The sequence below is a fragment of the Actinokineospora terrae genome (genome assembly GCF_900111175.1).
GTDB lineage: Bacteria > Actinomycetota > Actinomycetes > Mycobacteriales > Pseudonocardiaceae > Actinokineospora > Actinokineospora terrae.
Genome location: NZ_FOGI01000003.1, coordinates 287,141 through 344,811, shown reverse-complemented (window position 1 = coordinate 344,811; position 57,671 = coordinate 287,141). Strand labels below are relative to the sequence as shown.

15 protein-coding genes (1 of these 15 cut by a window edge) are annotated in these 57,671 nt (G+C 71.7%); all 15 read left to right on the top strand.

All coding sequences use genetic code 11. The features are described from left to right. Nucleotides 1–11,158 carry the 3' portion of a type I polyketide synthase gene (locus tag BMY07_RS34825; RefSeq protein ID WP_218150619.1) on the top strand. It extends 3,446 nt beyond the left edge of the window, so only the last 11,158 of its 14,604 coding nucleotides appear in the window; the start codon falls outside the window, past its left edge; it ends in the stop codon at nt 11,156–11,158. 35 nt (nt 11,159–11,193) lie between these two features. Then, nucleotides 11,194–20,295, top strand: a complete 9,102-nt coding sequence (locus tag BMY07_RS07415) for a type I polyketide synthase (RefSeq protein WP_425426243.1) — start codon at nt 11,194–11,196, stop codon at nt 20,293–20,295. Beyond that, nucleotides 20,292–30,320 (top strand): type I polyketide synthase, encoded by a 10,029-nt coding sequence (locus tag BMY07_RS07410; protein WP_092775712.1) that lies wholly within the window; start codon nt 20,292–20,294, stop codon nt 30,318–30,320. Before BMY07_RS07415 ends, BMY07_RS07410 begins: the two co-directional genes overlap by 4 nt. Then, nucleotides 30,320–45,781 carry a type I polyketide synthase gene (locus BMY07_RS35235; protein ID WP_245782257.1) on the top strand — a complete coding sequence of 5,154 codons (15,462 nt, stop codon included), beginning with the start codon at nt 30,320–30,322 and terminating at the stop codon, nt 45,779–45,781. Before BMY07_RS07410 ends, BMY07_RS35235 begins: the two co-directional genes overlap by 1 nt. Further along, nucleotides 45,778–46,671 carry an ABC transporter ATP-binding protein gene (locus tag BMY07_RS07350; RefSeq protein ID WP_092775711.1) on the top strand — a complete coding sequence of 298 codons (894 nt, stop codon included), beginning with the start codon at nt 45,778–45,780 and terminating at the stop codon, nt 46,669–46,671. The genes BMY07_RS35235 and BMY07_RS07350 overlap by 4 nt, the downstream gene beginning before the upstream one ends. A 10-nt stretch (nt 46,672–46,681) precedes the next feature. Beyond that, nucleotides 46,682–47,419 carry a hypothetical protein gene (locus BMY07_RS07345; protein ID WP_092775710.1) on the top strand — a complete coding sequence of 246 codons (738 nt, stop codon included), beginning with the start codon at nt 46,682–46,684 and terminating at the stop codon, nt 47,417–47,419. Between the two features lie 15 nt (nt 47,420–47,434). Further along, nucleotides 47,435–48,040 carry a dTDP-4-dehydrorhamnose 3,5-epimerase family protein gene (locus tag BMY07_RS07340; RefSeq protein ID WP_092775709.1) on the top strand — a complete coding sequence of 202 codons (606 nt, stop codon included), beginning with the start codon at nt 47,435–47,437 and terminating at the stop codon, nt 48,038–48,040. After that, the gene (locus tag BMY07_RS07335; RefSeq protein ID WP_092775708.1) at nt 48,037–48,972 is read left to right on the top strand and encodes an NAD-dependent epimerase/dehydratase family protein; all 936 of its coding nucleotides are present in this window, start codon (nt 48,037–48,039) and stop codon (nt 48,970–48,972) included. The genes BMY07_RS07340 and BMY07_RS07335 overlap by 4 nt, the downstream gene beginning before the upstream one ends. Nucleotide 48,973: 1 nt before the next feature. Beyond that, nucleotides 48,974–50,164 carry a macrolide family glycosyltransferase gene (locus tag BMY07_RS07330; protein ID WP_092775707.1) on the top strand — a complete coding sequence of 397 codons (1,191 nt, stop codon included), beginning with the start codon at nt 48,974–48,976 and terminating at the stop codon, nt 50,162–50,164. A 63-nt stretch (nt 50,165–50,227) separates the two neighbouring features. Next, entirely contained in the window at nt 50,228–51,457 is a 1,230-nt protein-coding gene (locus BMY07_RS07325) for an activator-dependent family glycosyltransferase (protein WP_092775706.1), read from the top strand. Beyond that, complete coding sequence (locus BMY07_RS07320) at nt 51,444–52,157, top strand: class I SAM-dependent DNA methyltransferase (RefSeq protein ID WP_092775705.1); 714 nt, start codon at nt 51,444–51,446, stop codon at nt 52,155–52,157. The genes BMY07_RS07325 and BMY07_RS07320 overlap by 14 nt, the downstream gene beginning before the upstream one ends. Before the next feature lie 90 nt (nt 52,158–52,247). Next, nucleotides 52,248–53,675, top strand: coding sequence for an NDP-hexose 2,3-dehydratase family protein (locus BMY07_RS07315; RefSeq protein WP_245782256.1), 1,428 nt, complete (start codon nt 52,248–52,250; stop codon nt 53,673–53,675). Further along, on the top strand, nt 53,672–54,781 hold the full coding sequence (locus BMY07_RS07310) for a DegT/DnrJ/EryC1/StrS family aminotransferase (protein WP_092775704.1): 1,110 nt from the start codon (nt 53,672–53,674) through the stop codon (nt 54,779–54,781). The genes BMY07_RS07315 and BMY07_RS07310 overlap by 4 nt, the downstream gene beginning before the upstream one ends. A gap of 158 nt (nt 54,782–54,939) precedes the next feature. Beyond that, the gene (locus BMY07_RS07305) at nt 54,940–56,235 is read left to right on the top strand and encodes a cytochrome P450 (RefSeq protein WP_092775703.1); all 1,296 of its coding nucleotides are present in this window, start codon (nt 54,940–54,942) and stop codon (nt 56,233–56,235) included. A gap of 668 nt (nt 56,236–56,903) precedes the next feature. Then, the gene (locus BMY07_RS07300; protein WP_092775702.1) at nt 56,904–57,485 is read left to right on the top strand and encodes a copper resistance CopC family protein; all 582 of its coding nucleotides are present in this window, start codon (nt 56,904–56,906) and stop codon (nt 57,483–57,485) included. Nucleotides 57,486–57,671 lie beyond the last annotated feature (186 nt).

Below are 57,671 nucleotides of genomic sequence, written 5' to 3'. Positions count from 1 at the left end.
TGACCGGGCGTCGCTAGAAGCAGTCCTGGCAGCACACCCCGTGGTGGGTGTCGTGCACGCCGCCGGGGTGGACCACTCGGTGCCGCTGGACGAAACGGACGTTGCCGAGTTCGCGGACGGGCTGCGCGCGAAGGTCCTCGGCGCCGCCAACCTCGACGCACTCCTGAGCGACGCCGAACTCTTCGTCCTCTTCTCCTCGATTGCCGGAGTCTGGGGTAGCGGCAACCAAGCCTCTTACGCCGCCGCGAACGCCTACCTCGACGCTCTCGCTGAGTCTCGGCAGGCACGCGGCCTGAAGGCGACCTCTATCGCCTGGGGAGCCTGGGCGGACGCCGGTATGGCAACCCGAGGCGGTGCGGGCGAGTACCTCAGGCGCCGGGGCATCAACCCGATGTCGCCGCAGCGCTGCCTCGCCGGTCTGGCCGCCGCGGTCGACGCGGGCGAGACGGCCGTGACCATCGCCGACATCGACTGGACCAGGTTCGTCCCGACCTTCACCACCTCGCGGCCCAGCCCGCTGCTCGCCGCGTTCGCGCCGGACGTCGTCGTCGCCTCGGACGTGCCCGCGGGGGCGCCGCTGGTCCGGGCGCTGGCCGACCGCACCCCGGCCGAGCGGCGGCGGCTCGTCGTGGACGCCGTGCGGCACGAGACCGCCGTGGTCCTCGGCTATTCCGACCCGGTCGACTCCGACCGGCCGTTCAAAGACCTGGGCGTCGACTCGGTCACCGCCGTCGAGGTCCGCAACCGGCTCACCGCCGTCGCCGGGATCGCGTTGCCCGCCACCGCGGTTTTCGACTACCCGAACCCGGTCGCACTGGCTGACTTCCTGCTCGCCGAACTCCACCCGGAGGACACCACCACCGCGAGCGCGGTGACCCGGGTCGGCCACGCGGAATCGGACGGGGTGGCCATCGTCGGGATGAGCTGCCGTTTCCCGGGCGGCGTGGACAGCCCCGAGGCCTTGTGGCGGCTGATCCGCGACGAGGTCGACGGCGTGTCCGTCTTCCCGACCGACCGCGGCTGGACCGTGGACGGGCCGTACGCGCCGGAGGGCGGGTTCGTCTACGACGCGACCACCTTCGACGCGGACCTGTTCGGGATCTCCCCGCGTGAGGCCGCCTCGATGGACCCGCAGCAGCGGGTGCTGCTGGAGGCCGCGTGGGAGGTGCTGGAGCGCGCCAACATCGACCCGTACTCGTTGCGCGGCACCGATACCGGCGTGTTCGTCGGCGCCTCGGCTTCCGGCTACGGGGTCGGGATGAACACGGCAGGCGGGTCCGAGGGGCACTACCTGACGGGCACGTCCAGCAGTGTCATGTCGGGCCGGGTCGCCTACACCTTCGGGCTTGAGGGTCCGGCGGTCACTGTGGACACTGCCTGCTCGTCCAGCCTCGTCGCGCTGCACCTGGCGATGCGGGCGTTGGCGGCGGGCGAGTGCGGGATGGCACTCGTCGCCGGGGTCGCGGTGATGACCAGCTCGGACATCTTCTCCGAGTTCAGCCGCCAGAACGGGCTCGCCGGTGACGGGCGGTGCAAGTCGTTCGCGGGTGCCGCGGACGGGACCGGCTGGGGCGAGGGGGTCGGCGCGCTGCTGGTCATGCCGCTGGCCGAGGCGCGGCGGCAGGGGCGCGACGTGCTGGCCGTCGTGCGCGGGTCCGCGGTGAACTCCGATGGCGCGTCGAATGGCCTGACAGCGCCGAATGGGCCTTCGCAGCAACGGGTGATCCGGGCGGCCCTGGCGTCGGCCGGGCTATCCGCGTCCGATGTGGACGTTGTCGAAGGGCATGGGACGGGGACCAGGCTCGGCGATCCCATCGAGGCGCAGGCGGTGCTGGCGACCTACGGCCAGGACCGGGCCGAGCCGCTGTGGCTGGGGTCGCTGAAGTCGAACATCGGCCACACGCAGGCCGCGTCCGGCATGGCCGGGATCATGAAGATGGTCATGGCCATGCGGCACGGGGTCCTGCCGCGCACCCTGCACGTGGACGAGCCCACCCCGCACGTCGACTGGACCGCCGGTGCGGTGGAACTGCTCCGCGAGGCCCAGCCGTGGCCTGCCGGGCGGGTGCGCCGGGCGGGCGTGTCCGCGTTCGGGGTCAGCGGGACCAACGCGCACGTGATCATCGAGCAGGCGCCGGAAGGCACTGAGGAGTCCAGCCGACCCGCCGTCGTGGCGCCCTGGGTGGTGTCCGGCAAGACCGAGGCAGCACTCGACGCCCAGCTAGGCGCGCTGAATGCCTTGTCGCAGAACGCTTCCGACGTAGCCCATACCTTGGCGGTCGGCCGGGCGGCGTTGGGGCACCGGGCAGTCGTGCTCGACGGCGACACCGTCGCGCGCGGGATCGCCGAGCCGCGCAGGCTGGGGTACCTGTTCACGGGGCAGGGTTCGCAGCGGCCGGGGATGGGCGAGGAGCTGCGGTCCGCCTACCCGGTGTTCGCCGAGGCCTACGACGCCGTCGTCACCCGGGTGCCGTTCGGGGACGACCTCGACCAGACCGGCAACGCCCAGCCCGCGCTGTTCGCGTTGCAGGTGGCGCTGTTCCGGCTACTGGAGTCGTGGGGGCTGGCGCCGGACCTGGTCATCGGGCACTCGATCGGCGAACTCGCGGCTGCCCACGTCGCCGGGGTCCTCTCGCTGGACGACGCATGTGCCATGGTCGCCGCGCGGGCTCGGCTCATGCAGGCCCTCCCGCTGGACGGGGCGATGCTGGCGGTCGAGATCTCCGAGGCCGACCTGGCGATCGCGTTCCCCGATGGCCTGCCCGCGGGCGTCGACCTGGCGGCGGTCAACTCGGATCGTTCGATTGTCCTATCGGGGGATCGTGGGATTGTTGAACAGTTGAATCGTAGTTTTGGTGAACAATCCCGGCGCACGAAGTCCCTGCGGGTCTCGCACGCCTTCCACTCGCACCACATGGACGCGATGCTCGCCGAGTTCGCCCAGGTCGCCGCCACCGTGACCTACCACGAGCCGGTGATCAGGATGGTCCCCACGGCGACAGGGGCCAGGGTTGACGCGGCCGAGTACTGGGTCCGGCAGGTCCGCGAGACGGTGCGGTTCGGCGACGCGGTCGCCGGGCAGGTCGCCGACTTCGTGGAGCTGGGCCCCGATGGGGTGCTGAGCGCCCTCGTCGAGGGGCACGCGGCGCCGGTGCTGCGGGCAGGCCACGGCGAGGTCGAGAGCGCGGTCCGGGCCCTTGCCGGGGTGTGGGTGCGTGGCACAGAGGTCCGCTGGGCGGACGTCATCGGCGGCGGCGTGCCCGCGGACCTGCCCACCTACCCGTTCCAGCGGCAGCGGTTCTGGCTGGACACCTTCCCCGCGGTCATCGAGGGCGCTGACGACGAGCGCGCGTTCTGGGCGGCGGTCGAACACGGGGACGTCAGCGCGCTGGCGGCCAGCCTCGACCTGGAGCAGGACACCCTCGACGCCGTCCTGCCCGCGCTGACCGCGTGGCGGCGGAGCAGGGGCGACCGATCCACTGTGGACTCATGGCGGTACCGGACCACCTGGACCCCGGTGCAGGAGCCGGAACGGGCCGACCTCGGCACCTGGCTGGCCGTCGCGTGCCCGCAGGACGTCCGCGACGCCCTGCGCGGGCACGGCGCCGAGGTCGTCGAACTCGACCTCACCGGCGACGAGACCGACCGCTGGAGCCTCGCGCAGCAGGTCTTGGGCGAGTTCGACGGCGTCATCGCGGGCACCCTCAGCGGGGCGCACCCCGAGTACCCGGACCTCCCCGCGGCCTTGGCGCTGCCGGTGCTGCTCATCCAGGCGCTCGGCGACGCGGGCAACACCGCCCCACTGTGGTTCGTGACCAGGGGAGCCCAGTCCGTTGGACGGGCTGACCAGCCCGTGGACGCCGACCAGGCCGCGCTCTGGGGCCTGGGCCGGGTCGCCGCCCTGGAGTTCCCCGGCCGCTGGGGCGGGCTGGTCGACCTCCCCGACACGCTCGACTCCCGCGCAGCCACCCGCCTGGTCGCCACCGTCACCCACGTAGAGGACCAGGTCGCCATCCGCGGCTCCGGCGTCTACGCCCGCAGACTCACCAGAGCGACAGCGGGCGCGGCGAACCCCTGGCACGCAGAGGGAACCGTTCTCATCACCGGCGGTACCGGCGCCCTCGCCGCCCGCGCCGCCGACCTGGCTCTCGACCGGGGTGCCGAACACCTCCTCCTGCTCAGCCGCAGCGGCCTCGATGCCCCGCGCGCGCAGGAACTCCTGGCCAGGCACGGCGACCGCGTCACCATCAAGTCCTGCGACATCGCCGACCGCGAAGCCCTGGCCGACGCCATCGCGGGCCACGGCGTCACAGCCGTCCTCCACACCGCGGGCATGGTCGAAGCCGTACCGCTGGGCGAGACCGGCCTCGGTGAGTTCGCCGACGTCCTGCGCGCCAAGGCGACCGGCGCCAAGAACCTGCACGAACTCCTGCCCGCCGCCCACCTCGTCCTCTTCTCCTCCATCGCCGCCACCTGGGGAAGCGGCAACCAGGCCGCCTACTCCGCCGCGAACGCCTACCTCGACGGCCTCGCCGAGCACCGCCGCGCCCGCGACCTCCCCGTCACCTCCGTCGCGTGGGGACCGTGGGCCGGTGACGGCATGCTGGTCACCGAGGACGCCGAGGAGTACCTGCGCCGTCGCGGACTGTCCGCCATGGACCCCGAACTGGCCGTCGCGGCACTGGCGAAAGCCCTCGACCACGGCGACACCACGGTCACCGTCGCCGACGTCGACTGGTCCCGGTTCACCCCGGCGTTCACCACGTCCCGCCCCAGCCCGCTGCTCGCCGAGTTCACCGAGCAGGCCGCCGCGCCCGAGGTGAAGCCAGTCGACCCGGGCGACTTGCTCACGCTCGTCCGCACCAGCGCGGCCACCGTCCTCGGTCACCGCGACGCCGAGGCGATCGAGCCGACCCGCCCGTTCAACGACCTCGGGTTCGACTCGCTCACCGCCGTCGAACTGCGCGACCGCCTGGTCAACGCCACCGGCCTGCCGCTGCCCGCCACCCTCGTCTTCGACTACCCCACCGCGAAAGCGCTCGCCGACCACCTCGCCGGTGACCTGCGCGCGCCAGAGCAGGAACCCACCACATCGGACCCCAACGAGCCGATCGCGATCATCGGCATGGCCTGCCGCTACCCCGGTGGCGTCAGCTCCCCGGACGACCTGTGGGAACTGGTGCGCACCGGCGCGGACGGCATGGGGCCCTTCCCGACCGACCGGGGTTGGTGGCTCGACGGCCTCTACGACCCCGACCCGGACAACCCCGCGTCGTCCCACGCCCACGAGGGCGGCTTCCTCTACGACGTGGCCGACTTCGACGCCGCGCTCTTCGGTGTGTCCCCGCGTGAAGCCGTGGCGATGGACCCGCAGCAGCGCCTGCTGCTCGAGGCGTCCTGGGAGGCCTTCGAGCGCGCGGGCATCAACCCGTTGTCGCTCAAGGGCTCCAGCACGGGGGTCTTCGCGGGCACCAACAGCCATGACTACATCTCGCTGCTCGCCGAGGCCCCGGAAGGCAGCGAGGGCTACCTGGCGACGGGCAGCTCGGCGAGTGTCGTCTCCGGTCGCGTCGCCTACACCTTCGGGCTTGAGGGCCCGGCGGTCACTGTGGACACGGCGTGCTCGTCCAGCCTGGTCGCGCTGCACATGGCGGTCCGGGCACTGCGTGGCGGTGAGTGCGACATGGCCGTCGCGGGTGGCGTCGTCGTGATGTCGACCCCAGGGGTGTTCACCGAGTTCTCCCGCCAGAACGGCGTCGCACCGAACGGGCGCTGCAAGTCCTATGCGGACGCCGCCGATGGGACCGGGTGGGGCGAGGGCGTCGGTGTCCTGGTCGTCGAGCGGCTCTCCGCTGCCCGGCGCAACGGGCACCGAGTGCTGGCCGTGGTCCGCGGCACCGCCGTCAACTCCGATGGCGCGTCGAACGGCTTGACCGCGCCGAACGGGCCGTCGCAGCAGCGCGTGATCCGGGCGGCGCTCGCCGACGCCGGACTCACCACATCCGATGTGGACGTCGTCGAGGGCCACGGCACCGGAACCCGGCTCGGCGACCCGATCGAGGCCCAGGCACTGCTGGCGACCTACGGCCAAGAGCGGGAGACGCCGCTGTGGCTGGGGTCGGTGAAGTCGAACATCGGCCACACGCAGGCCGCGTCCGGCGTCGCGGGCGTGATCAAGATGGTGCAGGCGATGCGCCACGGCCTGCTGCCGCGGACCCTGCACGTCGACACCCCCAGCAGCCAGGTCGACTGGACCGCCGGTGCCGTCCGGCTCCTCACCGAGCCCGTCAGCTGGACGGACCAGGGGCGACCGCGTCGAGCGGGCGTGTCGTCGTTCGGTGTCAGCGGCACCAACGCCCACATCGTGCTGGAGTCGTTCTCCGACACTGAGAAACCTGCTCCGGTCGAACGCCCGAGCGTGCCGTGGGTGCTCTCGGCGGACTCGGCCGAAGCGCTGAGGGAACAGGCCACCCGTCTGTCCACCGCGGAGGCGAACTCGGTCGACATCGCTTGGACGCTCGCCACCACCCGGGCCGCGCTGCCCTACCGAGCCGTGGCCTTCGGCGAGGATGGCCTGCGGGCACTCGCGGACGGCAGGCAGCCTGTCGGCACGGCCAAGTCCACCGGGCCGGTGTTCGTGTTCCCCGGCCAGGGCTCCCAGTGGATCGGCATGGCGGTCGACCTGCTCGGCGAACCGGCGTTCCGGGACCGGATCGAGCAGTGCGAACGCGCGCTCGCCCCGCACGTCGACTGGTCGCTGCTCGACGTCCTGCGCGGCGGTGACCTCGACCGGGTCGACGTGGTCCAGCCCGTGCTGTGGGCGGTGATGGTGTCGCTGGCCGAGCTGTGGATCTCCGTGGGCGTCCGGCCCGCCGCCGTGCTCGGCCACTCCCAGGGCGAGATCGCGGCGGCTGTCGTCGCCGGTGGGCTGACGCTGGAAGACGGCGCCCGCGTCGTCGCGCTGCGTGCCAAGGCCATCGCCGAGCTGCTGTGTCCGCAGAACTCCCCGCTCAGCGACATGCACCGCCAGTGGGAGGACTGCTGCGGGCTCGGCGGCGTCGAGGGCGGCATGGTGTCGCTCGCCGTCCCGCACGCCGACGCACGACGGCTGATCGAGTCCTGGCCGACCCTGTCCGTCGCCGCGGTCAACGGCCCGCTGTCCACAGTGGTGTCCGGCGATGTCGAGGCGCTGGAAGAGCTGCTGGCCATCTGCGCCCACTGCGACATCAGGGCCAAGCGCATCCCGGTCGACTACGCCTCGCACTCCGCCCACGTGGAACGCGTCCGCGACCGCCTGCTCACCGACCTCGCCCCGATCATCCCGGTCACCGGCACCATCCCGTTCCACTCCGCGGTGACCGCCGCCGCGCTTGACACCGCGAGCCTCGACGCAGGCTACTGGTACGACAACCTGCGCGACACTGTCCTGTTCGAACAGTCGGCCGGAGGTCTGATCGACGCGGGCCGAACGGTGTTCCTTGAGGTCAGCGCCCACCCGGTGCTCACGGTCGGCCTCCAGGAGACGCTCGACGCGAAGGACGCCACCGGAACGGTTCTGTCCACTTTGCGCCGCGGCGAACCCGGCCGCTGGCTGACCGCGCTCGCCGAGGCCTACGTGGCGGGTATCGACGTCGACTGGACCGAGGTCCTGCGCGACTGGGGCGGCCGGGTCGTGGACCTGCCGACCTACGCCTTCCAGCGCCGCCGCTACTGGCCGAAGCCCGGCACCAGCACGGACGTCACCGCCGCGGGCCTCGTCGATGCCGCACACCCGCTGCTCGGCGCCGCCGTCCCGCTCGCCGGTGACGAAGGCACTGTGTGGACCGGTCGGTTGTCCCTCGCGACGCACCCGTGGTTGGCCGATCACGCGGTCAACGGCGCGGTACTGCTGCCGGGAACCGCGTTCGTCGACCTCGCCCTGCACGTCGGCGCGCACGTCAGCGAACTGACCCTGCGCGCCCCGCTCGTCCTGCCCGAGCGCGCCGCCATCCACCTCCAGGTCCGCAGCGACGGCACCGACCTGACCGTCCACTCACGACCTGAGGCGGGCGGTGAGTGGACCACCCACGCCACCGCGACTCTCAGCGACAAGGCCATCACCCCGGAGCCGCTGGCATGGCCGCCGACCGGTGAGCCCCTGAACACGGAGGGCTTCTACGCCGCCCTGGCCGAGGCGGGATACGGCTACGGCCCGACCTTCCAGGGCCTCACCGCCGCCTGGAAGTCCGGCGACGACGTCTACGCCGAGGTCGAACTGGCCGAACCGGGCGCCTTCGGCGTGCACCCCGCCCTGCTCGACTCCGCGCTCCACGCCGCCTCCCTCGGCGGTCTTCTCGGCGGTGGCACCCTGCTCCCGTTCGCCTGGACCGGCGTCACGTTGCACGCCACCGGCGCGACCGCCCTGCGGGTGCGGATCAGCCCGCTCGGCGCCGACACCATCGCCGTCACCGCGACCGACCCGCACGGCACGCCCGTGATCACCATCGAGTCCCTCGCGCTGCGCCCCTTCGCCGCCGCCCGCGACACCGAGTCCCTGTTCCGCGTCGACTGGGTCCCCGTCACCACTGGCGACGCAGTCGAGTTCACCACCTTCGACGACCTGACCGATGGCCCGGCCCCGGCGCACGTCCTCTGGTCCCCGGCGGCGTCAGACCCGGCAGCCGCGGCGCAGGAAGCCCTGGTCAAGGCCCAGGACTGGGCGATCGACGAGCGTTTCGCCGACTCCCGGCTGGTCCTGCTCACCCACCACGCGGTGGGCACGGCCCCGGGCGAGGACGTCCGCGATCTCGCTGGAGCGGCGGCTCATGGCCTGTTCCGCTCAGCCGTGAGTGAGAACCCCGGCCGCTTCGGGATTGTCGACCTCGACGACCACCCGGACTCCAGGCCCGCGCTCGCTGCCGCACTAGCCGTAGACGAACCCCAGGTCGCCATCCGCCGCGGCCAGGTGCTCGCCGCTCGGCTCGCCCGCGCCACCGCGCCCGACCTGGATCCCAGGCCCGGGACCAGGCTCGACGTGCTCGGCGACCGCACCATCGACAACCTCGCGTTCGTGCCGGACCCGTCGAGGGGCCTCGGCCCGAACGAGGTCCGGGTCGCGATGCGGGCCATGGGCGTCAACTTCCGCGACGTCGCGATCACCCTGGGCCTGGTGCCCGACCAGCAGGGCATGGGCACCGAGGGCGCGGGCGTCGTGCTCGAGGTCGGTACCGGGGTGTCCGATGTGGAGCCGGGTGACCGCGTGTTCGGCGTGTTCACCACGTGCTTCGGTCCCGAGGCCATCACCGACCGCCGCGCGCTCGCCCGGATGCGTCCGCAGTGGAGCTTCGCCGAGGCCGCTTCCGTTCCCACGCCGTTCCTCACCGCGTACTACGGCCTGGTCGACCTGGGCGGCATGGCCGAGGGCGACGTGGTGCTGGTGCACGCGGCCTCCGGCGGTGTCGGGATGGCGGCGGTCCAGCTGGCCAGGCACCTCGGTGCGGAGCCGTTCGGCACCGCGAGCCCGGCCAAGTGGTCGGCGACCGGACTGGACGACGCGCACCTGGCGTCCTCGCGGTCGCTGGACTTCGAAGGCCGACTGCGGCACGCCACCTCCGGCCGCGGGTTCGACGTCGTGCTCAACTCCCTGGCGGGCGAGTACGTCGACGCCTCGCTGCGGCTGCTCGCCGATGGCGGCCGGTTCATCGAGATGGGCAAGACCGACATCCGCGCCGGACTCCCCGGCTACCGGGCGTTCGACCTGGTCGAGGCCGGTCCGGACCGGTTGGGCGAGATCCTGGCCGAGGTGCTGGCCCTGTTCGACCGGGGCGCGCTCGACCTGCTGCCGATCACCGGGTGGGACCTGCGGCAGGCGCCCGCCGCCTTCCGGCACATCGCGGGTGCGCGGCACGTCGGCAAGAACGTCCTCACCCTGCCCGCCCCGATCGACCAGAGCGGCACGGTCCTGATCACCGGCGGCAGCGGCGTCCTGGCCGGGTTCCTCGCCCGGCACCTCGTCGACGTCCACGGGGTGCGGGACGTGCTGCTGGTCAGCCGCTCCGGCAACGCCCCGGCCGACATGCCCGAGCAGGCCCGCGCGATCGCCTGTGACGTCACGGATCGCGAGGCCCTCGCCAAGGTGCTGGCGGACGTGCGGCTCACCGGTGTCGTCCACGCCGCCGGGGTTCTCGACGACGGTGTGCTCGGCTCCCTCACCCCGGACCGCCTCGCCGCCGTGCTGCGCCCGAAGGTCACCGCCGCGCTCCTGCTCGACGACCTGACCGCGGCCCACGACCTGGCGTTCTTCGTGCTCTACTCGTCCGCTTCGTCCACTTTGGGCACCGCGGGCCAGGCCAACTACGCGGCCGCCAACGCCGTGCTCGACGCCCTCGCCCACCGCCGCCGCGCCCGGGGCCTGCCCGGGCAGTCGCTCGCGTGGGGACTGTGGGAGCAGGCCAGCACCATGACCGGGCACCTCGGTCAGGCGGCCAAGGCCCGCGCGGGCGCGACGATCACCGCCGAGCAGGGGATGGCGCTGTTCGACGCGGCGATCTCCCTGCCGGACGCGCACCTGGTGCCGATCAACCTCGACCTCAAGGCCGTCCAGGACGTGCCGCCGTTGCTGCGCGGTCTGGTCCGGCCGAGTGCCCCGACCCGGGCGCGGGCCGGGGCCGCGAAGCCGGTCGACCTGGCCGAGCGGCTGACCAGGCTGCCCGAGCCGGAGCAGCGCCGGACCTTGCAGGACATCGTCCGCGACCACGCCGCCGCCGTCCTCGGTCACGGGGACGCGGGCGCGGTCGGTCCCGAGCGCGCGTTCAAGGAACTCGGGTTCGACTCCCTCACCGGGGTCGAGCTGCGCAACCGGCTCGCGGGCGCGACCGGGCTGCGGTTGCCCGCCACGCTCGTGTTCGACCACCCGACACCGGTCGACCTCGCGGACCGGCTGTGGGGGGACCTGGTCGGCTCGGGTGACCCGGACGCCGCCGCCATCGCCGACCTCGACCGTCTCAGTGCGACAGTGGCCGCGCTCCCGGTGGGGGCCTTGGCCGACAGCGCGATCGCGGACCGCTTGCGGGCGTTGCTGGAGACCGTGACCGGCGGCTCAGGGGTGGCCGGTCGGCTGGAGTCGGCCTCCGCCGACGCCGTCTTCGACTTCATCGACAAGGAACTCGGCGTGTCGTGACACCGGCCTGATCAGCAGCCCCGACCCGGACGGATGTGGTGGAGGACCCCGACATGGCTGACGACGAGAAGCTCCTGCGGTACCTCAAGCGGGTCACCGCCGACCTCGCCGACACGCGCGAGCGGCTGGCGGCGTTGCGGGAACCGATCGCCGTCGTCGGCATGGGCTGCCGCTACCCCGGTGGCGTGCGCACCCCGGACGACCTGTGGGACCTGGTCCGCGCCGGGCGCGACGCGGTCACCGGGTTCCCCGAGGGGCGGGGGATCGAGGTCGACCCGGTCGCGGTGCGCGGCGGGTTCCTCGACGACGCCGACCGGTTCGACGCCGCGCTGTTCGGCATCAGCCCGCGCGAGGCGCTGACCATGGACCCGCAGCAGCGGGTGCTGCTGGAGGTCGCGTGGGAGGCGTTGGAGCGGACCGGCGTCGACCCGTTGTCGTTGCGCGGCAGCCGGACCGGGGTGTTCGCGGGTGCGGGGGCGTCGAACTACGGCATCGGGCTGGAGATCCCGGAGGGCGCCGAGGGGCACCTGCTGACCGGCAGCGCCGCGAGTGTGGTGTCCGGACGGGTGGCGTACTCGCTCGGGCTCGAAGGTCCGGCGGTCACTGTGGACACAGCCTGCTCGTCGTCGCTGGTCGCGTTGCACCTGGCGGTCAAGGCGTTGCAGGGCGACGAGTGTTCCCTGGCGCTGGTGGCCGGGGTGACGGTCATGGCGGGGCTTGGCCTCTACAGCGAGTTCGGTGCCCAAGGCGGGCTTGCGGGAGACGGGCGCTGCAAGGCGTTCTCGGCTGACGCGGACGGCACGGGGTGGGGCGAGGGCGCGGGAGTGCTGGTGCTGACCCGGCTCTCCGAGGCTCGTCGGCGCGGTTATGACGTACTGGCTGTCGTGAGCGGCACGGCGGTGAACGCGGACGGGGCGTCGAACGGGTTGACGGCGCCGAATGGTCCTTCGCAGCAGCGGGTGATCCGGGCGGCACTTGCCGCCGCAGGCCTGTCACCGTCCGATGTGGACGCGGTCGAGGCGCACGGCACCGGGACCGTGCTGGGCGATCCGATCGAGGCGCAAGCGCTTGCGGCCGCGTACGGGAGCGACCGAGTCGAGCCGCTGTGGCTGGGGTCGGTGAAGTCGAACATCGGCCACACCCAGGCAGCGGCCGGGGTCGCCGGGGTGATCAAGTCGGTCATGGCGCTGCGGCACGGCGTGCTGCCGCAGACGCTGCACGCGGGCGAGCCGTCCCCGCACATCGACTGGACCGGGCTCGGCCTGCTCAGCTCGGCCCGCCCGTGGCCGGAGGTGGACCGCCCGCGCCGGATCGGGGTGTCGTCGTTCGGCATGAGCGGCACGAACGCCCACGTCATCCTGTCCGCGCCCGAGCCGTCCGCCGAGCCCGACGAGCCGGGCCAGGCTCCCCGTGTTTCCCGGCAGGTGCCGTACTTGGTCTCCGGGCACAGTTTCGAGGTGTTACGGGAGCAGGCGCAGCGGCTGCTGGGCGGGCTCGGGGGAAGCGTGCTCGACGTCGCGCACACCCTGGCGACGGGTCGGGCGAGTCTGGACCACCGCGCGGTCGTGCTCGCGGCGGATCGCGACGAACTTGTCGACGGGTTGCGGGCCGTTGCCGCCGGTCGGGCCGCGGGCAATGTCGTGACCGGCTCGGCGGACGACGGCCGCACGGCGTTCCTGTTCACCGGCCAGGGCGCGCAGCGGGCGGGGATGGGCGAGCAGCTGGCCGCCGCGTTCCCGGTGTTCGCGGCGGCGTTCGCCGAGGTGCGGACGGCACTCGGGGTCAGCGAGTTCGGGGACCTGGGGCGGACCGAGCACGCGCAGCCCGCGATCTTCGCCTTCGAGGTCGCGCTGTACCGGCTGGTGGAGTCGTGGGGCGTGCGGCCGGACTACCTGGTCGGGCACTCCATCGGCGAGATCGCGGCGGCCCACGTCGCGGGGATCCTGTCGCTGGCCGACGCGTGCACGCTGGTCAACGCCCGTGCCCGGCTGATGGGTGCCCTCCCCGAGGGCGGCGCCATGCTGGCCGTGGAGATCAGCGAGTCGACCCTCGCGCGCCGGTTCCCCGGTGGGCTGCCGGACGGCGTGGACCTGGCGGCGGTCAACTCGGATCGTTCCGTTGTCCTGTCCGGGGATCGCGCGGTCGTCCAGCAGCTGAGGGAGCGGATCGTCGAGCACTCGGGCCGGGTGAAAGACCTGGCCACCTCGCACGCCTTCCACTCGCGGCTCATGGACCCCATGCTGGCGGACCTGCGCGCGGCCATCGCCGGGATCGCGCACGGCCGCGCGGTTCTGCCCGTTATGTCCACTGTGTCCGGTGAGCTGCTGATCGACGTGGACGCCGACTACTGGGTGCGGCAGGTGCGCGAACCGGTCCGGTTCGCGGCCGCCGTCGACCGGCTGCGCGCGGCGGGTGTCACCCGGTTCGTCGAGATCGGCCCGGACGCCGCGCTCACCGCCGTGGTCGACGGCGCTCTCGCCCTGTCCCGGCGCGACCGCCACGAGGTCGACGCCCTGCTCACCGGCCTGTCCCGCGCCCACGCCACCGGTGTCGGCGTCGACTGGCGCGCCGTGTTCGAGCCCTGGGGCGGCAAGCTCGTCCCCCTCCCCACCTACGCCTTCCGCCGCGACCGGTACTGGCTCGACCCGGCGTCCGCGGGCGGCACCGAGGACGGGGCGTTCTGGACCGCCGTCGACCGCGCCGACCCGGCCGCGCTGGCCGCGACCCTGCGCACCGACGAAGACGCTGTCCGCGCGCTCCTGCCCGCGCTGGTCGACTGGCGCCGCGGCCAGCGGGACCGCACCGAGGTCGACACCTGGTGCTACCGCGCCACTTGGACCCCGGTGACCGGCTTGACCGCGCCGAGCGCCCCGGGCACCTGGCTGGTCGTCGTCCCCAGCGCCAAGGCCGACGACCAGGCCGTGATCGGCACCGTCCGGGCGCTGCGCGGCCACGGGGTCGACGTGGTGGAACTGCCGCTGGCCCGCACCGAGGTGGACCGCTGGTCGGTCGCCGCCCGGCTGCGCGATGTCGCGGGCATGGGCTTCACCGCCGTGCTGTCCCTGCTGGCCGACGACGACTCGGCGCACGCCGAGTACCCGCCGATGACCTCCGGCCAGGTCGCCACCGTGATCCTGCAGCAGGCGCTCGGCGACGCGAACCTGAACGCTCCACTGTGGATCGTCACCAGGGGTGCCGTGTCGATCGGCCGCGCCGACCGGCTCACCGCGCCGAGCCAGGCCCAGCTGTGGGGTGCAGGCCGGGTCGCCGCGCTGGAACTGGGCGTGCGGTGGGGCGGTGTGGTCGACATGCCGGTACCGGACGACCGTGCCGCGGCCGCGCTGGTGGCCGTCGTCGCGAGCGGTGAGGACCAGGTCGCCATCCGCTCGACCGGCGTGTTCGGCCGCAGGCTCGCCCGAGCCGTCCCCACCGCCGGGATGCCCTGGGCGCCGCGCGGAACTGTGCTGGTCACCGGTGGTACGGGCGCGTTGGGCACGCACGTGGCCGCCTGGTTGGCCGAACAGGGTGCCGAGCGGGTGATCCTGGCCAGTCGCACAGGGATCGGGACTGGCGAGGTCGTCGCACTCGACGTCACCGACCGCGAGCAGGTCGCCGCGTTCCTCGCCGAGCACGAGGTCGGCACCGTCGTGCACGCCGCCGGGGTCTCGGACCTCGTGCCGCTCAACGAGACCGGCCTCGCCGAGTACGCCGAGGTCCTGCGCGCCAAGGTCGTCGGCGCCGCGCTGCTCGACGAGCTGCTGCCCGACGCCGAGTTCGTCTACTTCTCCTCCGTCGCCGCGACCTGGGGCGGTGGCGGCCAGGGTGCCTACGCCGCCGCGAACGCGTACCTCGACGCGCTGGCCGAATCCAGGCGCGGCAAGGGTCTTCCCGCCGTGTCCGTCGCATGGGGACCGTGGGAAGGCGCCGGGATGGCCGCCGACAGCCACGAGCAACTGCTGCGCCGCGGCCTGCGCCCGATGCCGCCTGCCAAGGCGCTCAAGGCTCTCAGCCGCGCTCTCGACAGCCGCGCCGACCTCACCGTGGCCGACGTCGACTGGACCGTGTTCGCCCCCGCCTTCACCAGCGCTCGCCGCAGTCCGCTGCTCGCCGACCTGGTCGACGAGAACCCCGAGCCCGTCGCCGCCGGTGACGTGCGCGCCCAGTGGGTGTCCAGGCTGGCCGACCTGCCCGAGGGCGACCGCACCGGCGTCCTGCTCGACCTGGTGCGTGCTGAAGTCGCTGCCGTGCTCGGCTACCGAGGGCCGGACGACATCGGCGCGCAGCTGCCGTTCAAGGACCTCGGCATCGACTCGCTCACCGCGGTCGAGGTCCGCGACCGGCTCGCCGCCGCGACCGGGCTCACCCTCACCGCGGGCCTGGTGTTCGACTACCCGAAGCCCGCCACGCTCGCCGAGTACCTCGTCGCGGAGCTGACCGGGACCACCCGGGTCGTGGATGTCGCGGCGCGTGTGACGGTCGACGAGCCGATCGCGATCATCGGCATGGCGTGCCGCTTCCCCGGCGGCGTCACCACACCGGAAGACCTGTGGCGGCTGCTGCTGGCGGGCGACGAGGCCATCTCCGCGTTCCCCGCCGACCGCGGCTGGGACCTCGACGAACTGTTCGCCGAGGACGTCGACGGCGGCACGTCGTATGTCCAGGCGGGCGGGTTCCTGCACGAGGCCGCCGACTTCGACCCGGCGTTCTTCGGGATCTCCCCGCGCGAGGCCATCGCGATGGACCCGCAGCAGCGGCTCCTGCTGGAAACCGCCTGGGAGGCGGTCGAACGCGCGGGCATCGACCCGCACGACCTGCGCGGCAGCCGGACCGGCGTGTTCGCGGGCAGCAACGGGCAGGACTACAGCTACCTGCTGCTCAGTTCCGAGGATGACGTCGAGGGGCACCTGCTCGCGGGCGCCACCGCCAGCATCCTGTCCGGCCGGGTCGCCTACAGCTTCGGCTTCGAGGGACCCGCGCTCACCGTGGACACCGCGTGCTCGTCGTCGCTGGTCGCGCTGCACCTGGCCGCTCGGTCGCTGAGGTCGGGCGAGTGCGACCTGGCACTGGCCGGTGGCGTGTCGGTGATGTCGACCCCGGGGCCGTTCGTGGAGTTCAGCCGCCTGAGCGGGCTCGCCCAGGACGGCCGGTGCAAGGCGTTCGCCGACGCGGCTGATGGAACGGGCTGGGGTGAGGGTGCCGCGCTGCTGCTCGTCGAACGGCTCTCGGACGCGCAACGCAACGGGCACAAGGTCTTGGCGGTGCTGAAGGGCAGCGCGGTCAACTCCGATGGGGCGTCGAACGGCCTCACCGCGCCGAACGGGCCGTCCCAGCAGCGGGTCATCCGCGCCGCTGTCGCCGACGCAGGTCTGGACTTGTCCGATGTGGACGCGGTGGAGGCGCACGGCACCGGCACCACGCTCGGCGACCCGATCGAGGCGCAGGCACTGCTGGCCACCTACGGGCGCGACCGGGAGCGGCCGCTGCTGCTCGGCGCGGTCAAGTCGAACCTCGGGCACACCCAGGCCGCCTCCGGTGCCGCTGGCGTGATCAAGATGGTGCTGGCGCTGCGCCACGGGGTCCTGCCCAGGACGCTGCACGTCGACGCCCCGACGTCCCAGGTGGACTGGACGAGCGGGTCGGTCGACCTGCTCACCGACACCACCCCCTGGCCCGCGACCGGTCGGCCGCGCCGGGCCGGGGTGTCGTCGTTCGGGGCCAGCGGCACCAACGCCCACCTCATCCTGGAGGAGGCAGCCCACGGCCAGGACGATCCCGCCGAGTCGGCCGCCCGGCAGGCCGGACGGCCCCTGCCCTTCGTCGTGTCGGCTCGCTCCGAGCAGGCCCTGCGGGGCCAAGCCGAGGCGCTGCGCGCGAACCTGACCGCTGCCCTGCCCGACATCGCCCACACCCTCGGCGGCCGCAGCACTTTCGAGCACCGGGCCGTGATCGTCGCCGACACCGAAGACGGCCTGCGCGAGGGCCTCACCGCTCTCGCCGAGGGCACGCCGCATTCTGCCGTCACAGTGGGGAAGGCGGGCGCGGCCAAGATCGCGTTCGTGTTCCCCGGCCAGGGGTCGCAGTGGCGGGGGATGGCGCTGGAACTCCTGGACGAGCCGGTGTTCGCCGACCGGTTCGCCCAGTGCGCGCACGCCTTGGCGCCGCACATCGACTTCGTGCCGACCGAGGCCCTGGCCGACGAGGACGCTCTGGCGAGGGTTGACGTCGTCCAGCCGGTGCTGTGGGCGGTCATGGTGTCGCTCGCGGCGCTGTGGCAGGCACACGGGGTCACGCCTGCCGCCGTCGTCGGACACAGCCAGGGCGAGATCGCGGCCGCCGCGGTCTCCGGCGCGCTGAGCCTCGCCGATGCCGCCGCCGTGGTCGCGTTGCGCAGTCAGGCGATCACGGAACTCGCCGGGCTCGGCGGCATGGTGTCCATCCCGCTCGGCGAGGACATCGTCCGCCACCGCATCGTGCCGTGGGGCGAGCGGATCTCCGTGGCGGCCGTCAACGGTCCGGAAGCGACAGTCGTCTCCGGTGAGCCGGGCGCGCTCGACGAACTCCTGGTGGAGCTGACCGGCGACAACATCCGGGCGCGACGGGTCCCCGTCGACTACGCCTCGCACTCCGCCCAGGTCGACCGCCTGCGTGAGCGCATCACCGCCGCACTCGCCCACATCGCGCCCCGACGCGCCGCCATCCCGTTCTACTCCGCGGTGACCGGCGACCTGCTCGACACCAGTGGGCTCGGCGCCGACTACTGGTTCACCAACCTGCGCGAGACCGTGCGCTTCGAGTCGGCCACCGCCGCCCTGATCCGCGACGGCCACACGCTGCTGATCGAGTCCAGCCCGCACCCCGTGCTCACCGCGGCCATCCAGGACGCCACCGCGATCGGGACACTGCGCCGCGACGACGGTGGTCGGACGCGATGGCTGACCGCGCTCGCCGAGGCTCACACCCGTGGCGCTGCGGTGGACTGGCGGCTCGACGGTCGGTTCGTCGACCTGCCCACTTACGCCTTCCAGCGGCAGCGGTACTGGTCCAAGCCGCACATCGAGGCGCCAGTGCCAGCCAGCAACCCTGGCGAGGCAAGGTTCTGGGCCGCCGTCGACCGCGCGGACGGTGCTGCGGTGGCGGAGACGCTGGGCGTGCCGGAGTCCGCTGTCGAGTCGCTGCTGCCCGCCTTGGCCGGATGGCACCGGCAGGTTGGCGCTGAGTCCGCTGTGGATGGATGGCGGTACCGGATCCGGTGGTCCGCTGTTGACGAGGTCCGCACGCCCGTGCTCACCGGCCGCTGGTTGGTGGTGGTCAGCGAGGCGCTGGCGGACTCCCCGATCGCGCGGGCTCTCGGGGACGCCGAAGTGCTGGTGATCGACCCCACCGAGGAGTCGCTGGCTACCAAGCTGGGTGGCTACGAGGTCGACGGGATCCTGTCGCTGCTCGCCTTGGACGAGACTCCGCACCCGGTGCACACGGCGCTCCCGGTCGGCTTGACCGCGACGCTGTCGCTGCTGCACGCCGCTGTCGAGACCGACATCGCTCCACTGTGGTGTGTCACGCAGGGTGCGGTCGGGACAGCGGGAGAGGTTCCCGTGAACCCCGGTCAGGCGCAGGTGTGGGGCCTGGGCCGGGTCGCCGCGCTGGAACACCCCAGGCAGTGGGGCGGACTGGTCGACCTGCCGGTGAACTTCGACGAGCGGGCCGAGAGCAGGCTGATCGCCGCGCTCACCCGAACCGATGACGAAGACCAGTTGGCGGTCCGTGCTTCCGGCACGTTCGCCCGACGCCTGGTGCGGGCCGCGACGGGCTCGACCGCGCCGATCCGGTCGTGGCGGCCGGGTGGGTCCGTGCTGGTGACCGGCGGGACCGGTGCCATCGGCGGTCACGTGGCGCGGTGGCTGGCCGAGAACGGCACCGAACACCTCGTGCTCACCAGCCGCCGGGGCCAGGACGCGCCTGGCGCGGCCGATCTGGTGGCCGAGCTGTCGGCGTTGGGCGCCAAGGTCGACGTGGTGTCGTGCGACCTGAGCGACCGCGCGGACGTGGCCAGGATGCTGTCGGAACTGGACGGTCCGGTCACGACGGTCATGCACACGGCGGGCATGGGGACGCTGGCGCCGCTGGAGTACACGAGTGTCGGCGACCTGGCGTACCTGATCACCGCGAAGGTCGCGGGTGCCAGGCACCTCGACGAGCTCATCGACCCCGCCCAGCTCGACGCGGTGGTCTACTTCTCCTCCATCGCGGGCGTGTGGGGGGTGGGCAGGCACGGGGGGTACGCCGCGGGCAACGCCTACCTCGACGCCCTGGCCGAACACCGGCGCAGCGAGGGCGTGCCGGTGCTGTCGGTGGCGTGGGGGCCGTGGGACGGCGGCGGGATGGTCGCCATGACCGCCGTCGAACCCATGCTGCGCCGGGGTGTCCCGCTGATCACCCCGGGCCCGGCGATGGTGGCGCTGCGGCAGGCACTCGACCACGGCGACACCTTCGTCGCCGCGGCGGAGGTCGACTGGGCCAAGTTCGTGCCCGCTTTCACCTCGTTGCGCCCCAGCCAATTGCTCGCCGAACTCCCGGAGGCGGCGTCCCGGCAGGTGGCCGCCGTGGTCCCGGCGGAGGCGGCGGCCGACTTCCGCACCCGGTTGGCCGGGTTGTCCGAAGTGGAGCGCTCGCGGACCCTGCTGGACCTCGTGCGCGCCCACGCCGCCGTGGTGCTCGGCCACCCCGGCCCCGAGGCGATCGACCCGGACCTGGCGTTCCGCGAGGTCGGGTTCGACTCGCTGACCGCTGTCGAGCTGCGCAACCGGGTCGCCGCCGAGACCGGGCTCGCGCTGCCCGCGACACTGGTGTTCGACCAGCCCAACCCGACCGTGCTCGCCGCCCACCTGCGTGCCCTCGCGCTGCCGGACGAACCCGAGGACGACCTGCCCTCGATCGCCGAGCTGGACCGCATCGAACTCGCACTGTCCACTCGGGCCGACGACGACATCGCCAGGGTCCGGGTGGTCATGCGGCTGGAATCCCTGCTCGCCGCCCAGCGCGGCACCGGCTCCAGCGGCGGCGACCTGCTCGACCGGCTCGGATCGGCCACCAACGACGAACTGTTCGACCTGGTCGAGAAGGACTTGGGGCTGACATGAGCGACAACGGCACCGCCGCCGAGCGCAAGCTCCGCGACTACCTCGGCCGGGTCATCGCCGAGCTGCACGACACCCGCGGGCGGTTGCGGGCGGCGGAGTCGGCCGAGCAGGAACCGATCGCGATCGTCGCGATGAGCTGCCACCTGCCCGGTGGGGTGTCCTCGCCGGAAGACCTGTGGCGGATGCTGGTGGACGGCGGCGACGGGATCACCTCGTTCCCCACCGACCGCGGCTGGGTCGGCGACACCCTGACCCACCCGGACGGGCACACCTCCGTCACCTCGGCGCAGGGCGGGTTCCTGCACGACGCGGGCCTGTTCGACCCCGGGTTCTTCGGGATCAACCCGCGCGAGGCGCTGGCGATGGACCCGCAGCAGCGGCTCGTGCTGGAGGGCGCCTGGGAGGTCGTCGAACGTGCGGGCATCCACCCGAGGTCGTTGCGCGGCAGCCAGACCGGTGTGTTCGTCGGCACCAACGGCCAAGGCTATGGCGCGGGCATGCAAGCGGGAATGGCGGGCTCCGAGGGTTACCTGCTCACCGGCGGCGCCACGTCTGTCGTTTCTGGGCGGATCGCCTACACGCTGGGGCTTGAGGGTCCGGCGGTCACTGTGGACACCGCGTGCTCGTCGTCGCTGACGGCACTGCACCTGGCGAGTCAGGCACTGCGCTCTGGGGACTGCACACTGGCGCTGGTCGGCGGGGTCACGGTGATGCCGCACCCGACCGGGTTCCACGAGTTCAACCGGCAGCGGGGATTGTCCTCCGACGGACGGTGCAAGGCGTTCTCGGCAGGCGCTGACGGCATGGGCATGGCCGAGGGCGCTGCCATGATCCTGGTCGAGAAGCTGTCCGACGCCGTTCGCAATGGACACCCCGTGCTGGCGGTGGTGCGCGGGTCGGCGGTGAACCAGGACGGCGCGTCGAACGGGCTGACGGCGCCGAACGGGCCGTCGCAGCAGCGGGTGATCCGGGCGGCGTTGGCCAACGCCCGACTGTCCCCGGAGGACGTTGACGCCATCGAGGCGCACGGGACCGGTACCGCGCTCGGCGATCCCATCGAGGCGCAGGCGTTGCTGGCGACCTACGGGCAGGATCGGGACCGGCCGCTGTGGCTGGGGTCGCTGAAGTCCAACATCGGGCACACGCAGGCCGCGGCCGGGGTGGCCAGCATCATCAAGATGGTGTTGGCGCTGCGCAACGAACTCCTGCCGCTGACGCTGCACGCCGAGGAACCGACCCCGCACGTGGACTGGTCGTCGGGCTCGGTGGAGCTGCTGACCGCCGCGCGGCCGTGGCCCGCGGGGGAGCGGGTGCGGCGGATCGGGGTGTCGTCGTTCGGGATCAGCGGCACGAACGCGCACGTCATCGTCGAGGAAGCACCGGTAGAGGAAGCGCCGGTCGCGGAGGTCGGCGACTCGGCAGCGCCACCGGTGGTGCCGCTGCTGGTGTCCGGACGCACCGCCGCGGCGTTGACCGCGCAGGCCGATCGACTGTCCGATGTGGACGCCGAAGTGGTCGACCTCGGGTTCTCGCTGGCCACGTCCCGGCAGTCGTTCGAGCACCGGGCTGTTGTGTTGGTGGCCGATCGGGAGTCCGCTGCCGCTGGTCTGGCGGCTGTCGCGGCGGGGGAGAGCAGCCCGGACGTGTTGCGCGGTGTCGTCGAACCCGGTCTGCTGGCCGTGCTGTTCACCGGACAGGGGGCGCAGGTCGCGGGGATGGGGCGCGAACTTCACGAGACGTACCCTGTTTTCGCGCAAGCGTTCGACGCCGTGGCCGCGCGGATCGGGCTGTCGCTACACGAGATCGTCTTCGGCGACCCCGGCACGATCGACCGCACCGACAACGCCCAGGCCGGGCTGTTCGCGGTCGAGGTCGCGACGTTCCGGCTGCTGGAGTCGTGGGGGGTGCGGCCGGACCTGCTGGTCGGCCACTCCATCGGCGAGGTCGCGGCGGCGCACGTCGGCGGGGTGCTCTCGCTGGACGACGCCTGCGCCCTCGTCGCCGCGCGCGGCAGGTTGATGGCCGGGCTGCCCGAGGGCGGGTCGATGCTGGCCGTCGAGGCGTCCGAGGCCGAACTGGCCGCCGAGTTCCCCGATGGCCTGCCCGCGGGCGTGGACTTGGCGGCGATCAACTCGGACCGTTCCCTTGTGGTGTCCGGGGATCGCGAGGCTGTGCTCGAAGTGAAGCGCACGATCGGCGCGCAAGGTCGGCGGGTCAAGGAACTGGCGGTCTCGCACGCGTTCCACTCGCACCTGGTGGAGCCGATACTGGCGGAGTTCGCCGAGGTCGTTGCCGGGCTTGAGTTTCACGCCCCGGTGATCCCGCTGGTGTCCACTGTCGAGCTGGACGCCGATGTGGCGAACCCGGAGTACTGGGTCCGGCAGGTCAGGGCCACCGTTCGATTCCACGCGGCGGCGACCCGACTGCGCGAGCGAGGGGTCACCCGGTTCGTCGAGGTCGGCCCGGACGGGGTGCTGAGCGCGCTGGTCGGCGACGGCGCGGTGGCGCTGCAGCGGTCGGGGCGACCGGGCGTGGAGACGCTGCTGCGGGGCGCGTCCCGGCTGCACGTCGCAGGCGTCGACCTGGACTGGGCCGCGGTGTTCGCCCCCTGGCACGGTAGGCTCGTCCCGCTACCGACGTACGCCTTCCAGCGCCGGCGGTACTGGCCCGCGCTCAACGCTGCCGGGGACGTGACCGCTGCCGGGCTCGGTGGTGCGGACCACCCGCTGCTCGGCGCGATGGTGTCCCTCGCGGGCAGCGACGGTCTATTGCTCACCGGACGACTGTCATCGTCCACTCAGGACTGGCTGGCGCAGCATCGGGTGCACGGCGCGGCTCTGCTGCCGGGAACCGCGTTCGTCGACTTGGCGCTGCGGGCGGGCGAGCAGGTCGGCTGCCCCGTGGTGGACGAGCTGACGCTGAGCATGCCGCTGGTCGTGCCGGACCGGGGCGCGTTGCAGCTCCAGGTCGAGGTCGGATCGCCGACCCCGGACGGCACTCGGCCGATCACCGTCCACTCGCGACCCGATGACGGCGAGTGGACCACGCACGCCGCCGGTGTCCTGTCGCCGCCGCGCGCCGGTGGTGTGCCGCTCGACGAGTGGCCGCCCGCCGGTGCGGAACCGGTTGACACCACTGGGTTCTACGACGTGGTCCAGGCCGCCGGGCTCGACTACGGGCCGATGTTCCAGGGCCTCCGCGCGGCGTGGCGGCTCGGCGGCGAGGTCTTCGCCGAGGTCGAGCTGGACGCCGATGGTGAGCGGTTCGGCGTGCACCCGGCGCTGCTCGACGCGGCGCTGCACGCCATCGCCGTGGGCGGACTGCTGGAGGGTACCGAGGTCCGGCTGCCCTTCAGCTGGTCCGGCGTCACCCTGCACGCGGTCGGCGCGACGGCCCTGCGCGTGCGGATCAGCCCCGCGGGCCCGGACACGGTGTCCCTGGTGGCCGCGGACGCGACCGGCGCGCCGGTGATCACGGTCGACTCCCTCGTGCTCCGCCCCGCCGCGACCGCCGACCCCACCACGGCTCCCCGCGACACCCTCTTCCGCCTCGACTGGCTCCCCCTCGACGGCGGCGAACTCCTCCCCTGGACGCTGGTCACCGACCTGTCCGACGCCGCGGGAGATCTGGTCGCCGTGCGGGTCGACGGCGAGGACGTCGGCGCGGCGGTCCGGCGGGCGTTGGCGCTGGTCCAGCAGTGGCTGGCCGACGAGCAGTTCGCCGAGTCGCGGCTGGTGGTGCTGACCGGCACGGGTCCCGCGGCCGCCGCGGTGTGGGGGCTGGTGCGGGCGGCGCAGACCGAGCACCCGGGGCGGTTCGTGCTGGCCGAGGCCGACGCGCCGTTCGCCGGGTTGGACACCGACGAGGCGCAGTTCGCCGTCCGGGACGGCGTCGTGCTCGTGCCCCGCCTCGCCCGGGTGCCGCGCGCGCCGGAGCCGGAGCGGATCGACGGCACGGTGGTGATCACCGGCGGCACCGGCACCCTCGGCTCCCTGGTCGCCCGGCACCTCGTCACCCGGCACGGCGTCACCGACCTGCTGCTGCTCAGCCGCCGCGGCCCGCTCGCGAGCACCGACCTGGCCGACCTGGACGCCACCGTCGAGGTAGTCGTCTGCGATGTGGCCGACCTCGACCAGCTCCGCACCGCCCTCGGCGGACGGGACATCGGCCTGGTCGTGCACGCCGCGGGCAGCACCGACGACGCCCTGGTCGAGAGCCTCACCGACGACCGGATCGACCCCGTCCTGGCCAAGGCGCACGCCGCGCTGCACCTCGACGCGCTGGTCGACGACGGCGTCCCCGTCGTGCTGTTCTCCTCGGCCGCCGCCACGTTCGGCGCCGCCGGGCAGGCCAACTACGCCGCCGCCAACGCCGTCCTCGACGCGGTCGCGCGCCGCCGCCCGAACGCCGTGTCGGTCGCGTGGGGCCTGTGGGCGCAGACCAGCGGCATCACCGGACGGCTCGACGACGTCGAACGCGCCCGCGTCACCCGCGCCGGGGCCGCTCTCACCACGGCGGAGGGCCTGGCCCTGTTCGACGCGGCGCTCGCGGGCACCGAGCCCAACCTCCTCGCGATGCGCCTGGACCTCCCCGCCCAGCTCGACGGCGTCGTCCCGCCCCTGCTGCGCGGCCTGGTCCGCGGGCGGGCCAGGCGGGCCGAGGCCGCCCCGACCGCTGGGCTGGGTGCCCGCCTGGCCGCGTTGGGTGAGGCCGAGCGCGGGCGGGCGCTGCTGGGTGTGGTGCGGGCCGAGGTCGCGGCGGTGCTCGGGCACGGGTCGGTCGAGCTGGTCGAGGCGACCAGCTCGTTCAAGGACCTCGGGTTCGACTCGCTTACCGCTGTCGAGTTGCGTAACCAGCTCGGTGCCGTGACCGGTCTTCGGCTGCCTGCGACCCTCGTGTTCGACCACCCGTCGCCGCGCGCTCTGGTCGAGTTCCTGCTGCCCAAGCTGCTCGGTACGGTAGGCCCGGTTACCGCTGCCACGGTCGTTAAGGCCACCGACGAGCCGATCGCGATCGTGGCGATGAGTTGCCGCTACCCCGGTGGTGTCGACAGTCCTGAGGCACTGTGGCGGCTGGTCGCGTCAGGCGGTGACGCGATCACCCCGTTCCCCACCAACCGCGGTTGGGATACCGACGGCCTCTATGACCCGGATCCCGAGTCGGCCGGTAAGTCGTACGTGCTCGAAGGCGGGTTCGTGCACGACGCGGACACCTTCGACCCGTCGCTGTTCGGCATCTCCCCGCGCGAAGCGCTGGCGATGGACCCGCAGCAGCGGCTGATGCTAGAGGCGTCGTGGGAGGTCTTCGAGCGCGCGGGCATCGACCCGACATCGGTGCGCGGTTCCCGGACCGGGGTGTTCGCGGGCCTGATGTACCACGACTACGCCGCCACCATGCCCATCCTGCCCGAGGGCGTAGAGGGCTACCTGGGCACTGGGACCTCAGGCAGCGTCTTGGCCGGGCGGGTCTCTTACACGTTCGGGCTGGAAGGCCCGGCGATGACCGTTGACACTGCCTGCTCCAGCAGCCTTGTAGCGCTGCACCTGGCCGCGCAGGCATTGCGGTCCGGTGAGTGCGACATGGCGTTGGCCGGTGGGGTGACCGTGCTGTCGACGCCCGCGGTGTTCATCGACTTCAGCCGCCAGCGCGGGTTGGCCTTCGACGGCAGGTGCAAGTCCTTCGCGGCGGCCGCGGACGGCACCGGGTGGTCCGAGGGCATCGGGCTGCTGCTGGTCGAACGGCTCTCGGACGCGATCGAGCGCGGGCACCCGGTGCTGGCGGTGGTGCGCGGGTCGGCGGTGAACCAGGACGGCGCGTCGAACGGGCTGACCGCGCCGAACGGGCCGTCGCAGGAGCGGGTCATCCGGCAGGCCGTCGCCAACGCCGGGCTCGAACTGTCCGATGTGGACGCTGTGGAGGCGCACGGCACCGGGACCGTGCTCGGCGACCCGATCGAGGCGCAGGCCCTGCTGGCGACCTACGGGCAGGACCGGGACCGGCCGCTGTGGCTGGGGTCGCTCAAGTCCAACATCGGCCACTCGCAGGCCGCGGCCGGGGTCGGCGGCGTGATCAAGATGGTGCAGGCCCTGCGGCACGGGGTGCTGCCGCCGACCTTGCACGTCGACCAGCCCTCACCGCACGTGGACTGGTCGTCCGGGGCCGTCGAACTGCTGACCGCGCCGGTCGCGTGGGAGAGCGGTGAGCGTCTACGCCGCGCGGCGGTGTCGTCTTTCGGAGTTAGCGGGACCAACGCGCACACAGTCCTAGAGGAGTACCGGGCGCCTCTGGTCGAGGGGTCCGCTGCCACCGTGCCGTGGGTGTTGTCCGGCACCTCGCTAGAGGCAGTGCGGTCACTCGCGGGCTCGTTGGCGACGGTGGACGAACTGCCCGGTGACGTGGCGTGGACGCTGGCCACCGGTCGAGCGGATTTGGACCACCGCGCCGTAGTGCTGGATCCCGCCGGGTTGAGCGCTGTCGCTGACGGGACGGCCGGGGCCATCACCGGGGTCGCCGGGCGCGGTGGGGTCGCGTTCGTGTTCCCCGGGCAGGGCTCGCAGTGGGCCGGGATGGCCGTGGGGCTGCTGGAGTCGCCGGTGTTCGCGCGGGCGTTCGACGAGTGCGCCGAGGCGCTGGCGCCGTTCGTGGACTGGTCGCTGCGGGACGCGCTCGCGGGTGAGGGCCTGGAGCGGGTCGACGTCGTGCAGCCCGCGCTGTGGGCGGTGAACGTGTCGCTCGCCGCGCTGTGGCGCTCCGCCGGAGTCGAACCGGCCGCCGTCATCGGGCACTCGCAGGGGGAGATCGCCGCCGCCGTGGTCGCGGGGGCGTTGAGCCTGGCGGACGGGGCGCGGGTCGTCGCGCTGCGCAGCAAGGCGATCGCGGAGGAGCTGCGCGGCGGCGGGATGGTGTCGCTCGCGGTGTCCATGGCCGACGCCTCGGAGCTGATCGCGGGGCAGCCACTGTCGGTTGCCGCGGTCAACGGGCCGCTGTCGACCGTGGTCTCGGGCGACGCGGACGCGCTAGAGAAGCTGCTGACTACCTGCGAGGAGCGGGGACTGCGCGCACGCCGCATCCCGGTGGACTACGCCTCGCACTCGGCTCACGTCGAACTCATCGAGCAGCGGCTGTTGCGGGATCTGGCGCCGGTGTCACCGCGGGTCGGCGAGTTGCCGTTCTACTCGGCTGTCACCGGTGACCGGATCACGACCGACCGGATGGACGCGCGCTACTGGTACGACAACCTGCGCGAGACAGTGCGGTTCGAGGACGCCACCCGCGCGCTGTTGCGGGACGGCAACACCCTCTTCGTCGAGGTGAGCGCTCACCCTGTCCTGGTCACTGGGCTGCAAGAGACCCTCGATGGGCGCTCTGGGGCCGTGCTGGGCACGTTGCGTCGAGATGAGGGTGGCCTAGAGCGGTGGTGGGCCGCGCTGGCCGAGGCGTACGTCGTGGGCGTTCCCGTTGACTGGGCATCGGTCTTGCCGCGCGGGCGGTTCGTCGAACTGCCGACCTACCCGTTCCAGCGCACCCGGTTCTGGCCGGACCCCGTTCAGGTACCCGGCGATGTCACCGCTGTCGGGCTCGGTCTAGCCGGACACCCACTCCTGGGGGCGTCTGTGCCGGTGGCCGGAACGGACGACGTCGTGTTCACCGGACGTCTGTCGACGGCGACCCACCCGTGGTTGGCCGATCACGCCGTGCTGGGAACGGTGTTGCTACCGGGGTCCGCGTTCATCGAGCTGGCGCTGCACGTCGGGGCGCAGGTAGGCCTACCTGCGGTAGGAGAGCTGACCATCGAGGCGCCGCTGGCCGTGGGCGATGAGGGCGTCTCGGTGCAGGTAGTCGTATCCGGCGCCGCTGTGGCTGTGTACTCGCGGTCGGGGGAGACCTGGGTCCGGCACGCCGCAGGGACGCTGACAGCGGACACGGGCACAGGCTCTCGGTTGGACGTCTGGCCGCCGTCAGCCACACCGGTGCCGTTGGGAGACTTCTACGCGGCCGCGGCCAAGGCGGGATACGGCTACGGCCCCGTGTTCCAGGGGCTGCGAGCGTTGTGGCAGGGCGACGGCGAGGTCTACGCGGAGATCGCCGGGCCTGCCGGGGACGGTTTCGGCCTGCACCCGGCCCTGCTCGACGCCGCGTTGCACGGGATCGGCGCGCTGCGGGACGACGACGGAGTGCGCCTGCCGTTCGCCTGGACCGGGGTGGCACTGCACGCCGCTGGGGCGTCAACGCTGCGGGTCCGGCTCAGCGGCGGCGACTCCGTACGGGTGGACATCGCGGACGCCACAGGTGCGCCAGTGGCCACCGTGGACGGATTGGTGCTCCGCCCGCTCACCGCCGACCAGCTGGAAGCCCGACCCTCGGACCTGCTCTACGCGGTCGACTGGGTCCCCGCCGCGCCCGGACCGGTGCCCGCGTCGTGGGCCGTGGTCGGACCGGACCCCGATGGCGCCGCCGAGCACCTCGCCGGGGTGGTCCCCGCCGTCGACTGGCACCTCGACCTCGCCGCGCTGGTGGAGGCCCTGGACGCCGGGATGCCGGTGCCGGAGGTCGTGGTGGTGACCGCGACCGGGGTCGATGACCTCTTGGGCGCCTTGCGGGCGTTCCTCGGTGCCGAGCGGCTGCAGAACGCCAAGGCCGTGGTGCTCGGGTCGGGTGCGCAGCGCGGGCTGGTCCGGTCCGCCGCCGCCGAGCACCCGGGCCGGTTCGTGCTGGTCGACGGGGTGGAGGGCCTCGCGGCGCTGCCTGACGAACCCGAGGTGTCGCTGCGGTCGGGTGCGGCGTTCGTGCCCAGGCTGGTCCGGGCGCAGGGCGCCGCGCGGGTGCTCGGCGGCACAGTGCTGATCACCGGCGGGACCGGCGGGCTCGGCGCGCTGCTGGCCAGGCACCTCGCCGAGCGGCACGGGGTCGAGCGGCTGCTGCTGGTGAGCAGGCGTGGACTCGACGCCCCTGGAGCGGCCGCGCTGGTGGCCGAGTTGGACGTGCCGGTCGAGGTCATCGCATGCGACGCGGCGGATCGGGACGCTCTTGCCGAAGCGCTGCGGGGACGGACCGTCGACGTCGTAGTGCACGCGGCCGGTGTGCTCGACGATGGTGTGATCGCGTCGCTGACGCCGGAGCGGGTCGCTGCGGTGATGCGACCTAAGGCCGACGCGGCCGCGAACCTGGACGAGTTGCTCGGCGACGCCGAGTTCGTGTTCTTCTCCTCGGGCGCAGCCACGTTCGGTACGCCCGGTCAGGCCAACTACGCGGCCGCGAACTCTTACCTGGACGACCTAGCGGCTCGTCGCCGTGAACGCGGGCAGGCAGCGGTATCCATCGCATGGGGCCTGTGGGCGCGCGAGACCGGCATGACCTCCGGCGCTGACCGGTCCGGGCCAGCGCTATCGGACACCGAAGGCCTCGCGCTGTTCGACGTCGCTCTTGGCGCTGACCGGGCGCACGTCGTCGCAGCGCGCATAGACCTACCGGGCCTGCGCGCCCGTGGCCACGTACCGCCGCTGCTGCGTGGCCTGGTGCCCACCGTCGCTCGCCGGGAACAAGACCTGTCCACGCGGCTCGCGGGTAAGAGCGCGGCGGAGCAGGCGGAGATCCTGCTGGGTCTTGTCCGCGACCACGCCGCCGCCGTCCTCGGGCACGCCACCGGTGACGCTGTCTCGCCGGATCGCGGGTTCACCGAGATGGGCTTCAGCTCTCTGACCGCGATCGAGCTGCGCAACCACCTCGCCTCGGTCACAGAGCTGCGGTTGCCGACGACCCTGATCTTCGACTACCCGACCCCGGTGAAACTCGCGGACTACCTGCTCGACCGCGTGGGCGTCACGGAGACGTCGCCGCTGCTCACGCGCCTCGACCACGTCGAGGCGGACCTGGCGAGCGCGGACGACGACGTCCGGGCCAGGGCCGTGGCCCGCCTGCACGCCCTGGTCGCCCGCTACGACGCGGTGCCCGCGGTGGCGTCATCGCTCGCGGAGGCCTCCGACGACGAGATGTTCGCCTTCATCGACAACGAGCTGGGGGCGTGATGACCTCCGCCGGGGGCACGGAGGCCAAGCTCCGCGACTACCTCAAACGGGTCACGACCGACCTCGCCCAGACCCGTCAGCGGCTGAACCAGGTCGAGCGCGAGCCGATCGCCATCGTCGGCATGGCCTGCCGGTATCCGGGCGGTGTGGACAGCCCGGACGCGTTGTGGGCGTTGGTGCGCGACGGGGTCGACGCCATCGGTGGGTTCCCCGACGACCGTGGGTGGGACCTGACACCGTTCGAACAGTCCACGGTGGCGTTCACGCGCGAAGGCGGCTTCCTCGAAGGCGTCGCCGACTTCGACCCGTCGCTGTTCGGGATCTCACCGAACGAGGCGCTCGGCATGGACCCGCAGCAGCGGCTCGTGCTGGAAACGTCGTGGGAGGCGATCGAGCGGGCCGGTGTCGACCCGCTGTCGTTGCGCGGCAGCCGGACCGGCGTGTTCACCGGCGTCATGTACCACGAGTACTCGGCGCGGGCCCTGGACATCCCGCCGGGCGTAGAGGGGTTCCTCGGCACCGGTAGCGCGGGCAGCGTCGTCTCCGGTCGTGTCGCCTACGCGCTCGGTCTTGAAGGGCCCGCGGTCAGTGTCGACACCGCGTGCTCCAGCAGCCTGGTCGCGATGCACCTCGCCGCGCAGGCCCTGCGCAACGGGGAATGCTCGCTTGCCTTGGCCGGTGGTGTGTCCGTGATGGTCACCCCCAATACATTCGTCGACTTCGGTATGTCCGGTGGTCTTGCCTCCGACGGGCGGTGCAAGTCGTTCTCCGCCTCCGCTGACGGCGCGGGCTGGGCTGAGGGCGTTGGCGTGTTGTTGCTTGCTCGGCTCTCTGACGCCGAACGAGACGGGCTGCCCGTACTGGCTGTCTTGCGCGGTAGCGCCGTCAACTCCGATGGCGCCTCTAGCGGTCTCACGGTCCCCAATGGCCCGTCGCAACAGCGGGTCATCAGGGCCGCCTTGGCCAACGCGCGCTTGAACACGGCCGACATCGACGCCGTGGAGGCCCACGGGACCGGCACCTCGCTCGGTGACCCCATCGAGGCCCAGGCCGTGCTCGCCACCTACGGCCAGGACCGCGCTGAACCGCTGTGGCTCGGGTCCCTGAAGTCCAACATCGGCCACGCCCAGTCCGCCGCCGGGGTCGCTGGCGTGATCAAGATGGTCCTGGCCCTGCGCCACGACCTGCTCCCGCGCACGTTGCACGCCGACACCGCCACCCCGCACGTCGATTGGGCCGCGGGCAACGTCCAACTCCTCACCGAGCCCCGGCCCTGGCCACGTGGCGGCGATCCGCGCCGGGCGGGCATCTCTTCGTTCGGGGTCAGTGGCACCAACGCCCACGTGATCATCGAGGAGTACAGCGCCGAGGCTGCCGAGCGGTCGGGAGGCGCTGTCCCGGCGGTCCTGCCGTGGGTGATCTCGGGCAAGACCGCTGAGGCGCTGCACGGCCAGGCCAGCCGTCTTCTCGACCACGCGCAGGCAGCGCAACCGGTCGACATCGCGCGTTCGCTCGTCCAGTCGCGAGCGGCGCTAGACCACCGTGCCGTCGTGTTGGGCGGATCGGCGGAGGAGTTCGCGAAGGGACTCGCGGGGCTCGCCGAGGGCCGCGAGGTTCCGGGTGTCGTGGTCCGGACCGGGGACATCGGCCAGGGCGGAGTCGTGTTCGTGTTCCCCGGGCAGGGGGCGCAGTGGCCCGGGATGGTCGCGTCGCTGCTGGAGACCGAACCGGTGTTCGCGGCCAGGATCGAGGAGTGCGCCGCCGCGCTCGCGCCGCACGTCGACTGGTCGCTGCTGGACGTGCTGCGCAGCGGCGACGACCTCGCACGGGTCGACGTGGTCCAGCCGGTGCTGTGGGCCGTGATGGTGTCGCTGGCCGAGCTGTGGCGGTCGGCCGGGGTCGTGCCCGCTGCCGTTGTCGGGCACTCGCAGGGCGAGATCGCCGCAGCCGTCGTGGCGGGCGGGCTCTCGCTCGCGGATGGCGCGCGTGTGGTCGCGCTGCGCAGCAAGGCGATCGCCGCCGGGCTCAGCGGCGGCGGCATGGTCTCCCTAGCGCTACCCGAGTCGAAGGCCGCCGAACTCGCTGCTTGCTGGCCCGGCGTCAGCGTTGCGGCCGTTAACGGCCCAACGTCCACCGTGGTCTCAGGTGATGCGGTAGCGCTAGACGAACTGGTAGAGCACTGCACGGCCGCTGACATCCGAGCAAGACGCGTTCCCGTGGACTACGCGTCGCACTCACCTCACGTCGACTCACTCCGCGAACGCCTGATCGCGGACCTGGCCCCGATCCGGCCGCGTTCCGGCAGCATCCCGTTCCACTCCGCCGTGACCGCTACCCGCGTCGACACGGCCACTCTCGACGCCGCCTACTGGTTCAACAACCTGCGTGAACCCGTCCGGTTCGAGGCGGCCGTAAGAGGGCTGCTCGAGTCCGGCCGCTCCCTGTTCGTCGAGGTCAGCCCGCACCCGGTGCTCACCTACGGCCTGAACGAGACGGTCGCGGACTCCGGAACGTCGGCCGCTGTGCTCGCCACCCTCCGCCGCACCGAGGGCGACACCCGCCGCTGGCTCACCGCCCTGGCCGAGGCCCACGTCCACGGCGTCACTGTCGACTGGGCCACCCTCACCCAGCCCTGGGGCGGCGTCCGCGTGGACCTGCCCACCTACGCCTTCCAGCGCAAGCGGTACTGGCTCAACACCCTCCACACCACCACGATCCCCACCTCCGAGAGTTGGCGCTACCAACTCGCGTGGCAGCCCGTCGCCCTTAACGCCGTTAAGGGCGACGCCCCCTGGGCAGTGGTGACCAGAGGCGATCACCCTCTAGCCGCCGCCATCGCCGAGCACCTCGGCGCCACCGTCGTCGACATCGAGGCGCTGGACACTCTTATCCAGAGCCGGCCGGGCGGCGTGCTGTCGCTCTTGGCACTAGAGGAGCAGGCAACAGCCGAATACCCGGCGGTACCGCAGGGCTTCGCGGACACGATCACGCTGATCCACGCCCTGCACGCGGCCAAGCTCCAGGTGCCGCTGTGGTGCGCGACGGTCGACGTGGCGACCAACCCGCTACAGGCCTTGGTCGTTGGTTTGGGTCGGGTCGCGGCGCACGAGTACCCGTGGTGGGGCGGGCTGGTCGAGCTCCCGGCCGAGGTCGACGCCCAGGTGCTGGACGGCCTGGCAGCGGCCCTCGGGCAGCGGGACGAGGATCAACTACGCCTCCGCCCTGACGGCGTCCACGCGGCCCGCCTGCGGCGCGCGGACGCACCTTCGAAGCGGCGCCCGTGGTCGCCGTCCGGCACGGCCCTGATCACCGGCGGCACCGGGGCGATCGGCACCCACGTCGCGCGGATGCTCGCCCGAGGCGGCGCCGAACACCTGCTGCTGCTGAGCCGTCGAGGCCTTGCCGCGCCTGGGGCGGCCGACCTGGTGGCCGAGCTGGAAGACCTCGGTGCCAGGGTGACCGTGCTGGCGTGTGACCCGGCGGACCGGGACGCGCTGGCGGCCGTGATCGCCGAACACCCGCCGAACTCGGTGTTCCACGCCGCAGGAGTGGTCGACTCCAGCATCCTCGACTCACTCACCCTTGACCGGGTCGATACCGCGCTACGCGCGAAGGTCACCGCAGCGGTGAATCTGCACGAGCTGACCACCAACCTCGACGCGTTCGTCCTGTTCTCATCTCTAGCCGGTGTCTTCGGCGCGGCAGGAGAGGGCAACTACGGCCCAGGCAATGCCTTCCTCGACGCCTTCGCTCACCACCGTCGCGCGCAAGGCCTTCCTGGGACCGCTATCGCGTGGGGATCCTGGGATGGCGCGGGCATGGCCGAAGGCGCTATCGGCGACGCCATGGCTCGCCACGGTGTTCCCCGCATGGCGCCGGACCTGGCTCTTGACGCACTGCGCGCCGCTATCGACAACGACGACACCGCAGTCGCCATCGCCGACATCCGTTGGGACACCTTCGGCTGGTTCTTCACCGCGACCCGCCCCAGCCACCTGCTCGACGGCCTCACCGGCGCCACTGACCCCGGAGAGGCCGAGCCGGACGAAGACCAACCGCTGTCCCAACGGCTCGCGCGGGTGTCGGCCGCCGAACGCAACCGCACCCTGCTGGCGTTGGTTCGCGAACAGGTGTCCCTGGTGCTGGGCTACGACTCGGGCAACGCCGTCGAACCGAACCGGGCCTTCGGTGACCTGGGACTGGCGTCGGCGGGCGCGGTCGAGCTGCGCAACCGGATCACCCTCGCGACCGGGCTGCGCGTGCCCGCCACGCTGGTGTTCGACCACCCGACCCCGGCCGCCCTCGCCCGCTTCCTCAGCGCCGAGATCACCGCCGCGCCGGTCGAGCCCGCTGCCAAGCAGGGCACCGCCACTGCCGCCCTCGTGGACGACCCGATCGTGATCGTCGGCATGAGCTGCCGGTTCCCCGGCGGGGTGCGCTCACCCGAGGACCTGTGGGACCTGGTGGTCAACGGGGTCGACGCCATGGCGCCCTTCCCGGACGACCGTGGCTGGGATCTAGCCGCGCTCTACCACCCTGATCCGGACAACCCGGGCACCACCTACGCCCGCGAGGGCGGGTTCGTCGATGACGCCACCGCGTTCGACGCAGGCCTGTTCGGGATCTCCCCGCGTGAAGCGTTCGCGATGGACCCGCAACAGCGGTTGTTGCTAGAGGCCACGTGGGAACTGTTCGAGCGGGCGGGCATCGACCCGTTGTCGCTGCGCGGCTCCCGGACCGCTGTCTATGCGGGCACCGGTGGCCAGGACTACATGAGCTTCCTGACCGCGTCCGCGTCTGGCAGTGAGGGCTACCTCGCCACGGGTGGCTCGCCGAGCGTTGTCTCCGGTCGTGTCGCCTACACGTTCGGCCTCGAAGGCCCCGCTCTTACCGTCGACACCGCCTGTTCCAGCAGCCTGGTCGCCCTGCACCTGGCAGCGCACGCCCTGGGGCGCGGTGAGTGTGACCTCGCGGTGGTGGGCGGGGTGACGGTGTTGTCCGGCCCCGGCATTTTCACCGAGTTCAGCCGCCAGCGCGGGATGTCGACCACGAGCCGGTGCCGCTCGTTCGCGGCCTCCGCCGACGGCGCTGGCTGGGGCGAAGGCGTCGGAGTGCTCCTAGTCGAACGCCTCTCCGACGCTCGCCGCAATGGGCACGATGTCCTCGCCGTAGTCCGAGGCACCGCCATCAACTCCGATGGGGCCTCCAACGGCCTGACCGCGCCCAATGGTCCCGCTCAACAGCGCGTCATTCGCGCCGCCCTCGATTCCGCCGCGCTGACCCCTGCCGACATCGACGCCGTTGAGGCTCACGGCACCGGCACGGCGCTAGGCGATCCGATCGAGGCCCAGGCACTGCTCGCCACCTATGGCCAGAACCGCGACGAACCGCTGTGGCTCGGCTCGGTGAAGTCCAACATCGGCCACACCCAGGCCGCCGCGGGCGTGGCGGGCGTGATCAAGGCCGTCATGGCCCTGCACCACGGCGTCCTGCCCGCGACACTGCACGTCGACGCCCCCACACCGCACGTCGACTGGACCGCCGGGGCCGTCTCGCTCCTCACCGACCAACGCCCGTGGCCCGTTGTGTCCAGGCCGCGCCGCATGGCCGTGTCCTCGTTCGGCATCAGCGGCACCAACGCCCACACGATCCTGGAGCAGGCACCACTACCGGATCCGTTGGCACACGCACCAGCCAGCCAGGCTCTGCCGCTGCCGATGTTGTACTCGGGGGACACCGCAGGCGCGTTGGAGCGCCAGATCGCTGCGGTGTCTCTTGTGGACGAATCCGAAGCGGACGTTGCGTGGTCGCTAGCGGCAACGCGGGCGGATCTCAGCCACCGCGCTGTCCTGGTGGGTGGAAAGTGCGTCCAGGATGTGGTCGCGCATGGCGAGCTTGTCTTCCTCTTCACCGGACAGGGCTCGCAGCGCGCGGGCATGGGCGCTGAGCTCTACGCGGCCTTCCCGGTGTTCGCGGAAGCCTTTGACGCCGTGGCCGAGCGGGTCGACCTGGATCGCCCGCTACTAGAGGCGATCAGCGACGAGAGCGTCAACCAGACCGTCTACACGCAGGCAGGCCTGTTCGCATTGCAGGTCGCCTTGTTCCGGCTCGTCGAATCCTGGGGCGTCGTGCCGGACGTGCTGGTTGGCCACTCCATCGGAGAACTGGCCGCCGCGCACGTTGCCGGGGTCTTGTCACTGGATGACGCCTGCGCGCTGGTGTCCGCGCGCGGAAGGCTGATGCAGGAGTTGCCCGAGGGTGGGGCGATGCTGGCGGTCGAGGCCGCCGAATCCGACCTGGACCTCGGCGCGGGCGTGGATCTCGCGGCGGTGAACGGCCCGCGCTCGGTAGTGGTGTCAGGAGACGCGGCCGCTGTAGGGGAGCACGCCGCTAGGTGGAGCGAAGAGGGCCGCAGGGTCAAGCGGCTCACGGTGTCTCACGCGTTCCACTCCCACCGCATGGAACCGATGCTGGAGGACTTCGCGCGCGTCGCCGAAGGATTGACCTACCTGCCTCCGCAGATCCCGGTCGTCACTACCGCCCCAGGCGCCGTCGATAGCGCTGACTACTGGGTCCGCCAGGTCCGCGAGCCTGTCCGCTTCGCCGACGCGGTCGGGTCCCTCTCCGGGGTCACAACCGCGCTTGAACTCGGTCCGGACGGCGTGCTCAGTGCCCTGACCCAGCAGATCGCCGCCAACGTGGTCGCTGTCCCTGCCCTGCGCCCCGGCCAGGATGAGCCCACCACGCTCGTCGCAGCTGTTGCTCGCCTGCATGCCCGTGGTGTTCACGTGGACTGGCAGGCCTACCTGAGGCCCTGGGGCGCACGCCGTGTCTCGTTGCCGACCTATCCCTTCGAACGTGACCGCTACTGGCCTGATCCCGTGCCAGAGCCGTGGTTCTACCGGGTCGAGTGGCAAGAGTTGTCGACCGCGCCGAGCCGCTTGTCCGGTCGTTGGCTTGTCGTCGGCTCCGAGGAGATCGCTTCGACCCTGCGGCAGGCCGGGGCCACCCTCGCCGAAGACGGCCAGGACGGCCTGGCAGGCGTCGTCGTAGTTGTGGAATCGGCCGCTGATGTCCTCGCTGCGGCCCGTTTCGACGCCCCGGTGTGGTGCGTGACGGTTGGCGCCGTTTCGCTCGCCGAGGAGGCCCCTGAGCCGCGAAGCGCCGCTGCCTGGGGGATCGGGCGGGTCGCCGCGCTGGAAGACCCGGCTCGGTGGGGCGGGCTGATCGACGTCACCGATCTCGCGGATCAAGGTGTCGTCGCTGCGCTGCGGTCAGGTGAGGACCAGGTCGCGGTGCGGTCCGGCCGCCTGTTCGGTCGACGGCTGCGTCGGGCCGAGCGCCCCTCCGCGGCGGTGGCGGTTCCCACGGGCACCGTGCTGGTCACCGGCGGTACGGGCGCGCTGGGTGGGCACGTCGCGCGGTGGCTGCGGTCGCGCGGGGTGACCGATCTCGTGCTGGTCAGCAGGCGCGGACCTGATGCTCCAGGTGCCGCCGAACTGGCAGAGGAGGTCGGCGCGCGGGTCGTGGCATGCGACCTCACCGACCGCACGACCGTCGCCGAACTCCTCGCCCGGTTCACCGTGTCCGCCGTCGTTCACGCCGCCGGAGTGCTCGACGACGGTCTCGTCGCCGGGTTGACGCCCGACCGCTTGGCGGCGGTGGAAGCGGCGAAGGCAGGTTCAGCGGAACTGCTGGACGAACTCATCCCCAACGACGCCCTGTTCGTTGCCTTCACCTCCCTCGCTGGTGTTCTCGGTAGCCCCGGGCAGGGCGCTTACGCCGCCGCGAACGCCTATCTCGACGCGCTGGTCGAGCGCCGCAAGCTAAGAGGCCATCCTGCACTGTCCTTGGCCTGGGGAGCTTGGGCAGGGGAGGGAATGGCCGCTGCGGTGGCTGACCGCCTCGTTCGGACCGGTATGCGTCCGATGCCTGTCGCGCGTGCTCTCAAGGCGCTGTCGGACGCGTGGGGGCAAGAGGGCTCGCTCGTCGTCGCGGACATCGACTGGGATCTGCTCGGCCCGGGTTTCACCTCCGCCCGCCCAAGCCCACTGCTCTCGGACCTTGTCCACAGGGCACCGAGCCCGCAGCTGCCCGCGGAGCCGTCCCGGCGCGCTCGCGGAGACCTGGCTGCGGTAGTCGTCGAACTGGCCGCGTCCGTGCTCGGGCACGCGGACACCACCGCGATCGAGGCGGGTCGTCCGTTCCGCGACCTGGGGTTCGACTCGCTGACCGCGCTGGAACTGCGCAACCTGCTCGCGGCGGAGATCGGCGTGCCGCTGCCCGCGGGCCTCGTCTTCGACCACCCGACCCCCGCCGAGCTCGCCAAGCACCTGGCGGAACTGGTCGACCAGCCCACCGTCGAGGTCCTCGACAGGCCTACCGCGCGGGCAGCGGCCGAACCGATCGCGATCGTGGGGATGAGCTGCCGGTTCCCGGGCGGCGTCGACAGCCCGGAAGCGTTGTGGGACCTGGTGCGCGGTGGTGTCGACGCGATGGTCGACTTCCCCGGCGACCGCGGGTGGGACCTCGACGCCCTCGGTGGATCAGCCGCCAGGGTCGGCGGCTTCCTCGACGACATCGCCGGGTTCGACGCGGGCCTGTTCGGGATCTCCCCGCGCGAGGCCTTGGCCATGGATCCCCAGCAACGCCTCTTGCTGGAAGCGTCGTGGGAGGTGTTCGAGCGGGCGGGCATCAATCCGCTCTCGGTCCGTGACAGCGACATCGGTGTGTTCGCTGGCACCAACGGTCAGGACTACGCGACCTTGCTCCTCGGGTCCGATGCCGCTGTCGAAGGGCATCTAGGCACGGGCAACACCGCGAGCGTCTTGTCGGGACGTGTCTCTTACGCGTTCGGTCTCCGTGGTCCCGCGATCACCGTCGACACTGCCTGCTCCAGCAGCCTGGTAGCGCTGCACCTCGCCGCCAGGGCGCTGCGAGACGGCGAGTGCTCGATGGCATTGGCCGGGGGCATCACGGTCATGCCGCAGCCCAGCACGTTCATCGAGTTCAGCGTTCAAGGCGGGCTTGCCTTCGACGGTCGGTGCAAAGCGTTCGCAGACGGCGCTGACGGAACCGGCTGGGGTGAAGGCGTCGGAGTCCTGCTCCTGACCCGCCTGTCCGACGCCATCGCCAAGGGCTATCGAGTCCTTGCGGTCGTGCGAGGTAGCGCGGTCAACCAGGACGGCGCCTCCAACGGGCTCACCGCCCCTAACGGACCCGCGCAGCAGAGGGTCATCCGCGCAGCACTAACGGACGCACGGCTCCAGGCAGCGGACATCGACGTCGTTGAAGCACACGGCACAGGTACCGCGCTCGGGGATCCGATCGAGGCCGAGGCGCTGCTCTCCACGTACGGTCGCGACCGGCAGGCCCCACTATGGCTGGGCTCGGTCAAGTCCAACATCGGGCACACGCAGGCAGCGGCCGGGGTCGCCGGGATCATCAAGATGGTCATGGCGCTGCGGCACCGTGAACTGCCCAAGACCTTGCACGCCGCACGCCCCACCGCTCACGTGGACTGGTCGGCCGGTTCGGTCGCGCTGCTCACCGAGAACCAGTCCTGGCAGTCAGAGGGCCTGCGCCGCGCGGCAGTGTCATCGTTCGGTCTTAGCGGCACCAACGCACACATCATCATCGAGGAATACCCGGTCGAGGCTCACGGCACCGCGCGCGCCGAGCACCAGGACCTGCCGTGGCTGCTATCGGCTCGTAGCGCCGGAGCACTGCGCGACCTGGCGGTGCGACTTGGTCAGGTAGCGGCCGATCCGGTTGATGTTGCGACAACGCTGGCGAGTGCACGAGCGGTCCTAGAGCACCGGGCCGTGGTCTTCGGCGACTACGCGGCCGGGCTCGCGGCACTGGCTACTGGAGAGGACTCACCGCACCTGCTCCAAGGGGTCGTGCGGACTCCGGTCGTGCCTGCAGAGCCACTGGCTGATGGCTGGTTGGCACTTGCCCAGGCCCATGTCGAGGGCGTTGACATCGACTGGTCCGCCAAGGCCCGCGAGTGGGGCGGGAACATCATCGACCTCCCCACCTACCCGTTCGACCGCAAGCGCTACTGGCCGGACACCACTAGGCCTGCGTTTAGTGCCGACCCTGGCGAACAGTCCTTCTGGACAGCGGTAGAGCAAGAGGACGCCACGACCGTCGCCGACACCCTCAGGGTTGACGTCGACACCCTGACAGATCTCCTGCCCGCGTTGTCCGCCTGGCGCAAGGCGTGCAGAGATAAGTCCATCGTGGACTCATGGCTCTACCGCGTCACCTGGCGTCCGGTGGAGCTACCTGCTGCCACGCTCGGTGGTCGTTGGCTCGTCGTCACCACCGACGACGGCTGCCCCACAGACCTCGTCGAGGTAGCACCAGACGCAACCGTGGTCAGATTGGCGGACGGGCTACCGGCTGGTGACTGGGACGGCGTCCTGTCGCTGCTCGCGGCCCGGGACACGATCACGCTGCTGCGCACCGTCGACGCACCGATCTGGGCCGTCACCAGGGGCGCCGTCAGCACCGGTCGAGCCGACGCGCCGCCCGATCCCGAGCAGGCGCTCCTCTGGGGCCTCGGCCGGGTCGCCGCCCTCGAACACCCCGCCCGCTGGGGTGGCCTGATCGACCTCCCCGCCACGCTGGACGACCGAGCCCGCACCCGCCTGCGCGCGGTCCTCGCGGGCGCGCTCCCCGGCGAGGACCAGCTCGCCATCCGCCCGGCAGGCGTCTTCGCCCGGCGGCTCACCCGGCCCAGCGGCAGCCACCGCCCAGAGCCGACCATCAGCGGCCGGGTCCTCATCACCGGCGGCACCGGCGCGCTCGGTGGGGCCGCCGCTCGGTGGCTCGCCGACCACGGCGTGACCGACCTGCTGCTGGTCAACCGCTCCGGAGCGCAAGCACGAGACCTCGTCGACGATCTCGCTGCTCGTGGGGCAACCGCGAAGGTCATCGCCTGCGATGTGGCCGACCGGGACGCACTGGCCGCGCTCTTGGCCGAGCATCCCGTCAGCGGGGTGGTCCATTCGGCGGGGGTAGCGACCACAGTCCCGTTGGAGTTCACGTCCCCTGACGAGTTCGACGACGCCCTCAGCGCCAAGGTTCTCGGCGCGCGTCACCTCGACGAACTCCTGCCCGACGCCGAGTTGTTCGTCCTCTTCTCCTCGATCGCCGGTGTGTGGGGTAGCGGCGGGCAAGCCTCTTACTCTGCCGCGAACGCCTACCTGGACGCGTTGGCCGAGCGTCGTCGCGCCCAAGGCAAGGCCGGGGCAGCTCTCGCCTGGGGGCCGTGGGCCGGGGCAGGCATGGCCGAGCGAGCTCACGACTACCTGCGCAAACGCGGCATCAACCCGCTACGGCCCGATCTCGCGGTCGCAGCGTTGGCGCTGACTGAATCAACGACGGTCGCCGACATCGACTGGGCCAGGTTCGAGCCGTCGTTCACGACCGGACGACCAAGCCCGCTGCTGGCCGAGTTCGCGACGGTTACCGCTGACGCCCCTGTTGTCACCGGCATCGACGGTATCCGCGAGTTGGTCTGCCTAGAGGTGGCGGGTGTCCTCGGTTACCCCGAGCCGGTGGCCGCAGACGTGCCGTTCACCGACCTAGGCGTCGACTCGTTGACCGCTGTGCAGGTCCGCGACCGGATCGCGGCCGCGACCGGCGTCCGGTTGCCGTCAACCCTGGTCTTCGACTACCCGACCCCGGACGCCGTGGCCGACGAACTGGTCGCCCGGATCGGCGGCATCGACACCGAGGTCGCCGCGCCGGTGGTGGTCGCGGACGACGCCATCGCCATCGTCGCCATGAGCTGCCGATTCCCCGGTGGGGCGACCTCGCCTGAGGCGTTGTGGGATCTCGTCGCCAACGGGGTGGACGCCCTGTCGGCGTTCCCCGACGACCGGGGCTGGGACCTCTCGGCGGCTGGGGAGATCACTGCCGAGGGCGGGTTCGTCCACGATGCCACGGACTTCGACGCGGAGCTGTTCGGCATCTCCCCGCGCGAAGCCGCCGCGATGGACCCGCAGCAGCGCCTGCTGCTGGAGTCCACCTGGGAACTCCTAGAGCGCGCGGGCATCGCGCCCGATTCGCTGCGTGGAAGCACTACCGGCGTGTTCGTCGGCGCCTCTGCTTCCGGGTACGGCGCGGGTGGGGTCCTCCCGGCAGGCTCAGAGGGCCACGCGATGACTGGAACCTCCAACAGCGTCCTGTCCGGCAGAGTCGCCTACTCGTTCGGCCTGGAAGGCCCAGCGGTCACCGTTGACACTGCCTGCTCCAGCAGCCTCGTCGCACTACACCTCGCGGCACAGGCGCTGCGATCCGGCGACTGCGCGCTAGCGGTCGCGGGCGGTGTCGCCGTCATGCCGACGCCCACGGTCTTCGCAGAGTTCTCCCGCCAAGGTGGCCTTGCCACGTCCGGCCGGTGCCGATCCTTCGCGGAAAGCGCTGACGGCACCGGCTGGGGTGAGGGCGTCGGCCTGCTGCTCGTCGAGCGGCTGTCCGACGCGCGCCGAAACGGCCACCAGGTGCTGGCCGTGGTCCGCGGCTCGGCCGTGAACTCCGATGGCGCCTCGAACGGCCTGACCGCGCCGAACGGCCCCTCGCAGCAGCGGGTGATCCGGGCCGCGCTCGCGGGCGCCGGGCTGGCGCACTCCGAGGTGGACGCGGTCGAGGCGCACGGCACAGGAACCGCGTTGGGCGACCCGGTCGAGGCGCAAGCCCTGCTCGCCACCTACGGCCGCGACCGCGCCGAACCGCTGTGGCTCGGCTCGGTGAAGTCGAACATCGGCCACACCCAGGCCGCCGCGGGCGCCGCCGGGATCATCAAGATGGTCGAGGCCATCCGCCGCGGCGTCCTGCCGGGCACCCTGCACGTCGACGAGCCCGCCAGCCACGTCGACTGGGACTCCGGCGCGGTGCGGCTCCTCACCTCGCCGCGCCCGTGGCCCGAGGTCGCCCGCCCACGGCGCGCGGGCGTGTCGTCGTTCGGCATGAGCGGCACCAACGCGCACGTCATCCTCGAAGGCGTCCAGGAGGCACCGGTAGAGCCAGAGGACGGCACCGCGCCGACAGCCGTGCCGTGGGTGGTGTCCGGTCGATCCGACACCGCACTACGAGCTCAGGCGCAGCAACTCCTCACCGTCGCAGACCATGACCTGGTCGGTGTCTCCCGCGCGCTGGCGACTGAGCGCGCCAGGTTGCCTCACCGCGCCGTCGTTCTCGCTGGCGACGCTGTAGGAGTGCGGCGTGGGCTCACTGCGTTGGCTGAAGGTCGTGCGGACGCTGCTGTCGTGCGCGGTACGGCGGGCAAGGGAGGGCTGGCCTACCTGTTCTCCGGCCAAGGCGCGCAACGGGCAGGCATGGGCAAGGGCCTCTATGCCGCCTTCCCTGCTTACGCCGACGCGTTCGACGCGGTCTGCGCCCATCTAGACCTACCGCTGCACGACATCATCGACACCGAGAGCGTCCACGAGGCCACTTACACCCAGACCGGCCTCTTCGCGGTCGAGGTCGCGCTGTTCCGACTGCTGGAGTCCTGGGGGCTCAAGCCGGATGTCCTGGCCGGACACTCCTTCGGCGAACTGGCGGCGGCGCACGTCGCGGGCATCCTGTCGCTCCAAGACGCGTGCACGCTCGTGAGTGCCCGCGCGCGGTTGACGCAAGGACTCCCCGAGGGCGGCGCAATGCTCGCCGTCCGCATGACCGAGACCGAGGTCCTTACGGCTATCCAAGGCCATCAGGTCGATATCGCTGCGATCAACGCCCGCGACTCGGTTGTCCTGTCCGGTGACGCTGATGTCATCGACGAGTTGGAGGCTCTAGCCCGCTCCAGCGACCGTCAGGTCAAACGTTTGCGGACGGCTCGCGCCTTCCACTCGCACCGCATGGAACCCATGGTGGAGCCGTTCGCGGAGGTCGCGCGAAGCGTCACCTACGGCCCCGCGAAGCTGCCGATCGTGTCTACCCTGACCGGGCAGCTCGACACCGGTGACATGTCGACACCGGACTACTGGATCCGCCAGATCCGATCCACCGTCCGCTTCGCCGACGCCATCCGCGCGCTCCGCGACCGCGGTGCGACCAAGTTCCTGGAGATCGGCCCCGACAGCCAGCTGACGGCCCTCGCCGACCAGACCCTCACCCACCCCGGCGACACCCGCCCCGCGACCGCCGTCGCCGCCCAGCGCGCGGGCAAGGACGAGGCCGCCTGGCTCGTCTCCGCCCTGGCCGCCCTGCACGTCAACGGCCAGGACATCGCCTGGGACCTGGTCCTGCGCGGGTGGGGCGGCCGCCGGGTCGACCTGCCCACCTACGCCTTCCAGCGCAAGCGCTACTGGGTCGACGCCGTGGGCACGGCCACCGCCACCGAGCAGGCACCGGCACCCCTGGCCGCCACCTCGACGCTCGAACTCGTCCAGGCCGCCACCGCGCGGGTCCTGGGCCACGCGGACCCGGCGGCCGTCGAGGTGGACCGCGAGTTCCTCGAACTGGGCCTGGACTCCCTGACCGCGCTCGACCTGCGCGCGTTGCTCAGGGAGGAGACCGGCGTCGACCTGCCCGCGAGCATCGTGTTCGATCACCCGACCCCGGCCGACCTGGCCCGTCACCTCGAGGGCGAACCGACCGCGGGCACGTCCGCCGGGCTCCTGGAAGGCCTCTACCGGGAGGCCATGCGGACCGGCCGGGTGTCGGAGTTCCTCAAGTTCCTCGGCGACGCGGCCAAGTTCCGCCCCGCGGCCGACCGCCTCACCGAGATCACCTCGCCCGCGCGCCGGGTAGCCCTAGCGAACGGCGACGCGCCTGGACTTCTCCTGTGTTGCAGTGGCCTGACCGCAGGCGGTGGCCCCCACGAGTTCGCGCGACTCGCGGCCGCACTTCGCGGCAAGCGCGAGGTGGCAGCCATACCGCTGCTCGGCTACGCCCGCGACGATCTCCTTCCGTCCACACAAGAGGTCGCGTTGGACTGGCTGGCGGATGCCGTCCCGACCGACACCCCCGTCTACCTCCTCGGCCACTCCGGTGGCGCCACCCTCGCTCACAGCCTCGCCAGCAGGCTTGCCGCTCTCGGCAGGCCCCCGGCCGGGCTGGTCCTTGTCGACATCTACCCCTTGGACCACCCGGTGATGACCGAGTGGGCGGGTGAGCTGTCCGAGGGCGTGTTCGAGCGCCGCGACCAGTACGTGCCCATGGACGACGCCAGGCTCACCGCGATGGCCTGGTACGGGCGGCTGTTCTGGCAGGTGCCCGACCCCGAACCCGCCATCCCCACGCTCCTGGTGCGCGCGGCAGAGCCGTTGGGGGAGGCGACCGGTGAGTGGCGCAGCTCCTGGCCTGGTTCGTCCACTGTGGACGTCCAGGGCAACCACTTCACCATGATGTCCGAGCATGCCGGATCGACCGCGGCCGCGGTCCACCACTGGATCGCCGCGCTCGTCGGCGAGCAGCCCCACGAAAGGAAGCACCAACGATGACCGAAGTCCTGGCCCGCGCGAGCGGCGTCACCCGGCGCTACGGCGACGTGGTCGCCGTGGACGACCTCAGCGTGGAGATCCCGGCCGGGCAGCTGCTCGGCCTGCTCGGCCCCAACGGCGCGGGCAAGTCCACCCTGATCAACATGTTCGTCGGCCTGCGCAAGCCCACCTCGGGCACGGTCGAGCTGTTCGGCCACGACCCGCGCGACGTGCGGGCGCGGCGGCGGATGGGGATGACCCCGCAGGAGACCGGCATGCCGGAGACCCTGCAGGCGGGTGAGGTGATCGAGTTCGTCGCCGCGCACTACCCGAACCCGATCTCGCGCAAGGAGCTGCTGGCCCAGTTCCACCTCGAGGACGTCGAGCGCCGCCAGACCGGCGGCCTCTCCGGCGGCGAGAAGCGCAGGCTGGCCATCGCGCTGGCCTTCGTCGGCCGCCCCGACCTGGTGTTCCTCGACGAGCCGACCACCGGACTCGACGTCGAGGTGCGGCGCGCGCTGTGGGACGGGGTGAAGGCCTACAACGCCGCGGGCGGCACCGCCGTCATCACCAGCCACTACCTCGAGGAGATCGAGGAGCTGGCCCAGCGGGTCATCATCATCGACAACGGTCGCGCGGTCGCCGACGACAGCGTCGACGCGCTGCGCCGGATCAGCGGCCTGCGCAAGGTCACCATCCGTGCGCTCGAGGTTCCCGCGCTGCCCGGTGTCGTCGGCGTCGAGCAGACCGGTGACGTCGTCAGCCTCATCACCGCCGACTCCGACCAGCTGGTGCGCGACCTCGTCGCCTCCGGTGCCCCGTTCGCCGACCTGGAGGTCAGCTCGGGCTCGCTGGAGGACGCCTTCCTCGCCTACACCACCAAAGCCCCGACCGCGGCCCCCACGGCCTAGGAGACCACCCGTGAACACGATCGCCGCCTACACCAAGTTCGAGATCCTGGGTGCGATCCGCATCCCGATGGTCTTCGTCGCCCTGCTGTTCCTGCCCACCGTGGGCATGCTGCTGTTCGTCGTGCCCGCGCTCGGCGACGACCCGGTCGCCGCCACGCTGAGCACCGGCTCGATGTGCCTGTTCACCGTGCTGATCATCTGCTCCGCCCAGTACGGGCTGGGCATCGCCGACGCGCGGATGAAGCCGTGGGGCGGCTACGTGCGCACCCTGCCCGGCGGTCCGCTGCCCAAGATGGTCAGCATGATCGTGATGAGCTCGGTGTTCGTGGTCGCGGGCAGCATCCCGCTCATCGGCATCGCCGTCCTGGGCACCGAGGCCACCGCGTCCCTGCTCGACATCGTGCTCGGCCTCGGCGCGCTCGTGCTCGCCGTGGTGCCGTTCTCGCTGCTGATGCTGGCCATCGGCTACGCGGTCAACCCGTACCTGGTCAGCGTCATCACCAGCATCGCGCCGATCATCTTGGCCTACCTGGGTGGTCTGTTCACCGACCCGAACAGCACCGGTGGCTTCACCGCGAACGTGTCCCCGTTCATCCCCACGCGCGGTTCGGCTGAACTGGTGTGGGCCGCGATCGGCGACTACACCCCCAACCCGCTGTCGATGGTGATGCTGGGCGTCTGGACCGTGGTCCTGGCGTTCCTCGCCTACCGCGCCTACCGGTCCGACGAGGGCAAGCGTTTCCGCTGACACAGGAGGAGCACCGTGCAGTTCCGCAAGCTCAAGGTCAACGGCGCGCTGGAGTTCACCCCCAAGGTGTTCCCCGACGACCGCGGGTTGTTCCTGTCGCCGTTCCAGGAACCCACGTTCGTCGAGGCCACGGGCCACAAGCTGTTCCCGATAGCGCAGACCAACCACAGCCGGTCCCAGCGGGGCGTTGTGCGCGGTGTGCACTTCACCGTCACGCGCCCGGGTTCGGCGAAGTACGTGTACTGCGCGCGCGGTAAGGCCATCGACATCGTTGTCGACATCCGCGTCGGTTCCCCCACCTACGGGCAGTGGGACTCGGTGCTGCTCGACCAGGACGACTTCCGCGCGATGTACTTCCCGGTGGGCTGCGGGCACGCGTTCATCGCGTTGGAAGACGACACCGTCATGTCGTACATGGTGTCCAGCAGCTATGTCCCTGAGCACGAGTTGGCGCTGTCGGTGCTCGACCCGGCGTTGGGGCTGCCGATCCCGGAGGACATCACCGATCCGATCATCTCCGACCGCGATCAGGTAGCGCCCACGCTCGCCGACGCGCGCGAGGCCGGGATCTTGCCGGTGTACTCGCTGTGCCAGGAGATCGAGCAGGAGCTCTACAGGTGAAGGTCGTCGTCCTCGGTGCCTCCGGGTTCATCGGCTCGGGAATCGTTCGCGCTCTCGCCCAGCGGCAGGTCCAACTGCGACTAGTCGCCCGCCGACCTACTCCGGTGCCCGCTGACGCGGTCGCCGAGGTCGAGACGCGGGCCGCAGATCTGCGCGAGGGTGTGGCCGAGCACGTCGCCGACGCTGACGCGGTCGTGCATCTTGTCGCCTACACCGACGGTGGCTGGCGCGTCGCCGATGGGGACAAGACCGCAGAGCGGGTCAACGTCGGTCTTGTAGCCGACCTAGTGGAGGCGCTGCGGTCGCGTCCGACGCCGCCAGTGGTCCTCTTCTCCGGTACCGAGACGCAGGTCGGTCTGGCTGACCGCGTCCGCATCGACGGGACGGAGACGGACAACCCCCTCAGCGCCTACACCCGCCAGAAGCTCGCGGCGGAGAACCTGCTCAAGGACGCCACCCGCGACGGTGTGGTCCGAGCCGTGTCGCTGCGGTTGCCGACCATCTACGGCGAACAGGGCGACCGCGGCGTGGTGGCGTTCATGGCGCGCAAGGCCTTCGCGAACGAGCCGTTGACCATGTGGCACGACGGCACCGTCCGCCGCGACCTGGTGTTCGTCGACGACGTCACCGCCGCGTTCCTCGCCGCCCTCGACCACGCCGATGCGCTCGCCGGGCGGCACTACGTCCTGGGCAGCGGCGTGGGCGTGCCGCTGCGCAAGGTGTTCGAGTTGGTCGCCGCGGAGGTCTCCGCCCTCACCGGTGCGCCACCCGTGCCCGTGGTGTCGGTACCGCCGCCGGGGCACATGGAGCCGACCGACCTCAAGAGCGTCGAGGTAGACGCCTCGGCGTTCCGCATGGTCACCGGGTGGACGACTCGGGTGGGACTAGAAGAGGGCGTTCGCCGCACGGTCGCCGCGACCGCTGGGAGCTGACATGCGCGTGTTGCACCTGAACAACTCCGGCTTCGGCCACGTCATCCCCTCGCTGGGCGTGGTCGAGGAGTTGGTCCGCCGTGGTCATGAAGTCACCTATGTGACAGCGGCAGGTCCGGTGGCCAAGGTGGAGGCAACAGGCGCGACAGTGCTGCCATACGAGTCACGGCTACCGGGCATAGACCTCTCGGAGTACAACACCGCCGATGAGACAGCCGCGCTCACCGGGATCTACCTGACCGAGAGCGAGGAGATCCTCAAGGCGGTCGACAAGCATTACGAGGGCGTCCCGGACGTCATCTCCTACGACCTCACCGTCTACCACGCCGCTCGGGTGCTGGGCCGCCAGTGGGACGTCCCGCTCGCCCAGTGCCTGCCCGTGTTCGCTTCCAACGAGCACTTCTCCCTGCTGGAGAAGATGGTCGAGAAGATGGGCCGCGCCGAGCTGACCCACCCCGAGCTCCAGTCGTTCTTCCGCCGCCTGACCGCGCTGCTGGCCGACCGCGGCCAGGCGGACACCGACCTGGAGGACTTCATCGGGCGCACCGAGGACCTCAACCTGGTCTACTTCCCGCGCGCGTTCCAGTTCGCGGGCGACACCTTCGACGACCGGTTCGTGTTCGTCGGCCCCGGCCTGGCCGCCGACCCGACCGCGTGGACGCCCCCGGCCGACGACAAGCCACTCCTGTTCGTGTCGCTGGGCACCTGCGTGAACCGCCGCGCGGGCTTCTTCCGAGCGTGCGTGGATGCCTTCCGCGACCAGCCGTGGAACGTCGTCATGGCCGTGCACGAGGGCGTCGACCGCGCCGAGCTGGGACCCATACCGTCCAATGTGGAGGTCCACGGCTGGCTGCCGAACCTGGACGTGCTCGCCCACACCACGGTGTTCTTGTCCCACGCGGGCCTGGGTAGCGTCATGGGCGCGTTGTCGCGTGAGGTGCCATTGGTGGTGGTGCCGTCATCCCCGGAGGATTGGGTCAACGCGCGGCGGGTGGCGGAACTGGGCCTCGGCAAGGTAATCCGCGACGAGTTGCCGCCACCGGCCCGACTTCGCGCCGCGGTCCTGGAAGTCGACAGGGACAAGCGGACCCGCGAGCGCGTCGCCCGTATGCGGGCCGATATCGAAGCGTCCGGCGGTGGCGCTGCCGGAGCCGATGCCCTTGAGGCGCACGCGGCTAAGAGGGGCCGCTAGGGGTTGTTAGCTCTCTCAAACCGCCCATACCGTCCAGGGCAAATCGGACGATAGGGGCAAGACGTGCGAATACTCTTCGTGGCGCACTCCGAGAAGACCCACTACTTCAGCATGGTGCCGTTGGCCTCGGCCCTGCGCACCGCGGGCCACGACGTGCGGGTCGCCACGCAGCCGGACATGGCCGCCGCCGTCGTCGAGTCCGGGTTGGTCGCCGTGCCGCTGGGCACCGACCACAAGTGGAAGCAGGTCATGCAGGAGAAGGGCGACGACTCCTGGGCGGGCCGGGTCGTCGAGGCGGTCACCAACGAGGTCGACCACGACGCGCTGTTCACCTTCTTCGACGAGACCACCCGCGACTACTTCCGCACGGTCAACAACGAGGAGTTCGTCGCGGACCTGGTCGCGCACGCGAGGTCGTGGCGGCCGGACCTGGTCGTGTGGGAGCAGTTCACCTGGGCGGGCGCGATCGCCGCCGAGGCCGTCGGCGTCCCGCACGCCCGCATGCTCTGGGGCGCCGACGTCGTCACCCGCAGCCGCCTGCGCTTCCTCGACGACGTCGACCACCGGGGCGACCCGCTCGCCGACTGGCTGACCGAGCTGCTCACCCGGCACGGCGGCGAGTTCAGCGAACGCGTGGTCACCGGCCACTGGACGATCGACCCCGGCCCGCCGAGCCACCGCATCGACAACGGCCTGGACGTGCAGCCGGTCCGCTACATCCCCTACAACGGCCCGGCAGCGCTACCCGCATGGCTCTCCGAGCCGCCCGCCAAGCCCCGCGTCGTAGTCACCGCAGGGGTATCGGTACGCGGCTACTTCGGCTTCGACATGTTCTCCCTAGGCGCGCTGCACGCCTTCGCGGACCTCGACATCGAGATCATCGCGACACTGCTGCCGATGCCCGGTGAGACCATCGACGACGCTCCGGCCAACGCGAGGGTGTTCGACTTCGTCCCCATGGCCGGTCTTCTGCCCACCTGTGCCGCCGTCGTGCACATCGGTGGCGCGGGCATCCAGTCCACCGCGGCGGTGTACGGCGTCCCCCAGCTTGTCCTCCCCGGATTCTGGGACACCGTCGTTCGCGCTACCAAACTCGTTGAGTCCGGCGCAGGCCTGTCGATCCTGTCGCACGAGGTCACCCTGGAGCGCGTAAGGGAAGACCTGGTTCGCCTCTTGGAAGACCCGTCGTTCAAGCAAGGAGCCGAGAAGCTCCGCGCGGACGTGCTTTCCGCGCCCTCGCCCAACGACGTCGTCGCCGAGCTGGAGCGGCGGGTGGCCGATGTACGGGCGTGAGTTCGCCGAGATCTACGACCTCCTGCACCACGGCCGCGGCAAGGACTACCACGCCGAGGCCGCCTTCGTCGCCGACCTGGTCCGCGCCAGGGCACCGCACGCCAGGTCCCTTGTGGACATCGCCTGCGCCACCGGCGCGCACCTGGTCGCCTTCGCCGAGCTGTTCGACGAGGTGGCCGGGGTCGAGATCTCCGAGCCGATGGTCCAGGTGGCGCGCAAGAAGTTCGACGGCGAGGTCGTGCACCTCGGCGACATGCGCGAGTTCGCCCTCGGCCGCCGCTTCGACGCCGTCACCTGCATGTTCGGCTCCATCGGGCACACCATGTCCGACGCCGAACTCGACGCGGCCCTGACCTGCTTCGGCGACCACCTCAACCCCGGCGGCGTGCTCGTGGTCGACCCCTGGTGGTTCGCGGAGACGTTCACCGAGGGCTACATCGCCGGTGACGTCGTCGAGCTGGAAGGCCTGACTGTCGCCAGGGTCTCGCACGCCACCCGCGTGTCCGGCAAATCGCGCATGGAAGTCCACTACACCGTCGCGCGCCCCGAGGGCATAACCCACTTCGCTGAGACCTACCTCGCGTCCCTCTACACCAGACAGCAGTACGAGGACGCTTTCGCGCGCGCGGGGTTCACCGCCGAGTACCTCCCCGGCGTCCAGAACGGTCGGGGTGCGTTCGTTGCGGTAAGAGGAACCTAGGGGTGGCAAGGGGTTGTCGCCTCTATGAAGCGTTCCTAGGTTCGCAATGAAGAGGAAATCCGCCGACACCGTAGGCGTTGGGACACCACCGTGACCGAACTGTCCGAGGCCATGCGGGTGGACTTCGCCGCCGGGGTCGCCCGCTCCGCGCTCGCAGGCCCCACCGGCGACTTCGACGGCTGGCTCGCCGACTGCCGCGCCCGGTTCCACACCCGCGTCGAGCCGGTGCCGCTCGACCGGCTCGACGGCTGGTCGGCGCACCCGCGGACCGGCGACATCGGCCACCGCAGCGGCAAGTTCTTCACCGTGCGCGGCCTCGACGTCGAGGTGGCGGGCGCCGCGGTGCCCCGGTGGAGCCAGCCGATCATCAGCCAGCCCGAGATCGGCATCCTCGGCATCCTGGTGCGCGAATTCGACGGCGTGCCGCACCTGCTCATGCAGGCCAAGGTCGAGCCGGGCAACGTCAACGGCGTGCAGCTGTCGCCGACGGTCCAGGCGACCCGCAGCAACTACACCAGCGTGCACGGCGGGAAAGCCGTGCCGTACCTGGACTACTTCCGCGACACCGGCAGGCACACCGTGCTCGCCGACGTGCGCCAGTCCGAGCAGGGCGCCTGGTTCCACCGCAAGCGCAACCGCAACATGGTGGTGCTCGTCGACGAGCCGGTCGAGGTGCTCGACGGGTTCAGCTGGCTCACCCTGGCCCAGGTCCACCAGCTGCTGCGGCTCGACGACCTGGTCAACATGGACACCCGCACCGTGCTGTGCTGCCTGCCGTTCTCCGGCGCCGGGTTGGCCGGGCGCTACCCGGGCCTCGACGGGTTCCGCGCCGACCTGGTGCACGCGCTCGACCCCGCCGCGTCGACCGCGCACACCATGGGCGAGGTGCTGAGCTGGATCACCGACTCGCGCACCCGCCACGACGTGTCGGTCCGCGAGATCCCGCTCGCCGAGGTCACCGACTGGCGGTGGACCGACGGCAGGATCAGCCACGACAGCGGCCTGTTCTTCGACGTCGTGGGGGTCGCGGTCACCGCGACAGGCCGCGAGGTGGGCCGCTGGGACCAGCCGATGCTGCGCCCGCGCGGGCAGGGCCTCGCCGCGTTCCTGGTCCGCCGGGTCGACGGCGTCCCGCACGTCCTCATGCACGCCAGGGTCGAACCGGGCTACTTCGACGTCGTCGAGCTCGCCCCGACCGTCCAGTGCACCCCGGACACCTACGCCAAGCTGCCCGCCGCGGCCAGGCCCGAGTTCCTCGACGAGGTCCTGGCCGCCGACCCGAGCCGGATCCTGTTCGACGCCGTGCACTCGGAAGAGGGCGGCCGGTTCATGCACGCGCGCACGCGGTACGTCGTCGTGGAGTCCGACGCCGACGTGGCCGCCGACCACCCCGACTACCGCTGGCTCGCCCCGCACCAGCTGGCGACCCTGCTGCGGCACAGCCACTACCTCAACGTCCAGGCGCGCAGCGTGCTCGCCTGCCTGCACAGCCTGGTCACCCCGGAGGGAACGCCATGACCACCCGCGTCTGGGACTACCTGCCCGAGTACGAGAACGAGCGCGAGGACATCCTCGACGCGGTCGACACCGTGTTCCGGTCCGGCCAGCTCGTCTTCGGGCCGAGCGTGCGCGGGTTCGAGGAGGAGTTCGCCGCCTACCACGGCCTCGCCCACTCGGTCGGCGTCGACAACGGCACCAACGCCCTGGTCCTGGCGCTGCGCGCGCTCGGCGTCCGCCCCGGCGACGAGGTCGTCACGGTGTCGAACACCGCCGCGCCCACGGTCATCGCCATCGACCAGGTCGGTGCCACGCCGGTGTTCGTGGACGTGCACGAGCGCAACTACCTGATGGACGTGAGCCAGGTCGAGGCCGCGATCACCCCGCGTACGACCTGCCTGCTGCCAGTACACCTCTACGGGCAGTGCGTCGACCTCGCGCCTCTAGAGGCGTTGGCGGCCAAGCACGGGATCCCGATCCTGGAGGACTGCGCGCAGTCCCACGGCGCCCGTCAGAACGGTCGGATCGCAGGCGCTACCGGTAAGGCCGCCGCGTTCTCGTTCTATCCCACGAAGGTCCTCGGCGCGTACGGCGACGGTGGCGCTGTCGTCACCGATGACGCCGACGTGGACGCCGAACTCCGCAGGCTCCGGTACTACGGCATGGACAAGCAGTACTACGTCGTGCAGACACCCGGCCACAACTCCCGGCTCGACGAGGTCCACGCTGAGATCCTCCGCCGTAAGCTCCGCAGGCTCGACGGCTACCTGGAGGCCCGCCGCAAGGTGGCCGCCCGCTACGCGGAAGCCCTGTCCGACACGGACCTGATCCTGCCCTCGGTAGAGCCGGGCAACGACCACGTGTACTACGTCTACGTCGTCCGCCACCCCCGCCGGGACGCGATCCTCGAAGCCCTCCAGGCCTACGACATCTCGCTCAACATCAGCTACCGCTGGCCGGTGCACACCATGAGCGGGTTCGCCCACCTCGGCTACGGACCGGGCTCCCTGCCGGTGACCGAGAGGCTCGCCGACGAGATCTTCTCGCTGCCGATGTACTCCTCGTTGTCCGAAGACCTCCAGGACAAGGTCATCAGCGCGCTGCGTGAGGTACTGCGCACGGTGTGATGAAACCCGCTGGCCGACCGCGCGAAACGGACTGAAGTTCGCCAACCGGACGCCGTGTGAGTTGGGTCATGTCGTCCCCGCCTGCCTGAGAGGGCGCTGAGACCGCCGGGGGCACCCCGGTAGGGTCGGCTCCGGGAAGCGTCCCGGGGGAGGTCGCCATGGGTCTCATGCGGACGGTCGGCGGGACCGTCGCGTCCAGGCTTGCGCGCACCGCGCTGGCCCGGTTCGTGCTGCGCAAGGCGGGCACCAAGGCGCTGGCGCTGCTGCCGGAGGGGGCGCTGATCCCGCTGCGCCGCGACGGGCTGGAGCCGACCGCCGAGCTGGACCGGATGCGCGAGCAGGCGCCGATCACCCGGCTGCCCATCCCGTTCGGGGTCAACGTCTGGCTGGTCACCGGGCACGCGGAGAACAAGCAGGTGCTGGCCGACACCACCTCGTTCAGCAACGACTACACCCACCTCGGCGAGATCATCGGCGCCCAGGGCGAGAACCCGGGCGGCCTCGGGTTCGCCGACCCGCCCGACCACACCCGGTTGCGCAAACTGCTCACCCCCGAGTTCACCATGCGCAGGCTCGCCCGCCTCGGCCCGCGCATCGACGCCATCGTCGAGGGTTGTCTGGACCGGATGGCCACCTCATCCGATCCGGTGGACCTGGTGGAGACCTTCGCGCTGCCCATCCCGTCGTTGACCATCTGCGAACTGCTCGGCGTCCCCTACGCCGACCGCGACGAGTTCCAGCGCCTCGCCGTCGCCCGCTTCGACCTGTTCAGCGGCGCGGGCGCCTCCATCGGCGCCATCTCCGAGTCCCTGGTCTACCTGGAGGGCGTGGTCAAGGCCCAGCGCGCCGACCCGGGCGACGGCCTGCTCGGCATGATCATCCGCGAGCACGGCGACCTGGTGGACGACCGCGAACTGGCAGGCCTGGCCGACGGCATCCTCACCGGCGGGTTCGAGACCACCGCCAGCATGCTCGCCCTCGGCGCCCTGATGCTGCTGCGCGACCCGTCCACCAGCACCCTGCTGCGCGCCGACCCCGCCGCCATCGGCCCGTTCGTCGAGGAACTGCTGCGCTACCTGACCGTGGTCCAGGTCGCCTTCCCGCGCTTCGCCCGCCGGGACCTGGAGATCGCGGGCGCCCGCATCAGCGCGGGCGACGTCGTCGTCTGCTCGCTGAGCGCCGCCAACCGCGACACCACCCTCGTCGGCGCCTCCCCGGCCTTCGACCCCACCCGGCTGCCCACCCAGCACATGGCCTTCGGCCACGGCGCCCACCGCTGCATCGGCGCCGAACTGGCCAGAATGGAACTGCGCGCCGCCTACCCGGCCCTCGTCCGCCGCTTCCCCGACCTCCGCCTCGCCATCCCCGAATCCACCCTCCGCTTCCGCAAAACCTCAATCGTCTACGGAGTAGAGGAAATCCCGGTCACCACCCGCCCCACAGGCCCCCGCTAACCCCGACCGCCTCAGGCTCCGCTCCAGCCCTGCATTGCCCCGGGTGGTACTCCCACTGCCCCAGACGCCACCTTCGCCGACCTAGGCCCCCGCCCCACCGGAACCCCGCCGACTTGGCCGCCCGGCGACACTTGTGCCGGTTCTGGCCTGCGCGGCCCGCTGACCTGGGCGCGCAAGTCAAGCGGCATCTCCGCCGACCCAGGCGCACACCGCCCAGTGACACCGCGCTGACCGGCCCGGGCTCCGCCCCGCCGCACCCCGCCGCCTGCCCCCGAAATCGCCGCCTCGCGCGCGCGGTCCCGACTCGGCCCAGCCCCCACCCACACCGGGGGGCGTCCCAGTGCCCAGTCTACCGGGGCCCACCGACAGTGGATCTTGAAACGGGGGTCGGCAAGATCCAGATGTGGATAACTTCTGTCGCTGAACCGGGTGAATCCGACGCGGGCTGGGTGGTCGCGCGGCCGGTCCGGGCTCGGGTGGGTTGGGGTTGCGGGGCAGGTGGGGCGGTGGGCGTGTGGTGCCGGGGGCTGTTGGTGGGGGTGGGGCTGGGTACGCTCCGGCACCGAGGGATCTGGGTGTTCGCTCGCGCCGTCCCCGTCGGGGCTGACCAGCCGCGGCGCGCGAGGTGGTCGGGGTCCCGCCCTGTTCCGACGTAAGGAAGGTCCACGATGGTCCTCCGCCGCCTCGCCGCCACCCTGCTCCTGGCGGGCGCAGCAGTACTGGGCACCGCGGTGCCCGCCTCGGCGCACGCCGAGCTCAAGTCGAGCGACCCGGCCAAGGGCGCCACCGTCGCCCAGTTGCCCACGAAGGTCACGCTCACCTTCACCGACACCGTCACCACCGTGGTCGACTCGGTGTCGGTCAGCGGCCCCGACTCGGTGCGCTGGGTCGTCGGCACCCCCGAGGTCGCCGGTGCGGTGGTGACCGTGCCGGTGCAGCCGGTCGGCCCCGCGGGCGCCTACAAGATCGAGTACCGGGTGAACTCCGACGACGGCCACATCGTCAGCGGGGCCGTCGACTTCACCATGTCGGTCGCCGCCGCCCCGGCGCCGACCACCACGACCGAGGCCCCGGCCACCACCCCGCAAGAGGTCGCGACCGAGGCCCCCGCCACGACGACGTCCCCGGCGGCCCAGCCCGCCACCCTGGACGAGGGCATCCCGAAGTGGGTGTGGTTCGTCGTCGGCCTCGCGGCCCTGGTGGCGATCGGGGTCGGACTGCTCGTGCGCTCCCGCCGCTCCCGCCAGTAAGCGGCACGGGCACCACGCCGACCCACCGTCCAGCACCAGAACGACGTCAGGCGGCAGCACGGACGCCAGGCCGTGCTGCCCGCCAACGGCACGCCCGGTGCGCCAACGGCACGCCCGGTGCGCCAACGGCACGCCCGGTGCGCCAACGGCACGCCCGGTGCGCCAACGGCACGCCCGGTGCGCCAA

Coding starts and splice junctions, on each gene's coding strand:
- BMY07_RS07300 (WP_092775702.1), top strand. CDS start 56,904: ATGGTCCTCCGCCGCCTCGCCGCCACCCTGCTCCTGGCGGGCGCAGCA.
- BMY07_RS35235 (WP_245782257.1), top strand. CDS start 30,320: ATGACCTCCGCCGGGGGCACGGAGGCCAAGCTCCGCGACTACCTCAAA.
- BMY07_RS07310 (WP_092775704.1), top strand. CDS start 53,672: ATGACCACCCGCGTCTGGGACTACCTGCCCGAGTACGAGAACGAGCGC.
- BMY07_RS07305 (WP_092775703.1), top strand. CDS start 54,940: ATGGGTCTCATGCGGACGGTCGGCGGGACCGTCGCGTCCAGGCTTGCG.
- BMY07_RS07320 (WP_092775705.1), top strand. CDS start 51,444: ATGTACGGGCGTGAGTTCGCCGAGATCTACGACCTCCTGCACCACGGC.
- BMY07_RS07350 (WP_092775711.1), top strand. CDS start 45,778: ATGACCGAAGTCCTGGCCCGCGCGAGCGGCGTCACCCGGCGCTACGGC.
- BMY07_RS07410 (WP_092775712.1), top strand. CDS start 20,292: ATGAGCGACAACGGCACCGCCGCCGAGCGCAAGCTCCGCGACTACCTC.
- BMY07_RS07330 (WP_092775707.1), top strand. CDS start 48,974: ATGCGCGTGTTGCACCTGAACAACTCCGGCTTCGGCCACGTCATCCCC.